Source organism: Amycolatopsis sp. NPDC089917 (assembly GCF_040684635.1).
Classification (GTDB): Bacteria; Actinomycetota; Actinomycetes; order Mycobacteriales; family Pseudonocardiaceae; genus Amycolatopsis.
In genome coordinates, this window is sequence record NZ_JBFBGL010000065.1 from 1 (window position 1) to 43,380 (window position 43,380).

32 protein-coding genes are annotated in these 43,380 nt (G+C 70.3%); 10 read left to right on the forward strand and 22 right to left on the reverse strand.

What is annotated here, in order from left to right:
- Positions 1–360 precede the first annotated feature (360 nt).
- Entirely contained in the window at positions 361–3,135 is a 2,775-nt protein-coding gene (locus AB0N89_RS33470; protein WP_364213117.1) for an AAA family ATPase, read from the forward strand.
- Between the two features lie 138 nt (positions 3,136–3,273).
- On the opposite strand, the gene AB0N89_RS33475 is transcribed toward AB0N89_RS33470, so the two are convergent.
- The 5 genes from AB0N89_RS33475 to AB0N89_RS33495 all read right to left on the reverse strand — a co-directional run bounded on the left by AB0N89_RS33475 (position 3,274) and on the right by AB0N89_RS33495 (position 13,470).
- A complete protein-coding gene (locus AB0N89_RS33475; protein WP_364213205.1) occupies positions 3,274–5,997 on the reverse strand; it encodes an AAA family ATPase in 2,724 nt (907 codons plus the stop codon).
- A 9-nt stretch (positions 5,998–6,006) separates the two neighbouring features.
- Positions 6,007–8,754 carry an AAA family ATPase gene (locus AB0N89_RS33480; RefSeq protein WP_364213120.1) on the reverse strand — a complete coding sequence of 916 codons (2,748 nt, stop codon included), beginning with the start codon at positions 8,752–8,754 and terminating at the stop codon, positions 6,007–6,009.
- Positions 8,751–11,471, reverse strand: a complete 2,721-nt coding sequence (locus tag AB0N89_RS33485; protein ID WP_364213123.1) for an AAA family ATPase — start codon at positions 11,469–11,471, stop codon at positions 8,751–8,753. Before AB0N89_RS33485 ends, AB0N89_RS33480 begins: the two co-directional genes overlap by 4 nt.
- A 483-nt stretch (positions 11,472–11,954) precedes the next feature.
- A complete protein-coding gene (locus AB0N89_RS33490) occupies positions 11,955–12,614 on the reverse strand; it encodes a LuxR C-terminal-related transcriptional regulator (protein WP_364213126.1) in 660 nt (219 codons plus the stop codon).
- A 520-nt stretch (positions 12,615–13,134) separates the two neighbouring features.
- Positions 13,135–13,470: a hypothetical protein gene (locus AB0N89_RS33495; RefSeq protein WP_364213129.1), complete on the reverse strand. Its 336-nt coding sequence runs from the start codon at positions 13,468–13,470 to the stop codon at positions 13,135–13,137.
- Between the two features lie 357 nt (positions 13,471–13,827).
- On the opposite strand from AB0N89_RS33495, the gene AB0N89_RS33500 reads away from it, so the two are divergent.
- A complete protein-coding gene (locus tag AB0N89_RS33500) occupies positions 13,828–14,322 on the forward strand; it encodes a carbonic anhydrase (RefSeq protein WP_364213131.1) in 495 nt (164 codons plus the stop codon).
- Here the strand turns inward: AB0N89_RS33500 and AB0N89_RS33505 are convergent.
- Together AB0N89_RS33505 and AB0N89_RS33510 are read right to left on the reverse strand one after the other, a co-directional pair.
- Positions 14,309–15,094, reverse strand: coding sequence for an SDR family oxidoreductase (locus AB0N89_RS33505; protein ID WP_364213134.1), 786 nt, complete (start codon positions 15,092–15,094; stop codon positions 14,309–14,311). The two genes, AB0N89_RS33500 and AB0N89_RS33505, sit on opposite strands and share 14 nt — an antisense overlap.
- On the reverse strand, positions 15,091–15,846 hold the full coding sequence (locus AB0N89_RS33510; RefSeq protein WP_364213137.1) for an SDR family oxidoreductase: 756 nt from the start codon (positions 15,844–15,846) through the stop codon (positions 15,091–15,093). The genes AB0N89_RS33505 and AB0N89_RS33510 overlap by 4 nt, the downstream gene beginning before the upstream one ends.
- A gap of 109 nt (positions 15,847–15,955) precedes the next feature.
- Here AB0N89_RS33510 and AB0N89_RS33515 point away from each other — a divergent pair, with 109 nt between their 5' ends.
- Both AB0N89_RS33515 and AB0N89_RS33520 read left to right on the forward strand, forming a co-directional pair.
- A complete protein-coding gene (locus AB0N89_RS33515; RefSeq protein WP_364213140.1) occupies positions 15,956–16,570 on the forward strand; it encodes a TetR/AcrR family transcriptional regulator in 615 nt (204 codons plus the stop codon).
- A 158-nt stretch (positions 16,571–16,728) separates the two neighbouring features.
- Positions 16,729–18,114: an MFS transporter gene (locus AB0N89_RS33520; protein WP_364213143.1), complete on the forward strand. Its 1,386-nt coding sequence runs from the start codon at positions 16,729–16,731 to the stop codon at positions 18,112–18,114.
- Here the strand turns inward: AB0N89_RS33520 and AB0N89_RS33525 are convergent.
- On the reverse strand, positions 18,073–19,032 hold the full coding sequence (locus tag AB0N89_RS33525; protein ID WP_364213146.1) for a YafY family protein: 960 nt from the start codon (positions 19,030–19,032) through the stop codon (positions 18,073–18,075). The two genes, AB0N89_RS33520 and AB0N89_RS33525, sit on opposite strands and share 42 nt — an antisense overlap.
- An 82-nt stretch (positions 19,033–19,114) precedes the next feature.
- Here AB0N89_RS33525 and AB0N89_RS33530 point away from each other — a divergent pair, with 82 nt between their 5' ends.
- On the forward strand, positions 19,115–19,570 hold the full coding sequence (locus AB0N89_RS33530) for a nucleoside deaminase (RefSeq protein WP_364213149.1): 456 nt from the start codon (positions 19,115–19,117) through the stop codon (positions 19,568–19,570).
- Here AB0N89_RS33530 and AB0N89_RS33535 read toward each other — a convergent pair.
- A complete protein-coding gene (locus tag AB0N89_RS33535; RefSeq protein WP_364213152.1) occupies positions 19,567–20,832 on the reverse strand; it encodes a GGDEF domain-containing protein in 1,266 nt (421 codons plus the stop codon). The two genes, AB0N89_RS33530 and AB0N89_RS33535, sit on opposite strands and share 4 nt — an antisense overlap.
- A 223-nt stretch (positions 20,833–21,055) precedes the next feature.
- Here AB0N89_RS33535 and AB0N89_RS33540 point away from each other — a divergent pair, with 223 nt between their 5' ends.
- Entirely contained in the window at positions 21,056–22,006 is a 951-nt protein-coding gene (locus tag AB0N89_RS33540) for a chitinase (protein WP_364213155.1), read from the forward strand.
- A 126-nt stretch (positions 22,007–22,132) separates the two neighbouring features.
- Here the strand turns inward: AB0N89_RS33540 and AB0N89_RS33545 are convergent, their stop codons facing one another.
- From AB0N89_RS33545 to AB0N89_RS33605, 13 genes are all read right to left on the reverse strand, one after another.
- A complete protein-coding gene (locus AB0N89_RS33545) occupies positions 22,133–23,671 on the reverse strand; it encodes an amino acid ABC transporter substrate-binding protein (protein ID WP_364213158.1) in 1,539 nt (512 codons plus the stop codon).
- Between the two features lie 49 nt (positions 23,672–23,720).
- Positions 23,721–25,724 (reverse strand): hypothetical protein, encoded by a 2,004-nt coding sequence (locus AB0N89_RS33550; protein ID WP_364213161.1) that lies wholly within the window; start codon positions 25,722–25,724, stop codon positions 23,721–23,723.
- A 213-nt stretch (positions 25,725–25,937) separates the two neighbouring features.
- Positions 25,938–26,471 carry a hypothetical protein gene (locus AB0N89_RS33555; protein WP_364213164.1) on the reverse strand — a complete coding sequence of 178 codons (534 nt, stop codon included), beginning with the start codon at positions 26,469–26,471 and terminating at the stop codon, positions 25,938–25,940.
- A 322-nt stretch (positions 26,472–26,793) separates the two neighbouring features.
- Positions 26,794–27,063 carry a hypothetical protein gene (locus AB0N89_RS33560; RefSeq protein ID WP_005152108.1) on the reverse strand — a complete coding sequence of 90 codons (270 nt, stop codon included), beginning with the start codon at positions 27,061–27,063 and terminating at the stop codon, positions 26,794–26,796.
- A gap of 87 nt (positions 27,064–27,150) precedes the next feature.
- Positions 27,151–27,792 (reverse strand): TetR/AcrR family transcriptional regulator, encoded by a 642-nt coding sequence (locus AB0N89_RS33565; protein WP_364213167.1) that lies wholly within the window; start codon positions 27,790–27,792, stop codon positions 27,151–27,153.
- Positions 27,789–28,628, reverse strand: coding sequence for an NAD(P)-dependent oxidoreductase (locus AB0N89_RS33570; RefSeq protein ID WP_364213171.1), 840 nt, complete (start codon positions 28,626–28,628; stop codon positions 27,789–27,791). Before AB0N89_RS33570 ends, AB0N89_RS33565 begins: the two co-directional genes overlap by 4 nt.
- A 10-nt stretch (positions 28,629–28,638) precedes the next feature.
- Entirely contained in the window at positions 28,639–29,805 is a 1,167-nt protein-coding gene (locus tag AB0N89_RS33575) for an acyl-CoA dehydrogenase (RefSeq protein WP_364213174.1), read from the reverse strand.
- Positions 29,802–31,754 (reverse strand): biotin carboxylase N-terminal domain-containing protein, encoded by a 1,953-nt coding sequence (locus tag AB0N89_RS33580; protein WP_364213176.1) that lies wholly within the window; start codon positions 31,752–31,754, stop codon positions 29,802–29,804. Before AB0N89_RS33580 ends, AB0N89_RS33575 begins: the two co-directional genes overlap by 4 nt.
- Before the next feature lie 5 nt (positions 31,755–31,759).
- A complete protein-coding gene (locus AB0N89_RS33585; protein WP_364213179.1) occupies positions 31,760–33,358 on the reverse strand; it encodes a carboxyl transferase domain-containing protein in 1,599 nt (532 codons plus the stop codon).
- On the reverse strand, positions 33,355–34,503 hold the full coding sequence (locus tag AB0N89_RS33590; protein ID WP_364213182.1) for an acyl-CoA dehydrogenase family protein: 1,149 nt from the start codon (positions 34,501–34,503) through the stop codon (positions 33,355–33,357). Before AB0N89_RS33590 ends, AB0N89_RS33585 begins: the two co-directional genes overlap by 4 nt.
- Positions 34,500–36,197 (reverse strand): acyclic terpene utilization AtuA family protein, encoded by a 1,698-nt coding sequence (locus AB0N89_RS33595; protein ID WP_364213185.1) that lies wholly within the window; start codon positions 36,195–36,197, stop codon positions 34,500–34,502. The genes AB0N89_RS33590 and AB0N89_RS33595 overlap by 4 nt, the downstream gene beginning before the upstream one ends.
- Positions 36,194–36,988 (reverse strand): TIGR03084 family metal-binding protein, encoded by a 795-nt coding sequence (locus AB0N89_RS33600; RefSeq protein ID WP_364213188.1) that lies wholly within the window; start codon positions 36,986–36,988, stop codon positions 36,194–36,196. Before AB0N89_RS33600 ends, AB0N89_RS33595 begins: the two co-directional genes overlap by 4 nt.
- A 305-nt stretch (positions 36,989–37,293) precedes the next feature.
- The gene (locus AB0N89_RS33605) at positions 37,294–38,148 is read right to left on the reverse strand and encodes an NAD(P)-binding domain-containing protein (protein WP_364213191.1); all 855 of its coding nucleotides are present in this window, start codon (positions 38,146–38,148) and stop codon (positions 37,294–37,296) included.
- 50 nt (positions 38,149–38,198) lie between these two features.
- Between AB0N89_RS33605 and AB0N89_RS33610 the strand changes: the two genes are divergently transcribed.
- From AB0N89_RS33610 to AB0N89_RS33625, 4 genes are all read left to right on the forward strand, one after another.
- Complete coding sequence (locus tag AB0N89_RS33610) at positions 38,199–38,579, forward strand: MerR family transcriptional regulator (protein WP_364213194.1); 381 nt, start codon at positions 38,199–38,201, stop codon at positions 38,577–38,579.
- A gap of 41 nt (positions 38,580–38,620) precedes the next feature.
- Entirely contained in the window at positions 38,621–39,460 is an 840-nt protein-coding gene (locus AB0N89_RS33615) for an enoyl-CoA hydratase-related protein (protein WP_364213196.1), read from the forward strand.
- Positions 39,457–40,065, forward strand: a complete 609-nt coding sequence (locus AB0N89_RS33620; RefSeq protein WP_364213199.1) for an acetoacetate decarboxylase family protein — start codon at positions 39,457–39,459, stop codon at positions 40,063–40,065. Before AB0N89_RS33615 ends, AB0N89_RS33620 begins: the two co-directional genes overlap by 4 nt.
- 222 nt (positions 40,066–40,287) lie before the next feature.
- Positions 40,288–43,278 (forward strand): ribonucleoside-diphosphate reductase subunit alpha, encoded by a 2,991-nt coding sequence (locus AB0N89_RS33625; protein WP_364213202.1) that lies wholly within the window; start codon positions 40,288–40,290, stop codon positions 43,276–43,278.
- Positions 43,279–43,380 lie beyond the last annotated feature (102 nt).

The following is a 43,380-nucleotide window of genomic DNA, read 5'->3' on the forward strand; positions in this document are numbered from 1 at the left end:
AAAACCGGACCCTCACCTCACGCGGCAACTCCCCAACACCCCGCACCCGCAACACCCACTCACTCAAAGCGTTGCAACCACCCCATGAACCCAAGAGGCCTTCACGGACTTGCCACCCGGACAGGACACCCGGACACTCCTGCCTGCGGTTAGTCCTCTGGATGCGGTGCTCGCACGCGCGACAACCGCATCCGGAGGACGAAACGCGCCGCAAAAGCGCGACCGTGGTCCGCCGGGGCAACTATGCTGGCCGAAGGTGCCCCGGCCGCCTGACCTCCCGACCGAACGGTCCTCCTTGCGCCATGCTCGGAGCGACCGTCGCCCGGCCGCGCCGTGGTCCCGCGCCGGTCGAGGAGGGAAATGGGAGCGACGGCCGTCACGAGTGCCGGTCCGGAGGACGCGCAAGCGGCCCTGGACCGGGTCCTCACCGGATCCGGCGCGATCTGGGTGGTGCACGGACCCGCGGGCAGCGGCCGCAGCACCGTCCTCTCCGGCCTGACCCAGCGCGGACGCCGCTCCGGCGCCGCCGTGCTGCCCGTGCCCGCCGGCCCCGAACCCGAGACCGTCCTGCTCCGGCTGACGACCCAGCTGGTCGAGCTGATCACCGCGCTCGACCGGCCCGAGCTGGTCAGCATGCTCAGCGCCGTCGCGTGGCTCCGTGCCCGGCTGGAGTCGGGCTCCGGCGCCGGACCGCAGACGACGGCCCACGATCTGATCACCGTCCTCGCCACCCTCGCCCCGCGCAGCCGGATCGTGCTGCAGTTCGACGACTTCGACCTGCTGCCGCCGGAGCTCGCCACCGTGCTCACCCTGGTCGCCGAGGGCGCCCGCGCCACCGGGACGGTCACCGTCGCGACCGTGACCGGCCGGGATCCGGCGGGCGGCCCGGTCGGCAAGCTGCTCGCCATCGCCGACGGCACGATCGGCCTCCGCCCGCTGACCGCCGCCGAGACGACGGCGCTGCTGCCCGGCTGGACGACCCGCGCCGGGCGGATCGCGAGCGACCCCGCGTTCGTCACCTCGGTGCGCACCGCGCTCGGGCCGCTGTTCGGCAATCCCGGCACCGTCGGCGCGACGATCGCCGGTCTGCGCGCCACCGGCAGGCTGTCGGTCGTCGACGAGCACGTCTGCCTGATCGGCGCGGGCCCGCCGATCGCGCTGCCCGGCGGACACCCCGAGACGCTCCGGCTGCGACGGCTCGGCCCGGCCGCCCGGCGGCTGGCCGCCGTCATCGCGGTGCTGAGCGAACACAGCGCCCCCACCCTCGAAAGGCTGCACTGGCTGGCGTCCGCGGCGGCGCAGTCGCCGTCCACCGCGGGCCAGGCCCTCGACGATCTGGTCCGGGCCGGGATCCTTCGCACCGGGACCGACGGCGCGGTGGAGTTCGCCGTCCCCGCGCTGGCCGACGGGCTCCGGCTGGCACACGGCACGCGCTGGCGCACCGTCCTGCACCGGAGGATCACGCGGGCCCTCCTCGGACGGCGGCCGGTCGACCCCGCCGAAGTCGCCCCGCATCTGGCCGAGCTTCCGCCGTCGCCGCCGGATCCCGGAACGGCGGAGCTCCTGCTCACCGCGGCCGCGGGCGCGAACACCGATCTGCCGACGGCTCACCGCTATCGGATGGCGGCGCTCCGGCTGCTCGATCCGTCCGGCGACCGGTTTCCCGAAGCGCTCCGGGCCCTGCTCGCGGACAGCCTCGCGGCCGGCGGCTACAGCACGCTGGCCGACGACCTCGCCACCCTCGTCGCGCCGCGGCTCGCCGGCGCCTGGCCGCATCCCCGGCTGTCCGCCACCGTGCTGATGTGCTGGCTCGGCGCGCTCGCCCACGAACAGCGGCTCGCCGAACTCGACGTCGTGCGACCGCTGGCCGCCGAAGTCGCCCGCGCCCTCGGCACCGCTCCCGAATGCCGCCGCCTGCTCGAAGCGGTCAACCGGTCCGACCGGCCGGTGGCCGCCGAAGCGGTGCGGGTGCTCGCGCGCGCTTGCGGCGCCGAGGACGACCGGCTGTTCGCCCTCGGCGCCGGGATCCTGCTGGGCGCGTTGCCCGGCGACGGGGGCAGACCGGCCGAGGAATGGCTGGTACCGCCGGAGATGCCGCCGCACGAGGACGTCGCCGAGTCCGCCGAGGTCCTCGACACGGTGAGCGTGCTGAACGTCCTGCTGCGCGGCCGCTACCAGCCGCCGGCGACCGGCTTCTCGGTCGACTGGCACACGGTCCGGCAGGCCTACCGCGAGGGCGAGTGGGACGCGGCGCTGTCGCTGGCGAGGCGGCTCGAAGGCGACCGGCTGTGGTGGGACCCGCCCCGTCGTCACCGGTTCGCGAGTGTGTTCGCCGCCGAGATCTGCGCCCAGCGCGACCAGCCGGACCGGGCCACGGATTGGTTGCGCCGCTTGCCTTTCCGCACCTCCGCCGACGCCTACGTCGCGTGGGTCCGGTGCCGCCTGCATCAGTCCGCGGGGCGGCACGACGAAGCGATCGCGCGAGGCTGGCAGGACTACACGGACTGCCGCGAACGCGGGGTGCGGGCGGGGATGGAACGTCTGCTCGCCCGGCTCCTGCAAGGGGCGAGACGGCAAGGCGACACCGAGAACGTCACTCGTCTGCTGTCCGAATTGGAGGGTCTCGCCGCCCGCAGCCCGACCGCGTCGGTCCAGGAGGCGGCGCTGGTCTGCGGCGGTCTCGTGCGCGGGGACATGGAATCCGTGCGAGCCGGGGTCAAACTGGCCCGGCAGTCCGGGGACGCGTTCCGGATCGCCGAGGCGTGCACGGCGTTCGGCGAGGTGAGCCCGGTCCCCGGGCCGTCGCTGCTCGAAGCGCACCGGACGTTGCAGCGGCTCGACGCCGTCGCGACGCTGACGTCGGTCGCGGCGCTGCTCGATCAGCACCGGATCGCCTTCTCGCCGGACCGCGTGGACAGGACCGACCGGGCGACGCTGGATCCCTTGGAACGCCACATCGTCGGCCTGATCGCGAACGGTCACACGAACCGGCAGATCGCGGCGGCGCTGCAGGTGAGCGAGAAGCGGATCGAAGCCCGGCTGACGTCGTTGTTCGAGCGCACCGGCAGCCATTCCCGGGTGGAGCTGGCCGCGGCGTGGCTGCAAGGCCGCCTCGGTGTGGGTCAGCGGCCCTGAGCGGATCAGGAACGCCACGGCCGCCTTTGCACCGAGTGTTGCGCAAGTGGCTTTCGCGACGCTCTCCCGCCGGGGCCACGCCCGGCGGAAGGTGATGCCACGCACGAGCCGGGCGATCCTCGCCGATTCCCGGGTACGTCACCCCGCCCGATGACCCCGCATCGCCGCGGCCAGCTGGGCGCGGCCCGTGATGCGCAGCTTGCGGTACGAGCTGGTGAGGTGCTTCTCCACCGCGCGCACGGTGACCTCCAGCAGTTCCGCGATGTCGCGGTTGCGGCGGCCGGACACGGCCAGCTCCACCACCCGCTGCTCGGTCGCGGTCAGCAGGCCGCCGTCCGGCTGGTCCGACGGCTCCGCGGAGCCGGTCAGCCAGCTCGCCCCGCACCCGGCCGCGAGGCTGCGTCCCTCCAGCAGCCGCTCGCGGGCGTCGGGTCCGGTACCGCGTTCCCCGAGCAGGACCAGCGTGCGGGCGAGTTCGAGCCGATCTCCCGAACGGGCCAGGATCTCCGCGGCCTCGCGCAACACCTGGACGGCGTCCTCGTCCCGGTCGAGCAGCGTCGCGCGGATGCGCAGGGCCCGTCCCACCGAAGATGGCGCGCCCCACGACAGCGCCCGGTCGACTTCGCCCTGCGCGACCGCCTCGGCCCGCTTCGGGTCGTCCGTCGCCGCGAGCAGAAGCGCGATCTGCCCTCGCAACGGCAGGAGGACCCGGTTCCCGAACCGCTCCAGCTGGTGCACGCAGTCGAGGAAGTACTCGGCGGCCGCGGTGTGGTTGGCCTCGGTCAGCGCCAGGGTGCCGTGGGCCAGCGACCGCAGCCAGGGGTCGTGCTCGACCTCCAGGTTGTCGACGAGCAGCCGCGCGAGCGCCGGATCCCGTTGCTCCATCGCGATTTCGGCGAGTACGCGCATCGCCGTCATGGTGATCCCGACGCGGCTGGGCCCCGCCGACGTCAGCACCGCCTGCGCCCGGTCCCTGGCGACGCCGAGCAGTCCCGTGGCGGAGGCCACCAGCGCCTGACCCGCCCAGGCGACCAGCGTCGGCAGGTCCGGATCGGCGGCGGGACCGCACGCCGCGGCGAGCCAGGAGTCGACGCCGTCGAGCGAGTCCGCGGCGGCCAGCACCAGCACCGTGAGCGGGAGCGTGGTGTACATCTGGTCCGGTGAACCGGGTTCCCGTTCCAGCACCTGCCGGGCGAGGTCCACAATGGACTCCCGGGGCGCGGTGCCCGCGACGGTCATCAGGTACAGCAGGACGGCGACCAGCTCCCGCTGCGCCGAAGATTCCTGGGCGGGCGCGGGACCGAGCTCGGCCAGCCGGTCCGCCGCCGCGTCCCCGACACCGGGCACGCCTCGCTCGTGGTAGCGAAGCCGGGCCTCCATGCGCAGGGCCGCTTCGGCCGCCTCCGGCCCCGGGACGTCCCGCAGTTCCGCGAGCACCTGCCGGAGACGCCGGACGTCCGCGGCGAAGCGGACCCCGGCCACCACCGGGAGCAGGCCGAGCGCGAAGGCTCGGTCGACCGGGTCCCGCATCAGGCCCAGCGCCTGGTGCAGGTGCCGATGCGCGGCGGGCAGGTCGTAACCGCGTTCGACGGCGGCGAGGTCGACGAGCAGTTCCGCGCGGTCGGCGCCCGGATGCGCCAGCGCGTGCTGCAGGTACTGGGCGGCCGTCTGCGGCGACGAGTTCGCCAGCGCGGCGCTGGCGGCGGTCCGCAGCACGTCCGCGGCCCACGGTTCGGGTTCGGCGACCGTGGCCAGCAGCTGCCGTCCGATCTGCTCGACCGGCCTTCCGTTGCGGTAGAGGACGTTCGCGGCGCGCAGATGCAGCCGGTCCTGTTCCTCCGCGCTCAGCTGATCGGCGACGAGGTCGCCGGCCATCTCCCCGGCGAACCGCAGCAGCCCGTCGGCCGGGGCGTCGACGACGCCCAGCCTGCGCAGCGCGCGCAGCGCCGCGTCGAAGTCCGGCGAGTCGAGACCGGCGAGCTCGGCGAGGACACCGGTCTCGGTCGGTTCGCCGAGCGCGGCCATCGCCTTGGCCACCGCGCGGACGTCGTCCGGCTGGGCGCGCAGGCACCGGGTCAGCCGGGCCGCGGCGGGTGAAGGCCGGAGCGCGGCGAGCTCGGCGGCGGCCGAGGCGACCGGACGCAGGCCGTGCCCGAGCATCGTGTTGACGAGCGCGTCCAGCAGCATCGGCGAACCGCCGGTGCGCGCGTAGCAGGCGTCCGCGAACTCGGGCGCGGGTTCGGCTCCGCACCGGGCGGTCAGATACGCCCGGACGCCGGCCGCCGAGAGCGGGGTGGCGTGCACGGTGCGCGCCGCGGTGCGGGCGATGTCCTTGACCACGATGTCGTCCGCGGAATCGTCGCCCTCCAACAGGGTCGCGACGACGAGGACCCGCAGCCTGCTCATCCGCTTGGCCAGATACGCGAGCCAGCGCGCCGAAGCCGCGTCGGCCCATTGCAGATCGTCCACGAGGAGCGCCACCGGACCGGTGTCACGCACCATTTCGGTGAACAGTTCCAGCAGTTCGTGCAACACGAGGTGAGTGCGGCGGGCGTCGGGAGGGTCGGCGAGGAATTCGCTGTCGGCCCGGACCGCGGTGAGCAGTTCCCCGCGCCGACCGGCTTCCAGCAAGGGTTCCAGCAGCAGCCAGACCACGCCGTGGGCGACGCCTCGCTCCAACGGCGTCGCCGCCGCCCGGACCACGCGCACGCCCCGCGCCGCGGCCTCCTCCCCCGCCGCGTGCAGCAGCGCGGACCGGCCGGCGCCCAGCCCACCGCGGACGACGACGAACTCCCCCGCCCCGGCACGGGCTTCGGCGACCGCTCCGGCGATCGCGGCCAGCTGATCCGCTCGCTCGATCATCACGGCGGCTCAGAGCTCCTTGTCCAGCGCGTCGAACAGCTCCCGCAATTCGGCCCGCCCGGTGACTTCGAGCTGCCGGTAGATCGCGGTGAGCCGGAGCTCGACGGCGCGTTTGCTCACGCCCAGTTCCTCCGCCAGTTCGGCGTTGGAAGCGTTCGAGAGCACGCGGCGGACAAGGTCGGTCGCGGCGGGCGAGAGCGCCCGCCATCGCCGGGAAGCCGTGCGAAAGGACCGCCGCGGCCGGTCGGACAGCCGTTTCCCGAGGTCCGCGATCCGCGACGTCGCCCAGGCGAGCTGGTACGCGGTGGCGAGCCGTTCGGCTTCGCGCAGCAGACGTGGCACACCGCTGGTCTGGCCGCGGTTGAGCTGCGCGCCCGCCAGCAGCAGGAGCGCCTCGACGAGGAGCACCCTGGCGGGCGACTGCTGGAGCGCGTTGACCGCCTGCGTCAGCCGGAACACCGCGTCCTCGGACCGCACCGCGACACCCGCGCTCAGATGAGTCCGCCCGATCGCGGTACGCGTGCCCCAGTTCTGCGCCAGCCGCCATTCCTCGCTGATCATCGCGGCGGCGGTGTGTTCGTCGCCGAGCGCCTGCGCCGCGATGGCGACGTGCGAACGCCACGGCACCAGACCCGGATTCAGCCAGCCCGCCGCGTTCATCCGCCTGCCGCATTCCTGGAACAGGCCCAGCGCCCGCCGATGGCGTTTCAGGTCCAGTTCCAGCAATCCGCGCATGAACAGCAGATACGGCGCGGAGTACAGCGGCCCGCCGTCGCCTGCCGCGTCGACCGCGCGCTGGGCGGCTTCGAGGTCGCCGCGGGTGAGCGCCGCCGCGATCGCGATCGTGCTCAGCGACGCGGAGACCGTCGCGGGCCAGCCGTCCGGCGGACCGGAGGCGGCGGCCTTGGCGAGCGCGTCCTCCGCGGCCTGCACTCGGCCGCGTTGCAGATGGATCCAGGCCTGACCGGTGAGGCCGAGCGCCACCGGCACGCCCGCCCCGGCGGCGCTCGCGTCCGCGATCACCTCTTCGTAGACCGAAAGCGCTTCCAGGACGTCGTCGGTCTGGGTGAAGGTGATGGCCATCGCCAGCCGCGGCGAGAACAGGGTCATGGGTTCGTGCGACGGATCGGCCGCGCGCCTGGCGAGACGGCGGGCCACCCGCCCGTCGCGGCAGGACGTCGTCGCCAGCCAGGACGCGGCGGCCGCCTGCGTGGGGGTCAGCGCGGCCGGGTCGAGGTCCGCCAGGGCGGGGATGCCGTGCAGGGCGGCACCGGCGCCGGTCCCTTCGGCCAGCCAGTGCAACGCCACCAGGTCCGCGCGGTCCCGGTCGTCGACCGCGGCTTCGCTCAGGACGGCCAGTTCGCGCAGCGCGTCGTCCCGGGCCCCTCGCTGCATCATCAAGTCCACAGCGGACAGTCGCGTTCGGACGGTGTCGTCGCCGGAGATCCTGGTGGCCCTGGCCAAGCGCAAGCCGCCGGTGAACGGGCACGACGAAGCCTCGACCGTTTCGAGCTCCAGGCGCAGCCGCGCGGACGTCCCGGGAGGAGCCGGTTCGGCGAGCGCCCGCCGGTAGTACCGGGCGGCCTCGGTGTGGTCCCCGGCCTCGCGACGGCGCAGCGCGGCCGCGTGCAAGGTCTCCAGCGCCCAGGGCTCGCCGACCGGCTGCGAACCGAGCAACAGCCCGGCGACGTCCTCCTCCGGCGCGGCCCGGCGATGCCCGAGTTCCGCGGCCCGGCGGCGGGTTCCCGCCCGCTCGTCCGCGCCGGTGGCGGCCAGTACCCACGTGGCCACCTGGGGGTTCATCGGTTCGGCGGGATCGGTCCCGATCAGGCCGGAATCCGCGAGCACCCGCAAGGCCCGGTTCAGCGGCATGCCGAGCGGGGCGGCGAGCGGCCGCAGGTAGGCCTCGTCGAGGGTGCCGATCGCGGCGATCGTCCGCACCAGCGCGGCGAGATCGGACGGCAGCCGGGCGAGCAGGTCGAGCACGGTGTCGCGGCGGACGTCCGCGGTGATGGCGGTGATCTCCGGGCCGGGACCGGCGGACGATCGGGCGAGCACCTCCGCGAGCAGGGCCGGATTCCCCCGCGTGGCCGCGTAGACCTCCGCCACGGGCAGCCGCGGCGCCGGGACCGCGTGCACCAGTTGCCGGACCGCCGCCTCGCTCAGCGGACGCAGCCGCACGACGTGCCGGTTCTCCCACGGAAGCCCGCCGAGGTACAGCGGCGCGTCGTCGCCGTCCGTGTCCTGCGAACCGGAATGCGCGGCGACGAGCAGCACGGGATCGTTGCCCCGGCGCCGCTGGAGCGCGGCCAGCCAGGCCTCCGACTGCTCGTCGGCCAGGATCAGGTCGTCGACGACGAGCAGGACCGGGCAGCGCCGGGCCGATTCCAGCAGCCGCTGGCAGAGCAGTTCGTGCAGGACGTGCACGTCCGTGCCGTCCGCAAGCGCGGCGTGCAGCCACGGGACGTCCACGAGTTCCGGGATCGAGGCCAGCAACTGGGAAAGGAGCCCGTACGGCAGATCCGCTTCGGTGGCCGAACCCCGCGCGGTGAACACCTGCAGGCCGCGCTCGGCGGCCAGGGACGCGACCTGGTCCAGCAGCGCCGTGCGGCCGCTGCCCGCAGGGCCGAGCACGAGCGCGGAGCCCCCGTGGCCGTGTTCGAGATCCCCGATGAGCCGGGTGAGCAGGCGCAGTTCGGTCTCGCGCTCGACGAGTTCGTCCGCGCCTTCGGCTTCGAGCCGCCGGACCGCGCTCACCGGACGCCTTCGAGGACGGCCGGCCGGTCATCGGTGTGGCCCAGCACCACCGCCAGTTCGGCGCGTCCGGAGATCCGCAGCTTCCGGTACACGCTCGTCAGATGCGTCTCGATGGTCCGGACGGTGACGAAAAGCCGTTCCGCGATGACGCGGTTGCTGACCCCGCGTCCGGCGAGCCGGGCGATGTGCCGTTCGGCCGGGCTCAGCGACGCCAGCGGCGTCACCTCGCTCGGGATGCCTGCCTCGGCGGCGGTCCGCTGGGCACGGCGGAGCAGAAAACGGTCTCCCGTCCGCAGGCTCAGCTCGACGCAACGCCGCAAGCGGGTGCGCGCCGCGGCGGTGTCCCCGGTGTCGACGAGCGCGCGGCCGAGATGGAACTCCGCCAGCGCCTCCTCCAGCCGGGCGGGCGATCCGGCCAGGACGGCCGCCGCCTCCTCGATGAGCCCGATCCGCTCGGGCCCCCGGGTGGCGACCGCGGTCGCGAGCTTGGCCATCCCGATCGCCCGCGGGGTGCCCCAGCGCAAGGCCGGTGCGGCTCCCTCGGCCGCGAGATCGGCGGCCTCCTCGTGACGCCCTTCGCCCGCCAGCAGACAGGCGGCTTCGAACCACCACGGCGCCAGCAGCGGGTTGGCGATGCCGACGTCGGCGAGACTTTCCCCGCAGAGGTGGAAAAGCTTCTGCGCCGCCTCGCGGTCTCCCGCCGCCCAGTGCACCCGGGCGTCGACGAGCTGGAACCACGGGCGCATCACCGTGTGGTCCCACAACTGCGGGGAATCCGCCTCCCGCAACAACTTCATCGCCTTCGAGGTGTCACCCTGCTGGGCCGCGACGGTCGCGAGCGCGATACGCGGCACGACACCGCCGGTGCGTCCCTCCGCACGGCGGCTGAGCGCGTACGCCTGCCCGGCGTCGGCGGCCGCGGTGGCGAGGTCGCCGCACCAATGCCCGAGCAGACCGCGGAAGGCGAGGTACTCGCTGCGCTGCGCCGGGACGAGCTCGATGGCCCTGGTCAGTTCGTCCCTGGCGACGTCGACCTCGTCGGTCAGCAGCAGCGCGAGCACGGCGGAGCTGACGGCCGAATCGTCGGTGGTCGGCGTGTACCCGCGGATCGCGCGCATCGCCCATTCGGCGGCTTCGCGCGGCCGGGTCCCGTCGAGCGCGGCGACCACGGCGCAGACGGCCAGATGCCGGGCGTCCACGACGGCGTCCGCGCCGCCGGAGTTCCGGGGCTGGATCCGGGTGTCGAGCTTCGCCAGACTGTCGCGGTCTTCGATGCCCACCAGGCACAGCAGCCCTTCGAGCTGGCCCCGGAGCTGCTGGTCCATCTCGCCGCCGAGCACGGTGAGGACCCTGTCCAGCACGGTGACCGCGGTCCCGCAGCGGCGGGCGACGAGTGCCGCGCGGCCCAGCTTCACCGCGGCCCTGGCCCGGTCGACGGGATCCTGCTGGAGTTCGAGCGCGCGGCGCAGGAGGTCGAATCCGCTGTCCGGTTCCAGCAGCGCGACCGTCTCGGCGAGCTGGACCGCCAGGCCCGCGTCGGATGGCCTGGCCGCGGCGGCGGGACGGAGGTAGCGCAGCGCGTCCCAGGGCGCGCCCCGGTCGCACGCGCCGCTCGCGGCGTCCCGCAGCAGGTCGACCATCCACGAGTCCAGCTCGGCGAGTTCGAGCAGATGCTCCGCCACCTCCTCCGGCGACCCGGCCGCGTCGCTCAGCAGGATCGCGGCGGTCCGCCGCCACCGGCCCAGTTCGGCGGGTTCGAGAGCGTCGAGCAGGCCGTCCCGGACCGGGTCGTGCCGGAACGAAAAGCCTTCCGCGGCGAGGATGTGCTGGCTGCGCAGCAGTTCGACGGCGGTACCCGCGGTGCGAGCCGGGACCTTGGCCAGCCGGGCGACCAGGGACAGGTCCTGCCCGCCGAGGACCGCGATGGCGGTGGCGACCGTCCTGGCGTAATCCGGGACACCGGCGAAGAGGGAGTGGATCAGCGCCGCTCCCGCCGCGGATCCGGCCACCGGGGCGATCCCGGAGGCGACCTTGCCCAGTTCGTCGAGCATCTCCCGCAGCAGCAACGGATTCCCGCCGGACTGCTCGACGCAGTGCCGGACGAAGGCCTCCCCCGGCTCCGAGCCGACAGCCTCGCGCGCGAGCGAGGCGACGGCCTCCGCGGGCAGCGGGCCGAGATCGAGCACCTCGGTGCCGTACCAGGATTCGAGGTCCGCCAAGCGTTCCGCGGCGCCGTCCGGGCCTTCGGCCGCCGACCGGACCAGGATCATCCGCACCGGCAGCCTGGTCGAATGCCGGGCGAGCAGGCTCAGCCAGCGCACCGTCGGTTCGTCACACCACTGCACGTCGTCGACGGCGAACACGATCGCGGGCTGTTTTCCCGCCCAGTCCGCGAAATCCTCGTACCAGGCGGCGAAGTCCCCCGGATCCGGGACCCGGGCGCCCGCCCGGCGCAGATCCGCGAGCAGTTCCCGGGAGGCCGAGGCCCCTTCGCCGGGCGCTCCGGCGCCCCGGCAGACGACGGTGTCCGTGAGCGTGGCCAGCGCGGCGTCCAGCAGGCTGGACTTGCCGATGCCCGCCTGCCCGCGCACGACGATGACCGAGCCTTCGATGACGGAGCCTTCACCGGACGCGCCAGGGCTCAACCGAGCGGCGAGCCGGCGGAGCTCGTCGTCACGTCCGGCGAGCGCGCGTCCGGGTCTGTTGGCGTCCACCATCTCCGCCTCCCTGTCGTCCCATCGGAGTCGCTGCCGTCACACAGAGCGAACAATCGCTTACGTGCTTCCATCTCATCGTGTGATCGTCTTACCGAATAGAGCGTGCAACCTCGATAAGGGTTATCCCTCACTACAGGGACACCAGGCGCTCAGATGAGCGTGACGCTCGTCGACGAGGGTTTTCGAGCATGGAGCGATGCGGATCAGCACGGCACCGCGCGCGGACCCTGGTGGGTCGAAGGATGACAGAAGTCGCCACAGAAGGAAACAGGGCGTGAATCGAAGAAATCCGCGAGCTTGCTCCCCGATGACCGCCTGGGTTCGCCAGCGCCTGCGATGGCCGCTCAAACGAGCGAAACAGCGTCGCAGGACATTACGAATTCTGCCGAAATACGTGCAACCGAGGTGGCCGTTCACTGGGACCGCACCGTAACCGCACGAGCACGTCACGCTGCGGTCACCCGCCTGTCAGGTCGCGGCCGATCAGCTCGCGCGCCGGGACTCCGGCACCCGCGGCGGCCAGGCCGTCGAGTCCAGCAGGCCCGTCGCGAAGGCCCGCGAAACCAGCTCGACGCGGTTGCGCGCCTTGAACTTCCGCTGGAGCCGGGCGACGTGGTAGTCGATGCCCTGGCGGCTGAGGTAGAACTTGTCGGCCATCTCCAGGCTGGACAGGCCGCTGGCGATCCCCTGGAGGATCTTCGCCTCGATGTCGTTGACCGAGCTCAGCTGCTCGGCGCGGGCGGGCCCCGTCTCGGGGAGCACGGTCAGCAGGATCGCCGTCCCCGGCGCCCGCATCCGGCCCGCCACGATGGTCAGCCGGTCGGCGCCGCCGGAACCGAGCCCGGTGACGCTGCCGCGGAACCGCTGCTCCCAGCCCTCGGCGACCCGGTTCAGCCGGTCGCGCAGGTGGTCGGGACCGGTGGTGACGAGTTCGGGGAACGATTCGCCGAGCACGTCGGCGGGACGGCGACCCAGAAGACGGTAGAAGGCGGCGTTGCCACCACCGAGCCGCAATCCGGCACTGAGCGCCGCCAGCGGCATGTCGGCGACTTCCACGAATTCACTGATGATTCCCGGTCGTGCGGCACGACCCGCGTCGAAAGCCCGCTTGCCGATCGGGGAAATCGTTCGGATGCCGGCCATGGAAAGCCCCCTTCTGCCTGAGCCAAATGTGTCCACCAAAGCCGTCCCTGCCCAAGACTCGGCAAACACTACGAACCGGCTGACGACGGGGTCAACGAATTCCGGAGCAGTTCGTGGCCACCGAACCCACCGTGCGGACGGGCCGTACCGAAGGTTCGGTATCGGGCTCCAGGCCGGAGAATCCTCAGCTCAGCGGCGGATTCGGTGACCGAACCCCCACCGCGGGCCCACACCACGAGGACCGAAAGGCGAATTCCGCGTGAAGAACTTCTCGCGTTTTCGCTCAGTCAAGATAGCACCGAATCCGCCGATGCTTAACATTGATTTAAGGTAGATCTCCGAGCGCGGCGTGAAGCGTGTGACCGGTCATCGGTACACACCCGCCTCGACCTGTCGATCGATCGAATCGCGAGCGGCGGTCATAGCGATCGCTTGACCGGAATCGTACCGTCCACTGTAGACGCCGGAAAGTGACAGGGCCGCCTGGGGTGTTCCACACCCGAGACGGCCCCGCCCGGAATCAGACGATTTCGCGCGTGGTCACCGCGTCTTCGTCCGCGGCCAGTGCGGTGCAGGTGCGCACCCACAGCTCCCAGCCCGCCAGCGCCTGGTTGCAGTTCCAGCCGGTCCACCGGCCCGCCTGCGCGCCCTCGTTGCCGGCGCGGTTGCAGGAGGTTTTGCTGCTCCAGCCTTCACTCACCTTGCGATACGGCGTGCAGGAAGCCGCCGCGACGTCACCCGGCGCGCCGGCCGCGCACGATTCCGCGGTGCTCGCCATCGCCGAACCGGCGGTGAGCACGGACCCCGCCAGAGTCGCCGCGAGAACGGCACCACGGAGCACGAAGCGCTTGTCCATTGACTTTTCCTCACCGCGAGCAAGACCCCACGACCACTCTGGCCGACTTGCCGATGAAGATCAACCTGCTCGTCGGCGGCCCGTCAGCGGGGAGCTGCGTGCGTCACCAGACTTGTGCCCTCTCTCCCCTCGCCCCGGGTGCCTGGGCCGAGCGTCGAGTCCGTGAAGGCCTCCTTGAGGGACCCAGAGTCCCTTAAGGAGGCCTTCACGGACCAGACCCGCGACCGATCGCGACCGGAGCCAGCAGGTGCCTGACAATCCACCCGATCCGGGCCACCGGTCCCAGCTCATGGGCACGGTTGCGCATGCGTGCATCCCAACGGTCCACTCGTCGCTACGCCAACCGGAAGGAAGACCATGTCGGTCACCGACGAGCTCCTGGCCAACAACGCCGATTACGCCGCGCGCTTTTCCGGACCACTTCCCTTGCCGCCCGCCAAACACGTCGCCGTGCTCGCCTGTATGGACGCCCGAATCAACGTCTACGGCGTTCTCGGCCTCCAAGAAGGCGAAGCGCACGTCATCCGCAACGCGGGCGGCGTCGTCACCGAGGACGAGATCCGTTCCCTCGCGATCAGCCAGCGACTGCTCGGCACGCGCGAAATCATCCTCATCCACCACACCGACTGCGGAATGCTGACCTTCACCGACGACGGCTTCAAGGAATCCATCCGGCAGGACGTCGGCGTCAAGCCGCCCTGGGCCGCCGAAGCGTTCAGCGATCTCGACGAGGACGTCCGTCAGTCGATCGAACGCATCAAGAACAGCCCGTTCATCCCCGAGAAGGATTCCGTCCGCGGTTTCGTCTTCGACGTGGCCACCGGGAAACTGACCGAGGTCACTCGCCGATGACCTGCTCCACCTTGCGCTGCAGTTTGTTCATCCCGCCGAGCCAGCGGTCGGTCTGCGTGGCCCGCGCGGCGTAGTAGTCCGCGACCTCGGGATGCGGCAGCACCAGGAAGCGTTCGGCGGCGATGGCCTCGAACAACGCGTCGGCGACCTGCTCCGGCTGGATCGCCGACGCGCCCATCAGCAGTTCGCCCGCGGGACCGGTGTTCTCCAGCATCGCCGTCCGCACGCCCTGCGGGCAGATCGCCTGCACGGTGATGCCGCGATGCCGGTAGGTCGCCGACAGCCATTCGGCGAAGGCGAGCGCGCCGTGTTTGGTCACCGAGTACGACGCCGAACCGAGGCTGGTCAGCAAGCCCGCGGCCGACACCGTCGAGATGAAATGCCCCCGGCCGCGTTCGAGCCACGACGGCAGCAACAGCCGCGACGCCCGCACGTGCGCCATCACGTTGACGTCCCAGATCCGCGCCCAGTCCTCCTCGGGCGCGTCCACGCCACCCATCGGCGCGATCCCGGCGTTCGCGCAGAAGACGTCGATCTCGCCGAGGGTTTCGCGAGCGGCCGCGATCAGCGACGCGACACCCGCTTCGCTCGCGGCGTCACCGGCGACGGCGGTCCCGCCGATCTCCTTCGCGACTTCGGCCGCGGCGTCCCCGTTCAGGTCGCCGACGACGACCCGGGCGCCCTCGGCGGCGAACCGGCGGGCGAGGACGGCGCCGATGCCGCCCCCGCCGCCGGTGACGACGACACCGGATCCGGCGAACGACGCGGTCACAGGCCACCCGCCAGCGTCACGCCGCCGTCGAGGACGACCGTCTGCCCGGTGATCCAGCCCGACTCCTCCGAAAGCAGGAACGACACCGCGCCCGCGATGTCCGCCGGCACGCCGAGTCGCTTCATCGGGTATGACTCCGAGACCTCTTCTTCGCGGCCTTCGTACAGCGCGGTCGCGAACTTGGTCTTGACCACCGCGGGCGCGACGGCGTTCACCCGGATCTTCGGGCCGAGCTCGAAGCCGAGTTCCTTGGTGAGCCGGATCAGCGCGGCCTTGCTGACGCCGTACATGCCGATCCCGGGCGACGCGCCGAGCCCGGCGATGGACGCGACGTTCACCACCGCGCCGCCGTGCTCCCCCATCCACGCGTCCCGCGCGCGGCGGGTCCACGAGAGCGGCGCGAGCACGTTGACGGCGAAGATCTTCGCGGCGGCACCGGGGTCGATGTCCAGGGTCGGCCCGAACACCGGGTTGATGCCGGTGTTGTTGACCAGCATGTCGAGCCGCCCGAAGGTCTCGATCGTCTTGGCGACGGCCTCGTCCTGGTGCTCGGCGTCGTCGGCCTTGCCGGGGACGGCGATCGCGACCGCCTCGCCGCCCAGCTCGGCCACCGCCTCGGCCAGCGGCTCCGGCTTGCGCGCGGTGATGCACACCTTCGCGCCGCGCTCGACCAGGTCCTTGGCGATCCCGAGGCCGATACCCCGGCTGGCGCCGGTGACGATCGCGACGCGATCCTTGAACGAGTGGTTCACTCTGTCGATCTCCTCTTCATTCACTAAGCGAGCGCTCACTTACAATGGGAATGCCCGAAGGTGGTGTCAAGCCCACCATCGGAGTACGAGCGTCTGGGAGGATCTGCGGATGACCATGTCGCTGTCGGCCGAACTGTGGCCCGACGTCCAGCCGGAGACGGCACGCCGTCTGATGCTGGCCGGGGTCGAATCCTTCGCGCGGCGCGGCTACCACGCGACCACGACCCGGGACATCGCCTCGGCGGCAGGCATGAGCCCCGCGGCCTTGTACGTGCACTTCCCGTCCAAGGCCGCGCTGCTGTTCGCGATCTCGAAGTACGGCCACGAGCAGACACTCTCCCTGGTCGAGAGCGTCGTGGCACGCGAGACCGACCCCGTCGAGCGGATCCGGCTGCTGGTCGAGGACTTCGTGGCCTGGCACGCGCGGCGGCACACCGTGGCCCGCGTGGTGCAGTACGAACTGCACGCGCTGCCGGACGAGGAGTTCGAGATCGTCGCGAAACTGCGCCGCCGGATCGAGCAGGTCGTGCGCGAGGTCATCACCGAAGGCTCGCGGACGGGCGTCTTCACCGTCGGCGACCCGCACACCGCCGCGCGCGCCGTGCTCTCGCTCGGCGTCGACGTCTCCCGGTGGTACAGCGACCGCGCCCGCCAGACCCCGAAGAAGCTGGGCCAGGAGTACAGCGAGCTGGTGCTGCGCATGCTCGGCACGAAACTCTCCTGACCAGTACTGATCGACCTCCGTCGGCGATACCGCCACCAGGGTGACATACCAACCGGTCGGTATCGAGAATTACCCGTTGAGACGTTGACCACATACTAAGCGGTTGTTAACTTGCCCGGACCGCACCGCCGCAGCAGCGCCGAGCGAAGGGCACACCGATGGCCGAGAGCGCACCGAACGTCCCCGGAACAGCAGCTGAACCGACGATCACCGTGACCCAGCGCCGGAGGGCCGCCACCGCCGCGGCACTCGCGTCCACGGTCGAGTGGTACGACTATTTCGTCTTCGGGATCGCGGCCGCCCTGGTGTTCGGGAAGACCTTCTTCCCCACCACCAACCCGGCGGCCGGCGTCCTCGCCTCGTTCGCGACCTTCGCGGTCGGCTTCCTCGCCCGGCCGCTCGGCGGGATCATCGCGGGCAGCCTCGGCGACAAACGCGGCCGGAAGCCCGTGCTGGTGCTGGCGATCGCGCTGATGGGCGCGGCGACCACGCTGATCGGCGTACTCCCCACCTACGACACGATCGGCATCGGCGCGCCGATCCTACTGGTCCTGCTGCGGCTCGTGCAGGGTGTCGCGGTCGGCGCGCAGTGGGGCGGCGCGATGCTGCTCGCCACCGAATACGCGCCGCCCGGCAAACGCGGGCTCTACGGCAGCCTCGTCCAGCTCGGTGTCCCGCTCGGCGTGGTGCTGGCGAACACGGTGTTTCTCGTCGCGGCGGAGATCGCCCCGCCGTCCGACTTCCTCACCTGGGCCTGGCGGATCCCTTTCCTGGTCGGCATCCTCGTGCTCGGGCTGGCCTGGTACCTGCACGCCAAGATCGACGAAACGCCGGAATACCGCCGTGCCGCGGCGAAACAGGCCGCCGAGGAACGCGGGCACGCCAAATCGCCGCTGCGCGACATCCTGCGCGACCACAAGGGCACCGTGCTGCTGGCGGGCGGCTCGTTCATGGTCAACACCGCCACCTTCTACATCCTGCTCAACGGCGTCCTCGACTACACCACCCGCCATCTGGGCATGTCGCGGACCACCGTGCTCGTCGCGACCCTGCTCATCAGCACGCTGCAACTGGCGATCATCCCGTTGTCGGCGAAGCTGTCCGACCGGATCGGCAGGCTCAAGATCTACACCTTCGGCGCCGCCGGGATCGCGCTCTGGGCGATCCCGATGTTCCTGCTGATCGACACGGCTTCGCTGCCGCTGCTCGTGATCGCCTCGTTCGTCGGGTCGATGTTCCTGGGCATCATGTACGGCCCGCAGGCGGCGCTGTTCGCCGAGCTGTTCACCGCCGAGATGCGCTACACCGGCGCGTCTCTCGGCTATCAGATCAGCGCTGTCGTCGGCGGTGGACTCGCGCCGTTCATCATGGTGCTGTTGCTGGAATCCACCGGCACCTCGATGTCGGTCTCGCTCTACATCATCGTGCTGGCCCTGATCTCGCTCGGCTCGATCGCGCTGCTGGCCAAGCGCGCCAAACGCGGGACACAGTCCACTTCGGACTCACTCGACCGCTCGCGTGAAGCGGTCGGCGACCAGCCGTAGCCGCTCCTTGACCTCGTCCGGCGCTTCCTCGACGACGAAGTCGACGTCCCATTGGGCGAAGTAGACCGGCACCACGGAAAGGTTGTTGGAGCCGACGCGGACCCGGCTGGTGCGCTCGTCGATGGCCTCGACCGTCCCGACGGTCGGGGGCACGTATTCGGCGAGCGCCTCCGCCGAGGCGTTCACCCGCAGCACCATCTGATGCGGGTACGGCGACGACGAGATCCCGCGGGAGACGTACGCCGCGAGGTCCTCGGCGGGCGGTTCCCTCGGCGTGAAGCGGAAACTGGTGTCCGGGACGCCGTCGATCCGGTCGAGGCGGAAGGTGCGCCAGTCGTCGCGGTCGAGGTCGAACGCGACGAGGTACCAGCGGCGTCCGGTGTGCACGAGACGCAACGGCTCGACCCGGCGCTCACTGACGTCGCCGTTGTAGCCGCTGTACCCGAACCGGAGCCGCTGATGGTCGCGGCACGCGGAGGCGATGACCGTCAGCGCTTCCGCGTCGATGATCGGGCCGGCGCCGCCGAGCGGGATCATCGCGGTGTTCAGCGCGGCCACCCGATGCCGCAGCCGGGCGGGCAGCACCTGCTCCAGCTTCGTGAGCGCGCGCACCGAGGTCTCCTCGATGCCCGAGACCGTCCCGTTCGCGGCCGTGCGGAGCCCGACGGCGACCGCGACGGCTTCGTCGTCGTCCAGCAGCAGCGGCGGCAGCGCGGCCCCCGCGCCGAGCCGGTAGCCGCCCGCGACGCCGGGGGTGGCGTGCACCGGGTAGCCCAGCTCCCGCAGCCTCTCGACGTCGCGCCGGACCGTGCGGACGTCGATCTGAAGCCGGTCCGCCAGGTCCCCGCCCGGCCAGTCGCGCCGCGCCTGGAGCAGGGAGAGCAGCCTCAGCAGCCGTGCCGACGTGCCCGTGGTCATCGGTTCGCTCGCTTCATGGCGGTGAGTCTGGCAGACATCGAGGACAGGATTCGTCCTGAATCCCGAAGGTAAGGTGAGGCCCATGATCGATCCCGCGCGTCTGCTGTCCGTCGCCCGCGAAGAGGCCGAACTCGGCAAGGCCGAGGGCGGGGTCCCGATCGGCGCCGCGCTCTTCGACACCGACGGCGTCCTGCTCGGCCGTGGCCATAACCGCCGGGTGCAGGACGGTGACCCGTCGATGCACGCCGAGACCTCCGCGTTCCGGAACGCGGGCAGGCGGCCGCACTACCGGGACACCGTCATGGTCACCACCCTCTCCCCCTGCTGGTACTGCAGCGGACTGGTGCGCCAGTTCGGCATCGGCCGGGTGATCATCGGCGAGGCCGCCACGTTCGAAGGCGGGCACGGCTGGCTGGAGGAGCACGGCGTCGAGATCACCCTGTTCGACGACCCGGCGTGCACCGCGCTGATGACCGAGTTCATCCGGGACCGTCCGGAACTGTGGTTCGAGGACATCGGGGTCCCGGCCGGGGACTAGACCGACTCCTCGGCGTCGAACACGACGGTCCGGTTGCGCCCGGCCCCCTTGGCCGCGCGCAGCGCCTGATCCGCCGCGCCGACGAGCCTGTCGAGCGTCTCACCGCCGGCGGGATGCGACGAGACGCCGATCGAGACGGTCGCCCCGGCGAACGTCCCACCCAGTGAGACGAACGTCGAGGAGATCCGCAGCCGGATCCGTTCGGCGATCGCGTGCGCGTCGAACCCGCTCGTACCCGGCAGCAGGACGACGAACTCCTCGCCGCCGAACCGGCCGACCAGATCCGCCGCCCGGACCTCCGCGCGCAAAGTGTCCGCCACGGCGCGGAGGACGTCGTCCCCGACGTGCCTGCCGTGCTTGTCGTTGAGCCGGGCGAAATGGTCGAGGTCGAGCATCAGCAGCGAAAGATCGGCGCCACGGCCCCGAAGCAGATCGAACTGGGTGCGCGCACCGTCCATCCAGGACGACGCGGTCAGCAGCCCGGTGCCGGCGTCCGTACCCGCGTGGCCGCGCAGCGCGCGCATCGTCCCCGCCCGATGCAGCACCACAAGCGCCCCGGCGAGTACCACGGTGACGAGCGGCCAGTCCACCGCCGACCACGCGAGCAGCAATCCGAACGCGACCATCGCCGCGTCGAAGGCGAAACCCGACGGTTCGGCGCCGAATTCCGCCGCCGGCGCGGCCAGCGCGGCGTCGACGGACAAGAACACCAGCCCGGTCGCGAAAACCAGGGCGAAACTCTCGAAATCCCTTGTCGCGTCGGCGAACGGGGGCGCGCCCAGCAGCACCGGGATGATCGAGGCGCCCAGCGCCGACAGCATGGTCGCGGACGCCGCGAACACCTGGCGGTGCGGGATTCCGCGCCGGATCCGGACCCAGCGGTACCCCGCGGAAGCGACGACGAGCAGGGCGGCCAGCGCGGGCGGGACCAGCAACGCGCCCGCGAAGATCCAGGCGGCGTCCAGTCCGGCGCCGAGCCGGGTGTCGGCGCGGGACCGCTCGACGGAGCGCGAAAGCTCCGAGCTGAGGATCATTCCCGCCAGCAGAGCGGAAAACGGGAGCAGGGACGACGGCGCGGGCGGCCGCAGCACGAAGAGGTAGGCGGTGGCGGCGAAGGCGGCGGCGTCGACGAGGAGCAGGTACCCGATCAGGCCCCGCCTGGGTAGTTCCCACAGGCTCCAGGACCCCAGCAGCCGGCGCGGCACGGCGAGCCGGTCTCTCCGGCCTCGGCTTCCGGTCGCCATCAGGGAGTCCCCCACCATTTCGGCAAAGTAGCCGGTTCCGGCGGTGGTGTCGATCCTCTTTCCGGGTCATGACCCCCTACTAAGGTCGGTCGTTTCGTCCCGGAATCCCGGTGAATTCTTGACAGTCCTCAATGGTCTAGTCCACCGTGAGGGAGCGCACCCTCCCGGTTGATACGCCGCGTCAAGACGGAGGTGCTCCACACCTGCGCGCCTCACCGCGCGCGTACCAGTTGGAGGACCTATGAAATCCCTACGACGCTGGGCGACACTGGCCACCACCGTCGGCGCCGCTCTCGCCACGGCCGCCGGCCTCGCCCCCGTCGCCTCCGCGGCACCGGACGCGGTGCTCGCCTCGCCGTATCTGTACCAGTGGTCGGGACAGACGGACCCGATCGCCGCGATGAACGCCTCCGGGGTCAAGGCCTTCACCCTCGCGTTCATCCTCTCCGACGGCGGCTGCAACCCGAAATGGGACGGCACCCGTTCGCTCACCGGCTCCGACGCCACGATGATCAACAACATCCGGGCCAAGGGCGGCGACGTCATCCCGTCGTTCGGCGGCTGGTCGGGTACGAAGCTCGGCACGAAGTGCACGACACCCGCCGCACTCGCCGGCGCCTACCAGAAGGTGATCGACGCCTACAAACTCAAGGCGATCGACCTCGACATCGAGAACACCGACGAATTCGAGAACAACACCGTCCAGGACCGGATCCTGAACGCCGTCAAGATCACGAAGCAGAAGAACCCCGGCCTGCGCGTGGTCATCACCATCCCGACCGAGGTCGGCGGCCCGAACGCGACCGGTAAGCGCCTCATCAACCAGTCGAAGGTGCTCGGCGCGGGCGTCGACGCGTGGTCGGTCATGCCGTTCGACTTCTCCGGCGGCGGCGACATGGCGGGAAAGACCCGCAGTGCCGTGGACGGGCTGAAGAACGCCGTGAAGTCCACCTTCGGCCTGAGCGACGACGCGGCCTACCGGCGCAGCGGGCTCTCGTCGATGAACGGGAAGACCGACGTGGCGGGCGAGACCGTCAGCGTCGCCGACTTCCGCGCGATCCGCGACTACGCGGCGAGCAAACATCTCGCCCGGCTGTCGTTCTGGGCGGTGAACCGCGACTGCGACAACTGCGCGGGGATCTCGCAGGGCAAGTACGACTACACCAAGATCGTGGCGGGTTACACCGGCTGACTTCCGTTCCCCACCGGTGTCAGCTCTTCGCGAATCCTCCTTTCGCGAAGTACGTGAAGGCCTCCTTCCCCGCTCACAAGGCAGGGATGGAGGCCTTCACGGCATTCACGTGATCAGACACGGAACTCAGCGACCGCAGTCCGGCGCGGTGTTCAGCGGCCGCCCGCGCGACCACACCAGGTCGACCGGATGCACCGAACCGTCCGGATCGATGGACAGGATCGGCAGCGCCTTGTCGAGCTGATTCCCCGTCGCCTGGTCGAAAGCGACGAACCCGGTCGCGCCCGGCACCGGCGAATTGCAGTCGATGCTGCGCACCACGTTCGCCACCGAGACCGGATCCGCCGACACGTTCTGCACCGCGGCCGTGACCGCCGCCGCGACGGCGTCGTGCTCGATCATCGCGGCGCCGTCCCACAACTCCCCCTTGGGAAAGCCATGGGTGCCGGTGAATTCGGCGACGAAGTTGTCGTAGTTCTTCTTGTACGTCGCATGCGCCGGATCGGCGGTGAACATATCCCACTGGTCGGGATAGGCGAGCGCCGTGTAGCGGAGCCGGACGCTGATGTCCTTGTCGAGCTCCAAGGGATTCCCGGCGAGGGTGCTCGCGTCGTCTCCGGTCATCACGGTCACGGAATCGAGTCCTTCACAGGCGCCGTCGCCCGCCAGCGCCGCCACGAGCGCGCCGAGGTCCAGACCGCGGCCCGCGAAGTAGATCAGATCGGGTCTCGCACCACAGATGTCGTTGTGCCACCTGCTGAACAGCGCCCGCAGATAAGCCTCGCGCGAGGTGTCGGCCAGTGGCTTGACCTCGTAGGTCTTCGTGAAGATCACCGGCACCTTCGACGAGCTCTTGAAGGCCTCGGCGAGCGTGGTCGCGTAGGTGTCCTCCTTGCTGACGCCCTGGATCATCATCACACGCCGGAAACCGTGCTCGGCGATGTATCCGGCGGCGGCGCGGGCCTCGTCGGTGTTGGTCGGGCCCACGCGGAAGAAGTTGTCGATCCGCGCGCCCTTCAGGTCGGTGTTCATGTTGTCCGCGGTGACGGTCGCGCCGATCGTGGCGATGCCGTGCTGGGACAGCTCCGCCACCAAGGCCCGGCTGTTCTCCGAACTGACGCCGACGTCGGTGACCGCCACGATGCGCTGGGCGGCAGCCGCGGCGATGATCTCGTCCGCGACGACGCGCCAGTGGTCGGCGTTGCTCCCGTAGTTGGCCAGCAGCAGCTTGATCCCCGGCGGCCCGTTCTTCGGCCAGGCGGCGGTGATCGCGCCCTGGACCTCGCGCCGCACGAACGGGAACGGCTGGCTGTCGACCTTCGGGTCGGGCGCCAGGTTCTCCAGCACCACGATGGTCTTGAAGGTGTCGCCCACCGAGTCGTTGCGGCTCTTGATGAGCTTCTGCAGCGGGTCGAGCGGGTCGTCGTCGCGCATCGGGCCGGAGTCGAGGTTCAACCCGACGCAGACGTACGACGAGCCGACCGACTCCTTGTCCGCGTCGACGGTGTGCAGCCCCGCGCCACAGGACTCCCACGGTCTGAGCCCCACCAGCGCGGCGCCTGCCAGCAGGACGACGACCGCGATCAGCAGCGCCCGATGACGGCGCGCCCAGCCTCGGGGCCGCACCGGCGGGCCCGTCTCCGCGCGTTCACGCGCCTCGGACATACGGGTTCTCAACGAATCGAGCCAGGACATGACGGGTTTCCGTTCAGGTTCAGGGGAATTCGCCGCGGCGGGCGGCTTCCTTGGCCGACACGAGCGCGCCGACGTCGGGCTGATGCGAAGTGGTGGCCAGCGCGGCGAAGGCGTTCGCGATCACCTGGTGCTGGTCCTGCCCGCGGACGGCGAAGGGGTTGGCGGTCAGCCAGCCCGCCGCGATGAGCCGGGCGACGTTGTTCCGGATCTCGGACCGGGCGGTGGGACGGCGCGCGGTGTCCAGGTTGACCAGCTCGTCGTACAGCTCGGCGTGATCCCGTTCGGGCGGCAGATCGTCCGGCGCGTTCAGGACCAGCTCGAGCTTCGCGATCCATTCCGCGTGCGGGATCCGGTTGAACTCCTGCTCGAAGAACGAGACCACCTCACCGATGTCGCCCAGCGCGAGATTGCAGTAGGCCAGGCGCACCGGATCCTGCGCGGTGTCCGGATCGTCGCGCAGGGCCTTGAACTGGTCGGTGTAGGTCGGCCCGTCCCCGTCACCTCGCCGGGCCAGCGCGGAGACCAGGTTCGAGGCGATCCACGGGTGCAGCGCCGCCTGGTCCTCGGTCGTGCCCGGCGGGTTCTTCGCCGTGACCCACAGAGAAGTGCGCAGTTCGGTCAGGATCCGCCCGACGTGCGGCTGGTCGATGCGGCTCTGCGCGGCGTCCGGGATCAGCCAGGGCGCGGTCGCGAACGGGGCCGCGGTCACGAAGTCGTCGAGCTCGACGTCGTCGAGGTGTTCGGTCAGCCCGAGCTCGGCCAGCCTCCGGTAGCAGGGATCCTGCTCACCGACGGGATCGGTGGTCAGCAGATCGCGGTCGCCTTCGCGGACTTCGCTCGCCCGCAACCGCTCGGTGAGCTGCTCGACCGCCGACGGCAGTCCACCGGTCGCCCGGTGCGCGAGCGTGACCTTCGGGGTCCGCACCCCGGAATCGAGCACGCGCGCGATCCGCCCGATGGGCTGGGGCGAGACGCGGACGGGGTAATAGGGCGAGTCGAGCGTCCCGGCTCCCGTCTTCGCCCAGTCGCCGTACGAGGCCTCCTCGCAGTCCGTAATCGGCCGGACGGCGGGCGGAGCGCCGGACGCCGGCTTCCACGGCGCCAGCCAAGCCGTCCCCCAGTCGTCGTGCCAGCGCCCGCTCGTCGCGATCACCAGCAGCGCGTCGTGCGCGTCCCGGTCGTTCGGATGCTGGACGGCGTACCGTTCCCGCGCGGCGACCAGGTCGGCGAGGAACTCGGTCCCGCCGGCGTGCTCCACGTCGTCGAGCACGATCACCCAGTTGTGCCAGTGCCTGCGCTGCTGCGAGAGGTCGCACGCGCAGGGGCTCTTCTCCTCCGGTCTGGCCATCCTCGGATGGTTCTCCCGGACGTCGCCGAGGAACGCCGCCATCAGCCACTCGGTGACCGCCTTGGCGTCGCGGGCGCTGCCGTGCGCGAGCCGGTTGAGTTCGAGCAGCGCGTCGAACGGCGATCTTCCCTCGGCGTTGGGGAAGTCGGCCAGCGACCGCAGCGCCTTCCCGAGCCTCGGCCGGATGTTCCGGACCAGATGCGGGAACGTCTGGCGGAACAGATCCGCGTACGGCGGTTCGACGAGACCGGTCGCCTTCGCCGTCTCGGTCAGCGTGTCGAGCGCTCGGTCGAGCGCCGGTGTCCAGATGATTCCATGAAAACTGTGGATCAATGATTTCAGTTGCGCCAGGTCTTCGTCACGATTTCGCCCGGAAAGCTCGGCCTGAACCGCGATCAGCGCGATGGTGAACCGAACGAACTGCGGTTTCGGTCGATTTCGCCATTTTGCCGACAATCCGTAGGCCAGTTTCGTGAGCACGTCGATCGTGCCCGCTCTGCCGCCCTGGCCGAAATCGAATCCGGCGTGCACGACACCCCAGCCCAGGTCGCGGCGGATCGCTTCCAGTGCCGTGGTCTTCCCCGAACCGACCGGTCCGAGCAGCAGCGTCACCGGCTGCCTGCGGGACGGCTTGCCCGCCTCGCGGTTGATCAGCATTCTCCGGGCGAACTGCACCGCCGGAGAATGTCGGTCCACACTCATTTTCCTGTTCAGCCCCTAGCTGTGCTCCGGGAAGGGAATGGAGAGTGCGAACCATCGTAGGTACCCGGACGGAGCCGGGACACGGGAATACCGACACCAGACACGAAAGGACGAAATCCGGGGGGAATCGTAATTATCGATCGACGATGAGCGATACCGCCGATCACCCGATCGGAGCTGTCCGCCTTATTGCGGCTGCCTGCCGCCGCCCCGATAGGCGCCGGGATATCCGTCGCCGTGGTAGTAGCCGCGGTTCCAGTCCTCGTGGTACTCGTGACCGGCGCGCGGATCCGGCTCTTCTTCGGGAGGGGGCGACGGCGTGGGAGACGGCGTTTCCGAGCCGTGCATCGCCGCGGTCATCGGTGGCGGGGGCGCGACACTTCCGCCCGAGGGTCCCGACGGGACGGGCGGGGGCACCGCGTCGTCCGGGACCAGGATGGCCTGCGGGGCGATGGTCAGCGACGGCGGTGGGAGCGGCATGCCGGGGAGGACCTCGGCGGAGTCGGCCGGCGTGAGCAACACGGCCAGCAGGCCGCCGACGACGACGCCGCCCGCCGAAAGCGCCGAAATCCGCCGGAGTCTCCCCCTGCCGGGACCGACGGCGTTCGGGGCCCGGTGCTTCGGCCCGCGCGGTCCCCGGCGACGGGGTACGGCACCGGCCGCCCGCATCAACTCGCTCAGGGCGTCCCCACCGGCTTCGCGGCGAGCCGTGCGTGCCATCGGCACCTCCAAACCCCGGTCCGCCGATCTACGCGGCGGCCTCGACCCGGGGTGGATATTAGGAACGCGGGAGGCACTTGTAAACGGAGGCCGTCCATGGCGGACAGACGGTGCGGCGAAAGGTCAGGCGGCTGCGGTGACCGCGATCGCGTGCCGGCCATCCGATCACGCGTGTCGTCCGTTCCATCACGCGTGTCGTCCGTCCGATCACGGGTGTTCTCCGGCGCGCAGGTGCCCGGACGGCGCAGATTCGTGACCGGGAGGACGACACACGTGATCAGGTGGACGACACGCGTGACCGGGCGGACGACTCGTGGGTGGGTCAGGCGGCTGCGGTGACCGCGATCGCGGCCTCGCCGGCCTCGGTCAGTTCGGCGGGCACCCGGCCGGTCACCGCGGAGAGCCCGGTGGACTCGGCGGGGCGGATGTAGCCGCCGTGGGCCAGGGCGTGCGCGGTCATCTGGTCGCAGCAGGCGAATCCGTCGATGAAGAGGTCCGGCTCGCAGCTGCACGACATCTCGGCACGGCGGGCCGCGACCGCTCGCAGCATCGCCATCGCTCGATGGGACAGTTCGACCTCTGAACCGGACACCGGACTGGACCTCTCTCGATCAGCTACCCGAATCAGCAGCACTTACACCGTGTTATCGGCCGCTGCTCCATCAGTGTTAACAAGATCTCAGACGTTCTCGGGATTTTCCAGGTTCCGTTCGATCTTCTGGCTTTTTGCCACTGCCAGCGTGGGCTCCAGGACGCGGGCCCACTGGGCCACGATCTGCTTGCGGCGCTTCGTGTCGTCGGTCAGCAGATTCGCCAGGCCGAGGCCGCGGGCAAGATCGAGAGTGGCCTGGACCAGCTCTCGGACGCCGTGATGGGACTCGTCGACACCGAGCAGCTCGACGGTCACTCGGTGTGCTTCCCGGCCGACCCGCGCCTCCAGCGGCACCAGGGTCGCGCGCAGGGCTTCGTCGGTCGACGCCGCGACCCACAGGTGCAGCGCGGCGCGGAACATCGGCCCGCTGTAGAGGTTGAGCACCATGTCGACGGCCCGTTCGATCCGGGACCGCCCGGACGGCAGCTCGGCGGCGCGGGCGCGCAGCTCCACGATCTGGATCTCGCCCACGTGCTCGACCGCGGCCGCGACCAGGTCCTCCCTGGTCGGGAAGTGGTGCTGGGCGGCGCCGCGCGAGACCCCGGCGCGTTCGGCGATCACCGCGACCGTGGTCCCGTTCCAGCCCAGCTCCCCGATCGTCTCGACGGCGGCCTCGACCAGCCGCCGCCGGGTCGTCCGGCTGCGCTCCTGCTGTGGTTCGCGGATCACGGGGTGCGGCTTTCCACCCAGAAATCGAGCTGCAGGTCTTCCTCACGCCCGCCGACGCGGTACTTCGAGAAGTCCGTGACGCCCTCGGCGGCCAGCACCTCGTCGTCGAGGTAGAAATTCCCCGTCGCCCCGGTGCCCGGTTTGGTGAGGATCGCGTGCGCCGCGTCCGCCATGATCTCCGGCGTCCGCGACTTCGCCGCGAGTTCGGCGCCGACGACGTTGCGGATGGCGGCGGTGTCGATCGTGGTCCGGGGCCACAGCGAGTTCGCCGCGATCCCGTACTGCCGCAGTTCCGCGGCGAGCCCGACTGTCACCAGGCTCATCGAGTACTTCGCGATGCTGTACGCGAGATGCCCGGCCTGGAACCACTTCTCGTCGAGGCTGATCGGCGGCGACAGCGTCAAGATGTGCGCGTTCTCCGCCAGCTTCAGATACGGGATGGCGAGTTTCGACAGCAGGAACGACCCGCGCGCGTTGATGTCCTGCATCAGGTCGTAGCGCTTCATGCTGACCGACTCGGTCGGCGTCAGGTCAATCGCGCTGGCGTTGTTGAGCACGATGTCGATGCCGCCGAACTGCTCCGCGGTCCGCTCGATCGCGGCTTCGACCGACGTGTCGTCCCGGACGTCGCCGACGATCGGCAGCGCCTGCCCTCCGGCGTCCTCGATCGCCTTGGCCGCGGTGTAGAGCGTGCCCGGCAGCTTCGGATGCGGCTCGGCGGTCTTGGCCAGCAGGGCGATGTTCGCCTCGTCGCGGGCGGCACGGACGGCGATGGCCTCGCCGATCCCGCGGCTGCCGCCGGAGATGATGATCGTCTTGCCGTGGAGCGTGCTCATGGACGCCTCCTCAGTAGGACCTGGGCAGGCCCAGGCTGTGCTGGCCGACGAAGTTGAGCACCATCTCGCGGCTCACCGGCGCGATCCGGCCGAGCCGGACGGCCGCGACCAGCGTGCCCAGCCCGTATTCGCTGGCGAGGCCGTTGCCGCCGTGGGTCTGCACGGCCTGGTCGACCGCGCGGATGGCGACCTCGGCGGCCGCGTACTTCGCCATGTTCGCCGACTCGCCCGCGCCGAAGTCGTCGCCGGAGTCGTAGAGCGACGCCGCCTTCTGCGTCATGAGCTTGGCCAGTTCCAGCTCGATCTTGATCTCGGCCAGCGGATGCGCGAGACCCTGGTGGGTGCCGATCGGCGCGCCCCACACCTTGCGCTCGTTGGCGTAGGCGACGCCCTTGGCCAGCGCGTACCGCGCGATGCCGAGCGAGAACGACGCGCCCATGATGCGTTCGGGGTTGAGCCCGGCGAACAGCTGCGCGATCGCCGCGTCCTCCTCGCCGACCAGCGCGTCGGCGGGCAGGTGGACGTCGTCGAGGAACAGGCCGAACTGCTTCTCCGGCGAGACGATGTCCATCTCGATCTGCTTGTACTCGAAGCCGGGCGCGTCGGTCGGGACGATGAACAGCGCGGGCTTGAGCTTGCCGGTCTTGGAATCCTCGGTGCGGCCGACGACCAGGACGGCGTCCGCCTCGTCGACGCCGGAGATGTAGACCTTCCGTCCACTGAGGACCCAGTCGCCGCCGTCGCGTTTCGCGGTGGTGGTGATCTTGTGCGAGTTCGACCCGGCGTCCGGTTCGGTGATCGCGAAGACCATCCGCCTGCTGCCGTCGGCGATGCCGGGCAGCCAGCGCTTCTTCTGCTCGTCGGTGCCGAACCGGGAGATGACCGTGCCGCAGATCGCCGGCGAGACGACCATGAGCAGCAGCGGGCAGCCCGCCGCGGCGAGTTCCTCCAGCACCGCGGCGAGATCCGCGATCCCCGCTCCCCCGCCGCCGTACTCCTCGGGCAGGTTCACGCCGAGGTAGCCCAGCCGTCCGGCCTCGGCCCACAGTTCCTCGGTCTTGAGCCCGGCGCGGGCCTGCTTCGAGTAGTACTCGTGCCCGTACTTCTTGCCCAGTTCGGCGACCGCTGCCCGCAGCGCGACGCGCTCCTCGGGCTCGGTGAAGTTCATCGCGTTCATTCGTCGTCTCCTACCACCGCGAGGATCGTGCCCACTTCGACCTGTTGTCCGACCACCACCGGGAGTTCGGTCACGACGCCGTCGGCGGGCGCCGCGATCCGGTGTTCCATCTTCATCGCTTCCAGCCACAGCAACGGATCGCCGGTCTTGACGGTGTCTCCGGCCTCGACCGCGAGCCGGACGACGGTGCCCGGCATCGGCGCCACGAGCGAACCGGCGGCGAGCGCCGCGTCCGGGTCGGTGTACCTCGGCACCACGTTCAGTTCGACAGTGCCTTCCGACGAATCGACGTACACCACGTCGCCGTACCGGGCGACACCGAACTTCCGCCGCACCCCGGAAACCTCCAGGATCACGTTGCCGGGCTCGGCGGAAACCAGTTCGACGCCTTCGAAGCCGTCCGCACGCAGACCGTCGCGGGTGAGTGTGTAGACCACCTCGATCTCGTCCTCGCCTCGACGAAAACGTTTGCGCTGCCCTTGCGAACGGACATTGCGCCAGCCACTCGGCAGTCGTCCCTGCACCGGGGCGTCCGCCCGATTCACGGCCGCGCCCGCCAAAGCGGCGGCGAGCGCGGAAATCCGTACGGTGTCCACAGTGGCCAATGGCCGGGCCAGGGTTTCGAGACCGTGCCGGTCGAAGAACGCCGTATCGGTCTCGCCCGCGAGGAAGGCCTCGTGGCGCAGGACGTTCACCAGCAGGTCGCGGTTGGTCACCACGCCGTGGATCTCCGCGCCGGCCAGCGCTCCGGCCAAGGCCCGCGCCGCGCTCCGGCGATCGGGCGCGAAAGCGATGACCTTGGCGAGCATCGGGTCGTAGTGCACGCCGACGGTCTGGCCGCTGACGAAACCGGAGTCGAGCCGGACACCCGGGCCGACCTCGAATTCGCGTCGTGCGGCGGGAAGCTCGAAACGGTGCAGGGTGCCACTCTGCGGCTGCCAGCCCGCGGCCGGGTCTTCGGCGTAGAGCCGGACCTCGATCGCGTGGCCCCGCGTCTCCGGCTCGTCGATCGGCAGGTGCTCGCCCTCGGCGATCCGCAATTGCAGCGACACGAGGTCGAGTCCGGTCGTGGCCTCGGTGACCGGGTGTTCCACCTGGAGCCGGGTGTTCATCTCCAGGAAGTAGAACCGCCCGTCCGGACCGGCGAGGAACTCGACCGTCCCGGCGCCGACGTAGTCGATCGCCTGCGCGGCCTTGCGCGCGGCGTCGAACAGCGCCTCCCGCATCGCATCGTCGACGAACGGCGACGGCGCCTCTTCGACGACCTTCTGGTGGCGGCGCTGGATCGAGCATTCCCGCTCCCCCACCGCCCACACCGTGCCGTGGGTGTCGGCGAGCACCTGGACCTCGATGTGCCGCCCGGTCTCCAGGTACCGCTCACAGAACACGGTCGGGTCGCCGAACGCCGACGCGGCCTCCGCGCTCGCTCCCTCGACCGCCTCGGCGAGCTCGCCGAGCGAGCGCACGACGCGCATGCCCCGTCCACCACCACCGGCGGAAGCCTTGACCAGCAAAGGAAGGTCGACCTCGGTGACCTCGGCCGGGTCCAATTCGGACAGGATCGGGACACCGGCCTCGGCCATCATCCGCTTGGACTCGACCTTGGAGCCCATGCTCTCGATGGCCTCCGGCGGCGGCCCGACCCAGGTCAGCCCGGCGTCGATCACGGCGCGGGCGAACGCGGCGTTCTCGGACAGGAAACCGTAACCGGGGTGGATCGCGTCGGCGCCGGTCTCGACGGCCGCCTTGATCAGCAGCCCGGCACGCAGATAGGTGTCGGACGGCGCGTTGCCCGGCAACCGGACGGCGACGTCCGCCTCGGCGGTGTGCGGCGCGTCGGCGTCCGCGTCGGAGAACACCGCGACCGTGCCGATCCCGGCGTCACGGCAGGTACGGAACACGCGGCGGGCGATCTCGCCGCGGTTGGCGACCAGGAGTTTCTCGATCATGCCGCTCACATCCTGAAGACGCCGAAGCCCTCGGCGCCCTTCACTGGTCCATTGTGGATCACGGACAGGCTGAGCCCGAGCACCGTGCGGGTGTCGCGGGGATCGATGATCCCGTCGTCGTAGAGCATCCCGGAGAGGAACATCGGCATCGACTCCGCCTCGATCTGCCCCTCGACCATGGCGCGCATGGCGGCGTCGTGCTCCTCGTTGTACTCCGCGCCGCGCGACGCGGCGGCGGCCCGGGCCACGATGGACAGCACCCCGGCCAGCTGCTGCGGTCCCATGACCGCGGATTTCGCGCTGGGCCAGGCGAACAGGAACCTCGGGTTGTACGCGCGGCCGCACATGCCGTAGTGCCCGGCGCCGTACGACGCGCCCATGAGCACCGACAGATGCGGCACCTTCGAGTTCGACACGGCGTTGATCATCATCGCGCCGTGTTTGATGATGCCGCTCTGCTCGTACTCCTTGCCGACCATGTAGCCGGTGGTGTTGTGCAGGAAGACCAGCGGCGTGTCGATCTGGTTGGCCAGCTGGATGAACTGCGCCGCCTTCTGCGATTCCTCGCCGAACAGCACACCCTGCGCGTTGGCGAGGACGCCGACCGGGTACCCGTGGATGCTCGCCCAGCCGGTGGCGAGACTGCTGCCGTACAGGGGTTTGAACTCGTCGAAGTCCGAACCGTCGGCGACCCTGGCGATCACCTCGCGCGGGTCGAACGGCACCTTGAGATCGCTGGGCACGATGCCGAGCAGATCTTCGGCGGAGTACAGAGGCTCGGCGTAGTCCGGCTTCGGCGTCGGCCCCTGTTTGGTCCAGTTGAGCCGTTTGACGATGCTGCGCCCGAGCCGGATCGCGTCCTCTTCGTCCGCCGCGAGGTAGTCGGCGAGCCCCGAGGTGCGGGCGTGCATCTCGGCGCCGCCGAGCGATTCGTCGTCGGACTCCTCGCCGGTGGCCATCTTGACCAGCGGCGGCCCGCCGAGGAACACCTTCGCGCGTTCCTTGACCATCACGACGTAGTCCGACATGCCGGGCAGGTACGCGCCGCCCGCGGTCGAGTTGCCGAACACCAGCGCGATCGTGGGCACCTTCGCCGCCGAAGACCGCGTGATGTCGCGGAAGATCCGGCCGCCGGGGATGAAGATCTCCTTCTGCGTCGGCAGATCCGCCCCGCCGGACTCGACGAGGTTGATCACCGGCAGACGGTTCTGCGCGGCGATGTCGGCCGCGCGGTAGCTCTTCTTGGCCGTCCACGGGTTGCTCGCCCCGCCTTTGACCGTCGGGTCGCTCGCCGAGATCATGCATTCGACGCCTTCGACGACGCCGATGCCGGTGATCACGCTGGCGCCGACCTGGTAGTCCGAACCCCAGGCCGCCAGCGGCGACAGTTCCAGGAACGGCGAGTCCTCGTCGAGGAGGAGCTCGATCCGCTCGCGGGCGAGCAGCTTGCCGCGTTTGCGATGCCGGGTGACGTACTTCTCGCCGCCACCCGCGATCGCCTTCGCCTGCTCGCCGTCGATCTCGGCGAGCTTGCCGAGCATGGACTCGCGGTTGGCCGCGAACTCGTCGCTCCGTGAGTCCACTATGGACCTGATCGTGCTCATGCGGTGTATCCCAATCGCTTCGCGGCCAAGCCGGTGAGGATCTCGTTGGTCCCGCCGCCGATGCCGAGGATGCGCACGTCACGGTAGTGACGCTCCACTTCGGACTCCCGCATGTAGCCGAGTCCGCCGTGCAGCTGCACGGCCTCGTTGACCACCCATTCGGCGGTCTCGACGGCGGTGTTCTTCGCGAAACAGGCTTCGGCGATGACCTCTTCGCCCGCGACGTGGCGCTGCGCGACCTGCCGGGTGTAGGCGCGGGCGACGTCGATCTTGCGCGCCATCTCGGTGAGCTTGTGCTGCACGAGCTGCCGGGAGATCAGCGGACGGCCGAACGTCTCCCGCAGGCGGCACCAGTCCAAGGTCAGGTCGAGCGCCCGTTGCGCGTGCGCGTACCCCTGCACCGCCAGCGAGACCCGCTCGGTGACGAACTGAGTGGCGACCTGGGCGAATCCGCTGTTCTCCGCGCCGATCATGTTCTCCGCGGGCACCCGGACGTCCACATAGGACAGCTCGGCGGTGTCCGAACAGAGCCAGCCCATCTTCTCCAGCTTGCGGGAGACGGTGAAGCCCGGCGTGCCGCGTTCGATGACGATGAGCGAGATGCCGTGGGCGCCGGAGTCCCCGGTGCGGACGACGGTGGTCACGAAGTCGGCGCGGCAGCCCGAGGTGATGAAGGTCTTGGCGCCGTTGATGACGTATTCGTCGCCTTCCCGGACGGCCGTGGTGCGGATCCCGGCGACGTCCGAGCCGCCGTCGGGTTCGGTGACCGCGAGGGAGCCGATCTTGGCCCCTTCCAGCGCCGGCCGGACCCAGCGTTCGATCTGCACCGGATCGCCGGCCGCCGCGATGTGCGGGACCGCGATTCCGCAGGTGAACAGCGAGGCGAAAAGCCCGCCGGAACCACCCGCGTAGTGCAGTTCCTCGGCGATGACGACGGCGTCGAGGTAGTCGCCGCCCCCGCCGCCGACCTCTTCGGGGAAGCCGACACCGAGCAGTCCGAGCTCCCCCGCCTTGCGATGCAGATCGCGCGGCAACTCGCCTTCGCGTTCCCATTCGTCGAGGTACGGCAGGATCTCGGCTTCGGCGAACCGTCGGATGGTCTTGCGCAGCTCGACGCGTTCCGGCGTGGAGAACGGATCGGTCACAGGAGAGCCTCCGGGATGTCGATCTCGCGGGAGCGAAGCCATTCCCCGAGGGCCTTCGCCTGCGGGTCGAACCGCGCCTGCGACGCGACGCCCTCGCCGAGGATGCCTTCGACGACGAAGTTGAGCGCCCGCAGGTTCGGCAGGAGATGCCGCCGGACTTCGAGGTCCGCGGTCTCGGGGAGCAGCAGTTTGAACTCGGTGACGGTGAGCCGGTGCGCGAGCCAGCGCCAGGCCTCGTCCGATCGGGCCCAGACGCCGACGTTCGCGTTGCCGCCCTTGTCACCGCTGCGCGCGCCGATCACCCTGCCGAGCGGCGCCCGGCGGACCTCGGCCTGCGTGAACGGGGCGGGCAGCTGCTCGTTGTCCACTTCGGACAGAGGCAGTGTTTCGGTGGCGGGCGCGATGTCGCGACGCGTTCCGTCCGGCAGCACGGCGACGTGCGGGACCTCGTGCGCGTCGACGAAAGCGGCCCGGTAGACGCCGTAGGGCGACGCCGCCGAGGGCGGTGCGGTGACGTGGAAGCCGGGGTAGCTCGCCAAGGCCAGCTCGATCGCCGCGCCACTGAACGCGCGTCCGGCGACCTCCGGATCCGCGTCCTTGACCGCGACGTGCAGCAGCGCGCTAGCCTGCTGCTCGGTTTCGGCGTCGGGCCGGTCGGTGCGGGCCAGCGTCCACTGGACGTCGGCGGGTGGCCGGGCCTTGAGCGCGCCTTCGAGCTGGTCCTTGACCAGCGCGGCTTTCGTTTCGACGTCGAGTCCGGTGAGGACGAACGTCGTCTCGTTACGGAAGCCGCCGAGGCCGTTCAGGCAGACCTTGAGCGTGGGCGGTGGCGGTTCGCCGGTGACCCCGCTGATGCGGACGCGGTCCGGACCGTCGTCGGTGAGCGTCAGCGTGTCGAACCGCGTCGTGACGTCCGGCCCGGCGTACCGGGCACCGGTGATCTCGTAAAGCAGCTGTGCCGTAACGGTTCCGGCGTTCACGACGCCGCCGGTGCCGTGGTGCTTGGTGATCACGCTGGAGCCGTCGGCCGAGATCTCGGCGATCGGGAATCCCGGGACGCCGAGCTCGTGTTCGGTGAAGAAGGCGTAGTTGCCGCCGGTAGCCTGCGTGCCGCATTCGATCACGTGCCCGGCCGCGACCGCGCCCGCCAGCGCGTCGTAGTCGTCGCGCGCCCAGCCGAAGTGCGCGGCCGCGGGGCCGACGATCACCGAGGCGTCGGTGACGCGCCCGGTCACCACGATGTCGGCGCCCGCGTTCAGGCATTCCGCGATCCCCCACGCGCCGAGGTAGGCGTTGGCGGTCAGCGTCTTGCCGAACCCGAGCTCTTCGGCGCGCTGGATGAGGTCGTCGCCCTCGACGTGCGCGATGGCGACGTCGACGCCGAGTTTCGCGGCCAGCTCACGGAGCGCGTCGGCGAGCCCGGCGGGGTTGAGCCCGCCGGCGTTGGCGACGACCTTGACGCCCTTTTCCTTGGCCAGCGCGAGGTTCGCCTCCATCTGGCGGAGGAACGTCTTGGCGTAGCCGCGGTTCGGGTCCTTCATCCGGTCGCGGCCGAGGATGAGCATGGTCAGCTCGGCGAGGTAGTCGCCGGTCAGCACGTCGAGCTGACCGGCGGTGAGCATCTCGCGCACGGCGGAGAACCGGTCGCCGTAGAACCCGGACGCGTTGCCGATCCTGATCGGGGCCGCGGTCACGAGAACTGCCCCGGCCGCCGTCCCGCGCCGGGAGGCCCGGCGAAGGCCTGCGCGATGCCGAGCCATTCCTCGACGTCGGCGCCGGTGGCGACCAGGTCGGTGTCGTCGGGATGGCGGCGCTGGGTGATGACGAGACAGAAGTCGACCGCGCTCCCGGTGAGCCGCTGCCCGGCGTCCTCGGGCCCGAACGTCCAGGTGGTGCCGTCCGGCGCGGCCAGCTCGACGCGGAACTCCTCGGCGGGCGGGGCCAGCGAGTTGAGCTTGTAGGCGAAGTCGCGGGTGCGGGTCCCGAACCGGGCGATGTGCCAGATCCGGGGCGAGTTCTCGCGTGTCAGGCCGAGCGCGTCGAAGATGTCCTGGCCGTGCGCCCAGGTCTCCATGAGGCGCGCGGTCACCATGGACGCCGCGCTCATCGGCGGGCCGTACCAGGGGATCTTCTGCCCGCTGGGCACTTCTTCGAGCGCCTTGGCGAGTTCCGCGCGGCCGGAACGCCATTCGGCCAGCAGCTGCCGGGGCGGCGTCTTCGCGCCATCGGCCGCCCCATCGTCGACGTAGCTCTCCCCGGTCGCGAGGAGTCCTTCGATCTCGGCCTGCCATTCGGCCTCGGAACCCCGCGCCGCGATCAGCGCCTTCTTGTCCGTCCAGGCCAGATGAGCGATCTGATGGGCGATCGTCCAGCCTTCGGCCGGGGTCTGCCGCGCCCAGTCCGACGCGGGCAGAGCCGCCACCACGTCGTCGATGGCCTGCGATTCCGCCGCGAGATCCCCAAGGATCACGCCCAGGTCAGCCATGCCCGCCTCCTCGCGTCTCTCCCCAGGCTGGCACCCCCCGCCAGAAAAATCAAGCACGCCTGATTGTTTTACCCACCTTGCCCTCCCTCCCAACCCGCATCCAGAGGACCAAATGCGTAAGGCAGCCAGACAGGACGCCGCACTCGCGTGATCAGACACGCGACTCGCGTGATCAGGGACGGAACTCGCGTGTCTGGACGCCGCACACCCAAGTACGGCGTCCAGTCACGCGAGTTCCGCCTTCCGTCACGCGAGTCCCGTGTTCAATCACGCGAGTCACGTCCCTGATCACGCGAGTCACGCCATCAGGGCCGCTCGAACTCCCGGATCAGCACCGGGTACTGCTCCCCTCCGTGCCCCGCCGCGATCGCACGGTCGGCCATCGCCTTGATCAGCTTCGGCAGTTCGGCGTTCACGCCCAGCGCCTCGCTCTCCTCGACCATGTGCGCCATCGCCCGGACGTCGGTCTCCAACGCCGACACCTCCGCGGGGAAGGAACCCTTGTCGACCTGCTCCGCGTATCCGGGCAGCCAGCTCGCCACCCCGGCGGCGATCTGCTGCGCGAACGGCGCGTACGTCGCGGCGTCGACACCGGCCGTCTTGAGCATCGCCGTGCCCTGGAGCCACGCGTTGAGCACGCTCCACATCATCGTCAGACCCGCGACGTCGTACAGGGACGCGAGCCCGTGGTCTTCGCCGAGATGGCTGATCGTGCCGAGCGCGCCGAGGTCGAAGTCCGGCCGTGGCCCGCTCAGCAGGATGGTCGCCTCGGCGGTCCCGATCGACGACGGGATGGCCATGATCGCGCCGTCCAGATAGCGGGCGCCCTGTTTTCCGGCCCAGGCGGCGGTTTCCCGCGCTTGAGCGGAGTCGCCCGAGGTCAGGTTGACGAGTGTCACGCCCGCCAGCGCGGCATCGTCGAGCAGGGCGCGGACGGCGGAGTAGTCGGTGAGGCACACGACCGTCGCACCGCCCACCGCCAGCGCGTCACCGATCGTGGGCGCGAGCCGCGCCCCCTCGGCCACCAAGGAGGAAGCTTTGGCGGCCGTCCGGTTCCACACGGTCGTGGGATGCCCGGCCGCGAGGAGCGCGCGGGCGAGCGCGGTCCCCATCAGCCCGAGGCCGAGAACTGTCACGGGTGCGGTGGTTTCGCTGTTCATGGCAGCATCGTCGACGTTGAGACCGGTATGAAGGTCAAGTGGGGAACGCGATGAAAATCGGGGAACTGAGCCGCCGCACGGGTGTCAACACCCATCAGCTGCGCTACTACGAAGCGCAAGGGCTCCTGGAAGCGGAACGCGCCACGAACGGCTACCGCGAGTACGACGAGACCGCGATCCTGCGGGTGAAACAGATCCGGCATCTGCTCGCCGCGGGCCTGTCGTCCGAGGACATCGCGTACCTGCTCCCCTGCGCGATCGGCGAGGAGCCCGAACTGATCGGCTGTCCCGAACTGCTGGCCGCGATGCGCGAACGACTCGGCAAGCTCGACGAACAGCTGGACAGGATCATGCGATCCCGCACCGCGCTCGCCGGGTACATCGAAGCGGCCGAACAGACCGGCAAGAAGACCTACGAGCTCTTCGCCTGAGCCTTATTGACACCTTGTCAACATAGCCTTACTTTCACGTCATGAGCGCGTACGCCGAAATCACCTACGAGGTCGCCGACCGCATAGCGACGGTCACGCTCAACCGGCCCGAGGCCCGCAACGGCTACACCATCCGGATGGCCGACGAACTCGGCGACGCGATGGACCGGGCCGACCGCGACGAAGACGTCCGGGTGGTGATCCTGACCGGCAACGGCAAGGACTTCTCGGTGGGCGCCGACCTCTCGCAGGGCGGTTTCGACTTCGATCCGGAGGCCGGACCGGACGCGGCGTGGCAGGAGCCGGCGGGACGCTGCTCGAAACGGATCTTCACGATGAACAAGCCGGTGATCGCCGCCCTGCGGGGCGCGGCCGTCGGCGGCGGCGTCACGATCACGCTGTCGTGCGACTACCGCCTGGCGTCCACCGACTCCCGGTTCGGCTTCGTGTTCGTCCGCCGCGGCATCTACCCCGAAGGCGCGTCCGCGTGGTTCCTCCCCCGGCTCGTCGGGATGGGCACGGCACTCGACTGGATGATCAGCGGCCGCGTCTTCGGCGCCGAGGAGGCGAAAAGCGCCGGTCTGGTCCACAGTGTCCACGAGCCCGGCGAAGTGCTCGGCAAGGCCCGTGAACTGGCACAGGAGATCGCCACGACCACGTCACCGGTCTCGGTCGCGGTGACCCGTCAGCTGCTGTACCGGATGGCGAGCGCCGAATCGCCGTTCCCCGTGCACGAACTGGACTCGCGGCTGATCGGCGGCCTGGGCTCCAGCCCGGACGCCGTCGAAGGGGTCATGTCCTTCCTGCAGAAACGACCACCGGAGTTCTCCATGCGCGTCGACACCGACCAGCCCGCCTACCTGCCGTGGCGGAACGCGTGACCGCCTATCCCCCGGAGCCGTGGAACCTGGCGGGTCAGGCGTACCTGTCGATCTGGCGTGTCCCGGTGAGCGAACTGCCCGCGCTGCCCGAAGGTGTCGAACCGATCGTGGCGGCCGGGCGCGCGCAGGTGTTCACCGCGTGGATCGACTACCAGGAACCAGGCCAGCTTCAGTACCACGAGCTGCTGGCGACGGTCGCCGTCCGCGGCGAACGCCTCTCCAGCTCGATCACGGACATCTGGGTCGACAGCGAGGTCTCGCTCGCCGGCGGCCGCGCGCTGTGGGGCATCCCCAAGGACCTCGCCGCGCTCGGCTTCACCCACGGGCGGACGTTCACCGCCTCGGCGGCCACCCACGAGGACTGGATAGCGACGGCCGCCTTCACCGCCCGCCCGAGCCTTCCGATCCGGATGCCTGCCGCCTTCGACGTCGTCCAGATGTTGGACGGACGTCTCAAAAGAAGCCCCGTCCGGGCGAAGGCGCGACCGCGTCCGGCGGCCGCGGACTGGCGGATCAACGAGCACGGACCGTTGGGCTTCCTGGCCGGTCAGCGGCCCGTCCTGAGTGCCTGCCTGCGCGATTTCACGATCGTTTTCGGCGGCTGACCAGCCGCTCAGCGTGATCGTCTAACCCGCCAGGGTGAGGCCACGACACGCCACCCATTGGGGCACGTGCAGCCTCCGACCCCTACATGTAGTCTCTGGGAACCGGCACCGCCCAGCGACGGGGAGACCGCTCGGGAGCGGTGGTCGGACAGCTTTGTGAACGTGCAGCGCACGGCCTTGTGAGGCCTTGTGGTGCTTCAACGCGCCCTTTTGGAGTGACGCATGTCAGTCGATACCGGTCAGCGGCCACCCTCGTCTTCGGACACCACGCCTGCGACCGTGCGGGTCATCCGGCGGGACGGCAGCGTGTCCCCCTTCGACGCGAACAAGATCTCGGTCGCCGTGACCAAGGCCTTCCTCGCCGTCGAAGGAGGTGACGCGGCCGCCTCGTCGCGGATCCACCACCTGGTCCAGGAACTGACCGAGCAGATCGAAGCCTCCCTGCTCCGCCACGCCGGTCCCGAGACCGCGCTGCACATCGAGCAGATCCAGGACATCGTCGAGCTCGCGCTGATGCGCGGCGAGCACCACAAGGTCGCCCGCGCGTACGTCCTTTACCGCGACGAGCGCGCGAAGGCCCGTGAGTCCGAGAAGCCCGCGTCGTCCGACGTCGCGATCAGCGTCAAGGCCGCCGACGGCTCGCTCCGCCCGCTCGACTGGGCCCGCGTCTCGCACGTGGTCGGCGAGGCCGTCACCGGTCTCGAGGACGTCTCGGCCGAGCCGGTGCTGGCCGAGGCCAAGCGCAACCTCTACGACGGCATCAGCGCCGACGAACTCGCCCTCGCCCAGATCATGGCCGCGCGCGTGCTCGTCGAGCAGGAGCCGAACTACTCCTACGTCAGCGCCCGGCTGCTGGCGGACAAGCTCCGCGGCGAGGCGCTCAGCTACCTCGCGGGTGCCCCGCAGCAGGCCAGCCAGGACGAGATGACCACCCGGTACCCGCAGTACTTCCGGGACTACCTCAAGCGCGCCATCGAGCTGGAGCTGGTCAACCCCGAGCTGCAGACCTTCGACCTGGACAAGATCACCGCGGCCATCCACGCCGAGCGTGACCTCGACTTCGGCTTCCTCGGCCTGCAGACCCTGTACGACCGGTACTTCCAGCACCACAACGGTGTCCGCTTCGAGCTGCCGCAGGCGTTCTTCATGCGCGTCGCGATGGGCCTGGCGATCCGCGAGGACGACCGCGAAGCCCGCGCGATCGAGTTCTACGAGCTGCTCTCGTCGTTCCACTTCATGGCGTCCACCCCGACGCTGTTCAACTCGGGCACCACGCGCCCGCAGCTGTCGTCCTGCTTCCTGACCACTGTGGACGACGACCTGGACTCGATCTTCCAGGCGTACAAGAACAACGCGCTGCTGGCGAAGTACTCGGGCGGTCTCGGCAACGACTGGACCCCGGTCCGCGGCCTCGGCGCGCACATCAAGGGCACCAACGGCCAGTCGCAGGGTGTCGTGCCGTTCCTCAAGATCGCCAACGACACCGCGGTCGCGGTGAACCAGGGCGGCAAGCGCAAGGGCGCGGCCTGCGCGTACCTCGAGACCTGGCACGTGGACATCGAGGAATTCCTCGACCTGCGCAAGAACACCGGTGACGACCGTCGTCGTACGCACGACATGAACACCGCGAACTGGGTGCCGGACGAGTTCCTCCGCCGCGTCGAGGCCGACGCGCAGTGGACGCTGTTCTCGCCGAACGAGACCCCGGACCTGCACGACCTCTACGGCACCGCGTTCGCCGAGCGCTACCGCGAGTACGAGGCCGCCGCCGAACGCGGTGAGCTGAAGGTGTTCCGCAAGGTCCGCGCGATCGACCTGTGGCGCCGCATGCTGACCATGCTGTTCGAGACCGGCCACCCGTGGATCACCTTCAAGGACCCGTGCAACCTGCGTTCGCCGCAGCAGCACGTGGGTGTCGTGCACTCGTCCAACCTGTGCACCGAGATCACCCTGAACACCACCACCGACGAGGTCGCGGTCTGCAACCTCGGCTCGGTGAACCTGCTCAAGCACGTCACCCCCGAGGGCATCGACGCGAAGCGCCTCGAGAAGACCGTGCGCACCGCTGTCCGCATGCTCGACAACGTGATCGACATCAACTTCTACACCATCCCGGAAGCGCGCCGCTCCAACCTGCGCCACCGCCCGATCGGGCTGGGCCTGATGGGCTTCCAGGACGCGCTGTTCGAGATCGGTGTCCCGCTGTCCTCGGAAGCGGCCGTCCAGTTCGCGGACCTCAGCATGGAGCACATCAGCTACTACGCGATCTCGGCCTCGACCGACCTCGCCGAGGAGCGCGGCCAGTACCAGACGTTCGAGGGTTCCTTGTGGAGCAAGGGAATCCTGCCGATCGACTCGATGCAGCTGCTGATCGACGCCCGCCAGGGCGACGCGCTCGACGTCGACACCTCGTCCACTTTGGACTGGGCGCCGCTGCGCGAGCGGGTCAAGACCGTCGGCATGCGCAACTCCAACGTGATGGCGATCGCGCCGACCGCGACGATCTCCAACATCGTGGGCGTCGGGCAGTCGATCGAGCCGCTGTTCCAGAACCTGTTCGTCAAGTCCAACATGTCCGGTGACTTCACCGTGGTGAACCCGCACCTGGTCCGCTCGCTCAAGCAGCGCGGGCTGTGGGACGAGGTCATGGTCTCGGACCTGAAGTACTTCGACGGCAGCCTCGGCCAGATCGACCGCGTGCCGGACGACCTGAAGGCGCTGTACGCCACCGCGTTCGAGATCGAGTCCAAGTGGCTGGTGGACGCCGGTTCGCGTCGGCAGAAGTGGATCGACCAGGCCCAGTCGCTGAACCTGTACATCGCGGCGCCCAGCGGCCGCAAGCTCGACGAGCTGTACCGCTACGCCTGGCACAAGGGCCTCAAGACCACGTACTACCTGCGGGCGCGGTCCGCGACGCACGTGGAGAAGAGCACCCTGCGCGGCACCGACGGCAAGCTGAACGCGGTCTCGGCCACCCCGGCCCCGGCCGCACCTGCCGCACCGAAGGCCCCCGCGCCCGCCGCTTCGCCCGCGCCGTCGGCCACCGCCGCGGTCTCGCCGTCGCCGGCCGCCGCCGTCCCGGCCGTGCCGGTGACCGCCCCGGCCGCCAAGCCGGAGCCGAAGGAGATGCCGCAGGTCTCGGACGTCGACTTCGTCGCCACCGACGGCGCCGCCTGCCGGATCGACGACCCCGACTGCGAAGCCTGCCAGTGACCTCCCGGTCGTGAGTGGCGATTCGGGTTACTGGCTGGAAGAGCCCCCACCCAACCACCCCACCCCCCCCAGAAGGAAGACACGCACGAGAGGAAGAGCGGG

Coding starts and splice junctions, on each gene's coding strand:
- AB0N89_RS33470 (WP_364213117.1), top strand. CDS start 361: ATGGGAGCGACGGCCGTCACGAGTGCCGGTCCGGAGGACGCGCAAGCG.
- AB0N89_RS33475 (WP_364213205.1), bottom strand. CDS start 5,997: ATGATCGAGCGAGCGGATCAGCTGGCCGCGATCGCCGGAGCGGTCGCC.
- AB0N89_RS33485 (WP_364213123.1), bottom strand. CDS start 11,471: ATGGTGGACGCCAACAGACCCGGACGCGCGCTCGCCGGACGTGACGAC.
- AB0N89_RS33490 (WP_364213126.1), bottom strand. CDS start 12,614: ATGGCCGGCATCCGAACGATTTCCCCGATCGGCAAGCGGGCTTTCGAC.
- AB0N89_RS33495 (WP_364213129.1), bottom strand. CDS start 13,470: ATGGACAAGCGCTTCGTGCTCCGTGGTGCCGTTCTCGCGGCGACTCTG.
- AB0N89_RS33500 (WP_364213131.1), top strand. CDS start 13,828: ATGTCGGTCACCGACGAGCTCCTGGCCAACAACGCCGATTACGCCGCG.
- AB0N89_RS33515 (WP_364213140.1), top strand. CDS start 15,956: ATGACCATGTCGCTGTCGGCCGAACTGTGGCCCGACGTCCAGCCGGAG.
- AB0N89_RS33520 (WP_364213143.1), top strand. CDS start 16,729: ATGGCCGAGAGCGCACCGAACGTCCCCGGAACAGCAGCTGAACCGACG.
- AB0N89_RS33525 (WP_364213146.1), bottom strand. CDS start 19,032: ATGACCACGGGCACGTCGGCACGGCTGCTGAGGCTGCTCTCCCTGCTC.
- AB0N89_RS33530 (WP_364213149.1), top strand. CDS start 19,115: ATGATCGATCCCGCGCGTCTGCTGTCCGTCGCCCGCGAAGAGGCCGAA.
- AB0N89_RS33535 (WP_364213152.1), bottom strand. CDS start 20,832: ATGGTGGGGGACTCCCTGATGGCGACCGGAAGCCGAGGCCGGAGAGAC.
- AB0N89_RS33540 (WP_364213155.1), top strand. CDS start 21,056: ATGAAATCCCTACGACGCTGGGCGACACTGGCCACCACCGTCGGCGCC.
- AB0N89_RS33545 (WP_364213158.1), bottom strand. CDS start 23,671: ATGTCCGAGGCGCGTGAACGCGCGGAGACGGGCCCGCCGGTGCGGCCC.
- AB0N89_RS33555 (WP_364213164.1), bottom strand. CDS start 26,471: ATGGCACGCACGGCTCGCCGCGAAGCCGGTGGGGACGCCCTGAGCGAG.
- AB0N89_RS33570 (WP_364213171.1), bottom strand. CDS start 28,628: ATGAGCACGCTCCACGGCAAGACGATCATCATCTCCGGCGGCAGCCGC.
- AB0N89_RS33575 (WP_364213174.1), bottom strand. CDS start 29,805: ATGAACGCGATGAACTTCACCGAGCCCGAGGAGCGCGTCGCGCTGCGG.
- AB0N89_RS33580 (WP_364213176.1), bottom strand. CDS start 31,754: ATGATCGAGAAACTCCTGGTCGCCAACCGCGGCGAGATCGCCCGCCGC.
- AB0N89_RS33585 (WP_364213179.1), bottom strand. CDS start 33,358: ATGAGCACGATCAGGTCCATAGTGGACTCACGGAGCGACGAGTTCGCG.
- AB0N89_RS33600 (WP_364213188.1), bottom strand. CDS start 36,988: ATGGCTGACCTGGGCGTGATCCTTGGGGATCTCGCGGCGGAATCGCAG.
- AB0N89_RS33605 (WP_364213191.1), bottom strand. CDS start 38,148: ATGAACAGCGAAACCACCGCACCCGTGACAGTTCTCGGCCTCGGGCTG.
- AB0N89_RS33610 (WP_364213194.1), top strand. CDS start 38,199: ATGAAAATCGGGGAACTGAGCCGCCGCACGGGTGTCAACACCCATCAG.
- AB0N89_RS33615 (WP_364213196.1), top strand. CDS start 38,621: ATGAGCGCGTACGCCGAAATCACCTACGAGGTCGCCGACCGCATAGCG.
- AB0N89_RS33625 (WP_364213202.1), top strand. CDS start 40,288: ATGTCAGTCGATACCGGTCAGCGGCCACCCTCGTCTTCGGACACCACG.